36 protein-coding genes and 1 riboswitch (1 of these 37 only partly in view) are annotated in these 48,733 nt (G+C 72.1%); of the genes, 17 read left to right on the forward strand and 19 right to left on the reverse strand.

The window, feature by feature from the left end; translation table 11 throughout:
* From IEY70_RS11265 to IEY70_RS11280, 4 genes are all read left to right on the forward strand, one after another.
* Nucleotides 1-374, forward strand: the end of a protein-coding gene (locus tag IEY70_RS11265; protein ID WP_189065113.1) for a phosphoribosyltransferase domain-containing protein. Its footprint begins 787 nt before the window's first position; the window shows 374 of its 1,161 coding nt (coding positions 788-1,161); its start codon lies beyond the left edge, outside the window; the stop codon is at nucleotides 372-374.
* Complete coding sequence (locus tag IEY70_RS11270) at nucleotides 371-1,150, forward strand: HAD family hydrolase (protein WP_229777870.1); 780 nt, start codon at nucleotides 371-373, stop codon at nucleotides 1,148-1,150. The genes IEY70_RS11265 and IEY70_RS11270 overlap by 4 nt, the downstream gene beginning before the upstream one ends.
* 139 nt (nucleotides 1,151-1,289) lie before the next feature.
* Nucleotides 1,290-2,327 (forward strand): cysteine protease StiP domain-containing protein, encoded by a 1,038-nt coding sequence (locus IEY70_RS11275; RefSeq protein WP_189065114.1) that lies wholly within the window; start codon nucleotides 1,290-1,292, stop codon nucleotides 2,325-2,327.
* Entirely contained in the window at nucleotides 2,324-3,292 is a 969-nt protein-coding gene (locus IEY70_RS11280; RefSeq protein ID WP_189065115.1) for an HpcH/HpaI aldolase/citrate lyase family protein, read from the forward strand. Before IEY70_RS11275 ends, IEY70_RS11280 begins: the two co-directional genes overlap by 4 nt.
* Before the next feature lie 134 nt (nucleotides 3,293-3,426).
* On the opposite strand, the gene IEY70_RS11285 is transcribed toward IEY70_RS11280, so the two are convergent.
* Nucleotides 3,427-5,736: an HD domain-containing phosphohydrolase gene (locus IEY70_RS11285; RefSeq protein ID WP_189065116.1), complete on the reverse strand. Its 2,310-nt coding sequence runs from the start codon at nucleotides 5,734-5,736 to the stop codon at nucleotides 3,427-3,429.
* Between the two features lie 259 nt (nucleotides 5,737-5,995).
* Between IEY70_RS11285 and rsgA the strand changes: the two genes are divergently transcribed.
* Entirely contained in the window at nucleotides 5,996-7,057 is a 1,062-nt protein-coding gene (gene rsgA, locus IEY70_RS11290) for a ribosome small subunit-dependent GTPase A (RefSeq protein ID WP_229777871.1), read from the forward strand.
* A 106-nt stretch (nucleotides 7,058-7,163) separates the two neighbouring features.
* On the opposite strand, the gene IEY70_RS11295 is transcribed toward rsgA, so the two are convergent.
* The 3 genes from IEY70_RS11295 to IEY70_RS11305 form a co-directional block, all read right to left on the reverse strand.
* Complete coding sequence (locus tag IEY70_RS11295; RefSeq protein ID WP_189065118.1) at nucleotides 7,164-8,348, reverse strand: sugar ABC transporter substrate-binding protein; 1,185 nt, start codon at nucleotides 8,346-8,348, stop codon at nucleotides 7,164-7,166.
* 67 nt (nucleotides 8,349-8,415) lie between these two features.
* Complete coding sequence (locus IEY70_RS11300; RefSeq protein WP_189065119.1) at nucleotides 8,416-9,486, reverse strand: glycoside hydrolase family 53 protein; 1,071 nt, start codon at nucleotides 9,484-9,486, stop codon at nucleotides 8,416-8,418.
* Nucleotides 9,483-11,627, reverse strand: a complete 2,145-nt coding sequence (locus tag IEY70_RS11305) for a beta-galactosidase (protein ID WP_189065120.1) — start codon at nucleotides 11,625-11,627, stop codon at nucleotides 9,483-9,485. The genes IEY70_RS11300 and IEY70_RS11305 overlap by 4 nt, the downstream gene beginning before the upstream one ends.
* A 357-nt stretch (nucleotides 11,628-11,984) precedes the next feature.
* Here IEY70_RS11305 and IEY70_RS11310 point away from each other — a divergent pair, with 357 nt between their 5' ends.
* A complete protein-coding gene (locus tag IEY70_RS11310; protein WP_189065121.1) occupies nucleotides 11,985-13,064 on the forward strand; it encodes a LacI family DNA-binding transcriptional regulator in 1,080 nt (359 codons plus the stop codon).
* A gap of 157 nt (nucleotides 13,065-13,221) precedes the next feature.
* On the opposite strand, the gene IEY70_RS11315 is transcribed toward IEY70_RS11310, so the two are convergent.
* The 12 genes from IEY70_RS11315 to IEY70_RS11370 form a co-directional block, all read right to left on the reverse strand.
* Complete coding sequence (locus IEY70_RS11315; protein ID WP_189065122.1) at nucleotides 13,222-13,956, reverse strand: ABC transporter permease; 735 nt, start codon at nucleotides 13,954-13,956, stop codon at nucleotides 13,222-13,224.
* Nucleotides 13,957-14,017: 61 nt separating this feature from the next.
* Nucleotides 14,018-14,785 (reverse strand): molybdate ABC transporter substrate-binding protein, encoded by a 768-nt coding sequence (gene modA, locus IEY70_RS11320; protein WP_189065123.1) that lies wholly within the window; start codon nucleotides 14,783-14,785, stop codon nucleotides 14,018-14,020.
* Nucleotides 14,782-16,110, reverse strand: coding sequence for an XRE family transcriptional regulator (locus IEY70_RS11325; protein ID WP_189065124.1), 1,329 nt, complete (start codon nucleotides 16,108-16,110; stop codon nucleotides 14,782-14,784). The genes modA and IEY70_RS11325 overlap by 4 nt, the downstream gene beginning before the upstream one ends.
* A 55-nt stretch (nucleotides 16,111-16,165) precedes the next feature.
* Nucleotides 16,166-18,526 carry a PAS domain S-box protein gene (locus IEY70_RS11330; RefSeq protein ID WP_189065125.1) on the reverse strand — a complete coding sequence of 787 codons (2,361 nt, stop codon included), beginning with the start codon at nucleotides 18,524-18,526 and terminating at the stop codon, nucleotides 16,166-16,168.
* A 162-nt stretch (nucleotides 18,527-18,688) separates the two neighbouring features.
* On the reverse strand, nucleotides 18,689-20,020 hold the full coding sequence (locus IEY70_RS11335; RefSeq protein ID WP_189065126.1) for a DUF2254 domain-containing protein: 1,332 nt from the start codon (nucleotides 20,018-20,020) through the stop codon (nucleotides 18,689-18,691).
* Complete coding sequence (locus IEY70_RS21300) at nucleotides 20,017-21,018, reverse strand: mechanosensitive ion channel family protein (protein ID WP_189065127.1); 1,002 nt, start codon at nucleotides 21,016-21,018, stop codon at nucleotides 20,017-20,019. The genes IEY70_RS11335 and IEY70_RS21300 overlap by 4 nt, the downstream gene beginning before the upstream one ends.
* Before the next feature lie 129 nt (nucleotides 21,019-21,147).
* Nucleotides 21,148-22,446, reverse strand: coding sequence for a cation:proton antiporter (locus IEY70_RS11345; protein ID WP_189065128.1), 1,299 nt, complete (start codon nucleotides 22,444-22,446; stop codon nucleotides 21,148-21,150).
* Nucleotides 22,447-22,861: 415 nt separating this feature from the next.
* The gene (locus tag IEY70_RS11350; protein ID WP_189065129.1) at nucleotides 22,862-24,211 is read right to left on the reverse strand and encodes an ArsB/NhaD family transporter; all 1,350 of its coding nucleotides are present in this window, start codon (nucleotides 24,209-24,211) and stop codon (nucleotides 22,862-22,864) included.
* Nucleotides 24,212-24,563: 352 nt separating this feature from the next.
* A complete protein-coding gene (locus IEY70_RS11355; protein WP_189065130.1) occupies nucleotides 24,564-26,063 on the reverse strand; it encodes a SulP family inorganic anion transporter in 1,500 nt (499 codons plus the stop codon).
* 185 nt (nucleotides 26,064-26,248) lie between these two features.
* Nucleotides 26,249-27,130, reverse strand: a complete 882-nt coding sequence (locus tag IEY70_RS11360; RefSeq protein ID WP_189065131.1) for a metallophosphoesterase — start codon at nucleotides 27,128-27,130, stop codon at nucleotides 26,249-26,251.
* A 327-nt stretch (nucleotides 27,131-27,457) separates the two neighbouring features.
* Nucleotides 27,458-28,945 (reverse strand): sensor domain-containing diguanylate cyclase, encoded by a 1,488-nt coding sequence (locus IEY70_RS11365; RefSeq protein WP_189065132.1) that lies wholly within the window; start codon nucleotides 28,943-28,945, stop codon nucleotides 27,458-27,460.
* A 47-nt stretch (nucleotides 28,946-28,992) separates the two neighbouring features.
* Nucleotides 28,993-29,658, reverse strand: a complete 666-nt coding sequence (locus tag IEY70_RS11370; RefSeq protein WP_189065133.1) for a hypothetical protein — start codon at nucleotides 29,656-29,658, stop codon at nucleotides 28,993-28,995.
* Nucleotides 29,659-29,757: 99 nt separating this feature from the next.
* Between IEY70_RS11370 and IEY70_RS11375 the strand changes: the two genes are divergently transcribed.
* Nucleotides 29,758-30,900, forward strand: coding sequence for an imelysin family protein (locus IEY70_RS11375; RefSeq protein ID WP_189065134.1), 1,143 nt, complete (start codon nucleotides 29,758-29,760; stop codon nucleotides 30,898-30,900).
* Entirely contained in the window at nucleotides 30,897-33,278 is a 2,382-nt protein-coding gene (locus tag IEY70_RS11380; RefSeq protein ID WP_229777872.1) for an FTR1 family iron permease, read from the forward strand. Before IEY70_RS11375 ends, IEY70_RS11380 begins: the two co-directional genes overlap by 4 nt.
* A 171-nt stretch (nucleotides 33,279-33,449) precedes the next feature.
* On the opposite strand, the gene IEY70_RS11385 is transcribed toward IEY70_RS11380, so the two are convergent.
* Together IEY70_RS11385 and IEY70_RS11390 are read right to left on the reverse strand one after the other, a co-directional pair.
* Entirely contained in the window at nucleotides 33,450-34,766 is a 1,317-nt protein-coding gene (locus IEY70_RS11385; RefSeq protein ID WP_189065135.1) for a GGDEF domain-containing protein, read from the reverse strand.
* A 165-nt stretch (nucleotides 34,767-34,931) separates the two neighbouring features.
* Complete coding sequence (locus tag IEY70_RS11390) at nucleotides 34,932-35,156, reverse strand: hypothetical protein (RefSeq protein ID WP_189065136.1); 225 nt, start codon at nucleotides 35,154-35,156, stop codon at nucleotides 34,932-34,934.
* 156 nt (nucleotides 35,157-35,312) lie between these two features.
* Between IEY70_RS11390 and IEY70_RS11395 the strand changes: the two genes are divergently transcribed.
* A complete protein-coding gene (locus IEY70_RS11395; protein ID WP_189065137.1) occupies nucleotides 35,313-36,590 on the forward strand; it encodes a sensor histidine kinase in 1,278 nt (425 codons plus the stop codon).
* 65 nt (nucleotides 36,591-36,655) lie between these two features.
* Here IEY70_RS11395 and IEY70_RS11400 read toward each other — a convergent pair whose 3' ends face one another.
* On the reverse strand, nucleotides 36,656-38,050 hold the full coding sequence (locus IEY70_RS11400; protein WP_189065138.1) for an NCS2 family permease: 1,395 nt from the start codon (nucleotides 38,048-38,050) through the stop codon (nucleotides 36,656-36,658).
* 253 nt (nucleotides 38,051-38,303) lie between these two features.
* On the opposite strand from IEY70_RS11400, the gene IEY70_RS11405 reads away from it, so the two are divergent.
* The 8 genes from IEY70_RS11405 (at nucleotide 38,304) to IEY70_RS11440 (ending at nucleotide 48,667) form a co-directional block, all read left to right on the forward strand.
* Nucleotides 38,304-40,967: a diguanylate cyclase domain-containing protein gene (locus tag IEY70_RS11405; RefSeq protein ID WP_189065139.1), complete on the forward strand. Its 2,664-nt coding sequence runs from the start codon at nucleotides 38,304-38,306 to the stop codon at nucleotides 40,965-40,967.
* Nucleotides 40,968-41,012: 45 nt separating this feature from the next.
* A riboswitch (TPP riboswitch) is annotated at nucleotides 41,013-41,124 on the forward strand.
* A gap of 296 nt (nucleotides 41,125-41,420) precedes the next feature.
* Nucleotides 41,421-43,334, forward strand: coding sequence for a phosphomethylpyrimidine synthase ThiC (thiC, locus tag IEY70_RS11410; protein ID WP_189065140.1), 1,914 nt, complete (start codon nucleotides 41,421-41,423; stop codon nucleotides 43,332-43,334).
* A complete protein-coding gene (gene thiE, locus IEY70_RS11415) occupies nucleotides 43,331-44,011 on the forward strand; it encodes a thiamine phosphate synthase (RefSeq protein ID WP_189065141.1) in 681 nt (226 codons plus the stop codon). The genes thiC and thiE overlap by 4 nt, the downstream gene beginning before the upstream one ends.
* On the forward strand, nucleotides 44,008-44,196 hold the full coding sequence (thiS, locus tag IEY70_RS11420; RefSeq protein ID WP_308425521.1) for a sulfur carrier protein ThiS: 189 nt from the start codon (nucleotides 44,008-44,010) through the stop codon (nucleotides 44,194-44,196). Before thiE ends, thiS begins: the two co-directional genes overlap by 4 nt.
* Nucleotides 44,159-45,025, forward strand: a complete 867-nt coding sequence (locus tag IEY70_RS11425) for a thiazole synthase (RefSeq protein ID WP_189065143.1) — start codon at nucleotides 44,159-44,161, stop codon at nucleotides 45,023-45,025. Before thiS ends, IEY70_RS11425 begins: the two co-directional genes overlap by 38 nt.
* The gene (locus tag IEY70_RS11430) at nucleotides 45,022-46,029 is read left to right on the forward strand and encodes an NAD(P)/FAD-dependent oxidoreductase (RefSeq protein ID WP_229777874.1); all 1,008 of its coding nucleotides are present in this window, start codon (nucleotides 45,022-45,024) and stop codon (nucleotides 46,027-46,029) included. The genes IEY70_RS11425 and IEY70_RS11430 overlap by 4 nt, the downstream gene beginning before the upstream one ends.
* The gene (thiD, locus tag IEY70_RS11435) at nucleotides 46,026-46,856 is read left to right on the forward strand and encodes a bifunctional hydroxymethylpyrimidine kinase/phosphomethylpyrimidine kinase (RefSeq protein WP_189065144.1); all 831 of its coding nucleotides are present in this window, start codon (nucleotides 46,026-46,028) and stop codon (nucleotides 46,854-46,856) included. The genes IEY70_RS11430 and thiD overlap by 4 nt, the downstream gene beginning before the upstream one ends.
* Nucleotides 46,857-47,062: 206 nt before the next feature.
* Complete coding sequence (locus tag IEY70_RS11440; RefSeq protein WP_189065145.1) at nucleotides 47,063-48,667, forward strand: TerD family protein; 1,605 nt, start codon at nucleotides 47,063-47,065, stop codon at nucleotides 48,665-48,667.
* Nucleotides 48,668-48,733: the final 66 nt, after the last annotated feature.

The raw sequence follows: 48,733 nt of genomic DNA on the forward strand, positions 1-48,733 counted from the left end.
ACGCTCTGCACCTGCCGGCCGACCCGGCGGACCTGCTGGCCCTGGCCGACCTGACCGGCCCGGGCGGCCCCGTGCTGGTCCTGGGAACGGGCGAGTACCAGTTCCCGGCGTTCGCCCTGGCCCGCGCGCTGGAGCAGGCGGGCCTGGACGTGCGCTGGAGCGCCACGACCCGCAGTCCGGTCCTGCCGGGCCTCGCCATCCGCCACGCGCTGACCTTCACGGACAACGTCGGGGACGGCATTCCCAACTACCTGTACAACGTGGCCCCGCAGGAGTACGCCCGCATTCTCGTGACCTTCGAGGGCGACTGCCAGCCCGACCCGGCCCTGCTGAGCGCCCTGGGACCGCACGCCCGCGCCGTGAGGCTCACGTGACCGCCGCCCCCTGGCAGAGCGGCGGGACCGTCGCGTTCGCGGACCTGGACGACACGCTGTTCCAGACGCTCCGCAAACTGCCCGGCACGGACCCCGCCACGCTGACGCCCATGACCGTGAACACCCTCGGGCAGCCGCACTCTCACGCGACGCCCGCCCAGACGGCGCTGCTGGAGTTGCTGGAGGGCGGGCACGTCACCCTGATCCCGGTCACGGGGCGCGACGCGCAGGCCATGCGGCGCGTCACGCTGCCGTTCCGGTCGTGGCAGGTCATGGATCACGGCCTGACCATCCTGACCCCGGACGGGCAACCGGACGCCGAGTGGGCCGCGCAGGTCACGGCGCACCTGCATCCCCTTCAGGACGCCCTGCACGCCGGCACTGACGCTATTACCGCGCCCGCCGCGCGGCTGGGCGCCCGCCTGACCCGCCACGCCGCGCACGGCCTGCCGTTCATGACGGTCCTGAAACACCCGGACGCCGACCCGCAGGTCCTGGCCGACCTTCAGGACCGCTGGGACGCCGCGCACGGCCCGGACTCGCCGCTGCGGGTCATCGCCAACGCGAACAACGTCAGCCTGCTGCCCCGCCACCTGGGCAAGGCGGCCGCCGTGCGCTACCTGCTGGACACGCACCTGCGCGGCGCGGCCCTCACGCTGGGACTGGGCGACTCGGTCAGCGACCTGGACTTCATGAACGAGTGCGATTTCGCCGTGACCCCCCGGCGCGGCCAGCTGATGCGCACCCTGCGCGGCCTCACCCTGCCGCAACGCTGAGCACCCGGCCGGAACGACCGGGCCGGTCAGACGCAGACCCGCCGCTGACCGCCGCGCCGTACACTTGCGGCACACGCGCGCCCCCCTGCTTCCCGCCGCCTCCTGCCTCACCTTCTGCCCCCCCTTCAAGGATGCCTGCATGACCGTCTCTGCCCCGCTGTTCCACACCCTGCCCCCCGAGGACGTGCGCGTGCACCTGAACGCCGCCGCGCCCCGGCTGGTCAGCATCGACGAGAAGGAAGCCCTGATCCGCAGCGGCGTGTCCTACGGGGAACTCCTGACCCCCGAACGCGCACCCAGCGCCGCGCAGACCGCCGCGTACCACGGCGCACTGCGCCGCAACGGCCCGCGCGTGGGCCAGCTGCTGGCCGCGCTGACTGCCGGGACGCTGCGCGAGTACCCGCAACCCGTGCTGGTCTCACTGGCCCGCGCCGGAACGCCCGTCGGGTGCGCCATGCGCCGCCTCGCGCGCCGCTGGGGCCGGGACCTGCCGCACCACACCCTCAGCATCATCCGGGGCGAGGGCATCGACCGGGCCGCGCTGGCCGAGGTGCAGGCCGCGCACCCGAACGCGCAACTGATCTTCGTGGACGGCTGGACCGGAAAGGGCAGCATCCACGACACCCTCAGCGCCAGCCTGCCTGCCAGCGTGCCCGCCCGCCTCGCCGTGCTGAGCGACCCGGCCGGCGTGGCCCTGCACGCCGCCACGCACGACGACCTGCTGCTCCCGCACGCCGCGCTGAACGCCACCGTCTGCGGCCTGCTGAGCCGCACCTTCGTCACCGGACCCGGCCAGCGGCACGCCGCGCGCCGCGAGGACGACCTGACCGCACACGACCTGACCGGGCACTACCTGCAGGCCCTGCACGACCTGAGCCTCCCGTTCGGGCCGGACACGCCCCTGGTCAGCGGCCCGCGCCCGGCCGACCCGCAGGGCGCCGCGCTGGCCGCCGCCGCGCGCCTGGGCGTGCACGACCCGCACCGCGTGAAACCCGGCGTGGGCGAGGCCACCCGCGTGTTCCTGCGCCGCCGCCCCGCGCACCTGCTCGTCCGGGACGCTGATCACCCCGACACGCAGCACCTGCGCGAACTGGCCCTCGCGTCCGGCGTGCCCGTCACCACCCACCCCGACCTGCCGTACCTGGCGGTCGCCACCATCGCCGGAGGTGCTCCATGACCCTGCCCGACCTGCCCAGCCTCCCTGATCTGTCCAGCCTCCCTGATCTGCCCGCCCCGTTCGACCCGTGGACGCTGGGCGCCAGCCTGTACACGCCCGCCACCCGCCCCGACCTGGTCGAACTCGGCAGTGGCCGCTGGCCGGACCTGACCAGCCTGATCTACTGCACCGAGGACGCCGTGCGCGAGGACGACCTGCCCCTGGCCCTCGCGAACCTGCGCGCCGCGCTGCCGCAACTGGGTGAGCGCGGCCCGCTGCGCCTGATCCGCGTGCGCAACCCCGCCGTGCTGCGCGAGGTCCTGGGCATGGACCTGCGCGCCGTGACCGGGTTCGTGCTGCCCAAGATTCACGCCGGGAATCTCGCCGCCTACCTGAACGAACTCGGCGCGCCCGAACACGCGCACCTGCGGGTCTTCCCGACCCTGGAAACCCGCGAGGCGCTCAGCGAGACCAACATGACCGCCCTGCGCGACCTGATCCTCACGCGCGGCTGGCAGGACCGCGTGGGCGGCCTGCGCATCGGCGGGAACGACCTGATGCACGCCCTCGGCGTTCGCCGCACGCCCGGCCGCACCGTGTTCGAGGGACCGCTGCAACGCGTGATCAGCATGCTGATCGGCGTGTTCAAACCCGCCGGGTTCGCGCTGTCCAGCCCCGTGTACGAGGTCTTCAGCGACCCCGCCACCCTGGCCCGCGAACTGCAACAGGACCTCGAGTACGGCCTGTGCGGCAAGACCATCATCCACCCGGCGCAGATCGCGGCGGTCCTCGGCGCGTACGCCGTTCACCCGCACGACCTGCAGGAAGCCCACGCCATCCTGGCCCCGGACGCCCCGGCCGTGTTCAGCATGAACGGCCGCATGTGCGAACCCGCCACGCACACCCGCTGGGCCGCCGACATCCTGGCCCGCGCCGGGCGCTACGGCGTGCTGCCCGAACAGCAGAGCGAGGCGCTGCACTTCTGAACCGGACTCCGATTGAATGGGCTGCAAAGACCATTCAATCCGAGCGAAGCGAGTGGGAGCAAAGCGGGTTCCGGACGTGGGGCTGGCAGGGCCGGTAAAGTTCCGGATTGTCGGCGAAACAGACGGACTCCGGTTCAGTTCAGGTGCGGTGGGTGGGCGTACCCCGACTCGGGCAGTTCGGCGGGGGTGGGAGGCGCGGGGCACGCGGCGTGCTGCGCGGTGAAGGCCGCCACGACCTGCGGATCGAACTGCCGTCCCGACTGCGCCTGAATCTCGTTCAGGGCGTCCTGCACGCTCCAGGCGGCCTTGTACGGGCGTTCGCTGGTCAGGGCGTCGAACACGTCGCACACGCTGAAGATACGGGCCAGCAGCGGGATGTCCTCGCCTGCCAGGCCGTGCGGGTAGCCGCGCCCGTCCCAGCGTTCGTGGTGCGAGCGGATCACGTCCAGCACGGCGGGCGTCAGGTCGCTCAGTTGCGCGGCGAGGTCCGCGCCGAGCGCCGCGTGGGTTTTCATGGTGGTCCACTCGTCCGGGGTCAGCGCGCCGGGCTTCAGCAGAATGCTGTCCGGGATCAGCAGTTTGCCCAGGTCGTGCAGCGCCGCGCCCTGCCGCAGGGTGTGCAGGGCGCTGGCGTTCAGGCCCAGCGCCTCGCCCAGCCGCGCGGACAGTTCCACGACCCGGCGGGTGTGGCCCTGCGTTTCCATGTCGCGCGCCTCGAGCGCGATGCCCAGCGTGAGCAGCGCGGCGTCCTGCGAGGACAGCGCCTGTTTCACGCGGCTGCTGGCCGACAGGATCGCGGCGGCCCACAGACCGAACTCCTCGGCGATCAGCAGGGACTCGTGATCGAAGGCGTGCTCGTCGCTGAGGCTGTCGAGGTTCAGTTCGGCGTAGATGTCGCCCTGCACCTTCACGGGAATCAGCAGGTTCGCCTGCAACTGCCCCTGCTTCCCGGCGGTTTCCAGGGTGCGCTGCGTGTCGGAGTTCGGGTCGTGCGTGTCCCGTGACCGGTCACGCAGGGCCTGGCCGCGCAGCAGGCGGGCGCGTCCGGCACGCCACCCGTCGGGGTTGCCGTGCCACTGCTGCATCTGCAGGACCGAGTGCCGCGTGCCGATCAGGCTGTCGTCGTACCCGCTCTGCACCTGCACGACCGACTCGCCCGCGGCGCGCAGCGTGATCGTCCCGGCTTCCGCGCCGGGCACGCAGGCGATCGCGGCGTTCAGCAGGTCCTGAAGGTCCGGTTCCGCGCCGGGGTCGTCGTTCCCGGCGATGAACTGCAGCAGCGCCCGCAGGGTACTGACTGCCGGGGACGTCTGGTTCAGCGGCGCCCTGGACGTCGCGGGCGGCGCCTGCCAGGGGTCCAGGACGCGGTTGCGGCCCAGCGTCTTGGCGGTGAACATCAGGCGGTCGGCGGTGTTCAGCGCGCCCGGACCGTCCTCGACCAGCCCGCCGGACACCGTGACCTTCAGGTCCGGCAGGCCCAGCAGGTCGGCGGTCTGCACCGGCACCGAGCGGCGCAGGCGGTCCGCGAAGTGCTGCGCACTCAGGCGGTCGGGCGCCTCGAACAGCAGCGCGAACTCCTCGCCGCCCAGCCGGTACGCGCGGCCCTGCACGCCGGCGTTCCCGCTGCCGTCGCAGGGCAGGTGCGCGCTCAGCACGCGCGCCAGGGCCTGCAGGACTCCGTCGCCGGACTCGTGCCCGCGCTGATCGTTCAGGTCCTTGAACCGGTCGAGGTCCAGCAGCAGCAGGTACTGGTCGGCCCAGCCGGGCCGCCGGGGCAGGTGGTCACGTTCGAACGCCACGCGGTTGGGCAGCCCGGTCAGCAGGTCCAGCGTGCCGGCCCCGCCGGTCTGCGCGGACCGTTCGAACGCGCCGCTCATGAGGCGCGCCACGGCCAGCCACAGGCTGAACCCGGCGGCGCTGAGCGTGACGACCATCAGGTACGGCCACGCGGCGTCCAGCGGGTCGCGGCCCACGTTCATGAACGTCGGGAAGATGGTCAGGGCGGGCAGCCCGAAGATCAGCAGCGCGCGGCGCAGGTTCTCCCGCAGCGGCAGGCGCGGCGCGGTGTCGTGGTGGCGCAGCAGGGTCACCATCAGCAGGACCAGCGCCAGGTGCATCAGCGTGCCGGGCAGCGCCGGGCCGCCCAGCGAGATGCGGTACAGCGTGACCGGCAGCGCCGCCAGCAGCGCCCACCCTGGCCCCAGGCGGTAGGCGGCGACGGCCAGCGGCACCAGTCGCAGGTCCACGAACAGGTTCGGTCCGGCCGGGAAGGTGAACAGGAACAGCGCCCCGCTGGTCAGGGCGTACAGCGCGGCCCGCAGGGCCTTGGCGGGCCAGCGGGTGCCGAGCGGCACGGTCAGCCCGATCAGCAGCGCGGCGGTCGTCAGGATGCAGAAATTCAGGTAGGCGGCGCCCGGAAGGGTCTGAGCGAATCCGGTGTCCATATCGTGTTCATGGTCGCACGCGCGTTCTGGCAGACCTGTCACAGAGGGGCGGCCCGCGGACCGTGACACGCGGCGCACATGGCGACCTGCGCCTCAGCACGCGGCGCGCGGCGGCGCTACCCTGAACGCATGATGTTGTTCCTGAATGAGAGGTGCGCGCCCGCGCGGCGCCCACGGTGGTTCGCCCGGAGTGTTTCCCGTTGAGGTGGCCGCCGGAGTGGCTGCCAGGGTGGTTGCCGGGCAGACCAGGAGGGACCGCGTGACCAGCGACTCTGACCGGACTCTGACAGACCGGCACGCCGGAAACTGGCGCGGCCCGGAACTGGACGCGCTCGGCTGGACGGACGCGCTGCACGCCGCCGCGCAGGACGTCCTGCACGCCGCCACGCCGGACGTGCAGCCGGACCTGCTGCCTGCCCGCGTGGCTGGGGTGGGGCGCGGCACGTTCCGCCTGTGGACCGCGCAGGGTGAGGAGGGCGCGCTGCTGGCGGGCAGCATGCGCCAGGACCCGGACTCGCAGCCGGTCATGGGTGACTGGGTGGTCGCGCAGCGCCTGCCGGACAGCCCGGACCTGCGGGTCACGGCGGTCCTGCCGCGCCTCACGACCTTCGCGCGCGCCGTGAACGGCGGCCTGAGCCGTCAGGTCATCACCGCGAACGTGGACACGGTCCTGATCGTCACGGCGCCCGGCGAGGACTTCGACCTGCCGCGCCTGGGCCGTTACGTGGCGGCCGTGCACGCCAGCGGCGCGCAGCCCGCGCTGCTGCTGAACAAGACCGACCTGACCCGCGACCCGCAGCCGCTGCTGGCGCAGTTGGGGGCACTGGCGCCCGGCGTGCCCACGTACGCCCTGAACGCCCGCAGCGGCGCGGGCCTGAGCGACGTGCGCGCCGCGCTGCGTCCCGGCCTGACGGCCGCCCTGATCGGCTCGTCCGGGGTGGGCAAGAGCACCCTGACGAACGCCCTGCTGGGCCGCGACGCCGCGCAGACCGGCGAGGTCATGCCTGACGGGCTGGGCCGCCACACCACCACCGCCCGCACCCTGTACCGCGTGCCGGGCGGCGGCCTGCTGGTCGACAATCCGGGCCTGCGCGACATTGCCGTGTGGGACCCGCAGGGCGTGGCGGCGGGCCTGGACGTGATCGAGGAGATCGCCGCCGACTGCCGTTACCGCAAGTGCACCCACACGGGCGAGCCCGGCTGCGCGGTACTCAGGGCCGTGCAGCGCGGCCAGATCAGCGCCGCTCAGCTGGAGGCGTACCACGCCCTGAAAGGCGCGGCCGTCCCCGCGCGCCGCAGCAGCCGACCCCCCCGCCGCTGAACGGCCATTCCACAGGGCCGCCACCATACGGAACCGCCGGTACACAGAGCCGCGCCCCCATCCAACCGGACGGGGGCGCGCTCTACCAGGTCTGCGCGGACGGCGCTTATTTTATGCTTCCATTGACCTCCTTCATGGCGGCGTCGAGAATCGCGCGGTAGTCCGGCGTGGGTTTCTGCACGGCCTGCGCCACGGCGTTCCCCCACGGTCCCCAGATGGAGCCCATCTGCGGCACGTTCGGCATGGGCGTCCCGGCCGAGATGGTCTTCCCGAAGCCCTGCACGACCGGGTTGCTCTTCAGTTGCGTGCGGGCCGCGAGGCTGACCGGGATGCGCCCGCCCGCCTGGTTGAAACTGGTCTGCGAGGTGCGGGTCACGAGGCTGCGCGCCAGGCCGCTGGCGGCGACCTTGTTCTTGCTGTAGGCGTTCATGATGACGCCCTGCACGCCCACGAAGGGGCTCCACTTGCCGGTCGCGCCGGGAGGGGTGGGCAGCGACGTGATGCCGAAGTCGATGCCGGCCTTGCGGATGTCCCCCATGTCCCACGGTCCCGTGATGAACATGGCGAGGCGGCCGTCCACGAACGCGCCCTTGGCGGCGTCGGCGCTGACGCCCTCGGGCACGAGTTTGTAGCGGTAGCGCAGGTCGTTCAGCAGGCCCAGCGCCTTCTGCGCGCCGGCGTTGCCGATGCCGACGTCCTTGACGTTCAGGGTGCCGGCGTTGTTCTTGAAGATGTAACTGCCGTACGCGCTGAACACGCCGTAGTTGGCGTAGGCGTTGCTGAGGTCCATCAGGAAGCCGTAGCGGCCGCTGCCTGTGTTCGCCTGGGCGGCGCGGATGAATTCATCCCAGGTGGCGGGCGCCTTGGGCACGAGTTTCTTGTTGTAGATCAGCGCGACGGACTCGGCGAACATGGGCAGCCCGAACAGTTTTCCGTTGTACGTCATGGCGCTCAGCGCGGTCTTGTCGAGGTCGGTGCGGGTGGTCAGGTAACGGTCGAGCGGTTCGACCACGCCGGCCGCCGCGAGTTGCCCCAGGCGGTCCTGCGGCAGCGTGACGATCAGGTCCGGACCCTGGCCCTTGGGCGCGGCCTGGATCAGCTTGTCGGGAATCTGGTCGAGCGGCACGGACACGATACTGACCTTGTTGCCGCTGGCCTTGGTGTAGGCGGCGGTCTGCGCCTGGAGCCACGCGACCTCGCTGGCGTCCGTGAAGTGGTTCCAGACGGTCAGGGTGGCGGCCGAGGCCTGGGCGGTCAGGACGAGGGCGGTCAGGGTGAGCAGTTTCTTCATGGAGTCCTCCGGGGTGGGGCGTTCAGTGCGGGGCCGTGCGGGACAGGGGGGTTCCGTGCGGGGCCGTTCAGTTCAGGCCGTCGATGGCGGGCGTGGCGCGGGCGTCGTCGTCGAACAGCGAGCGGCGCGAGGCGTCGTCGTCGGACCAGTCGGCTTTCAGCCAGCGGCTGCTCTGCGACCAGAACGCGCCCCAGTAGAACAGGCCGCTGCCGCCCGCCTCCCGCACGACCGGCGTGAGGGCCCGCAGGTAGTCCAGTTGCCCCTGCGGGGTCTGCGGGTACGGGACGTTGTCGTAGCCTTTCTCGTTGGTGTCCCAGTATAGCGCCGTCTCGGCGACGATCACGGGTTTCCCGAACGCCGTCTTCAGCTGCCGGATGGCGTTGCCCAGGTCGTCGAAGGTGCCGTGCCACATCGGGTAGTACGACAGGCCGATGGTGTCGAACTGCCCGCCGGCCTTCTCGAAGGCGCGGTACCACGCGACGGTATCGTCGGCGTCACCGATCTTGGCGATGTGGATCATGACGGGCGTGCCGGGCCGGGCGTCGTGCACGGCGCGCGTGCCGGCGTTCGCCAGGGTCGCGAAGGTGGTCATGTCGTCGTTGCGGATGCGGCCCGGCTCCCACAGCATCCCGCCGTTGATCTCGTTGCCGACCTGCACCATGTCCGGCGGGGTGCCCTGCGCCGTCAGTTCGTTCATGACGCCGCGCGTGTAGTCGTACACCGAGGCGCTCAGGGCGGCCGTGTCCTGTCCCTTCCAGCGCTCGGGCAGCCACTGGCCGCCGGGATCCGCCCACCAGTGCGAGTAGTGCAGGTCGAGCAGCACCTTCAGGTTGTGTTTCTGCGCGTCGAGCATCACGGCCTTCACGTACGGCAGGTCCTGGGTCAGGCCGTAGCGGCCGTCCGGGTCGATCATCAGGCGCACCCGCACCCAGTCGTAGCGGTGGTCGCGCACGATCTGCATGGCGGGCTTCACCTGCCCGTCCAGGTCGCGGAACTGCACGCCGCTGCGCTCGGCGTCCCGCGCCTCGGAGACGTCCATGCCGCGCATGAACGCGTCGGGTTGGGGGGTGCTGGCCTCGGAGCAGGCGGGCAGCGCCAGGGTCAGCAGGGCGGTCAGCGGCAACAGTCTGGAATTCATGTGGGCTCCTTGATGCGGTGAGGGGTGGGGGTGGGTGACGGGACGGGTCCGGTGACGGCGGCGTGATCCGCCGGTGTGGTGTCGGGTGTGGTGTCGGGTGTGGTGTGCTGCGCGGCGCGGGCCTGCACGTCCCCGCTGTTCAGGAACGTGGTGCTGACGGGCGCCAGTGTCAGGTCGCACCACGTCACGGGATGCGCGTTCCAGTTCTGGAGCAGCGTGACCTCGCCGCGCCGGGAGAGGCGCACGCCCTCGGGCAGGTTCAGGGTGGGGATGTTCGCGTCCCGCAGCGCCCCGGCCAGCACCTTGCCGATCAGGGACGGGCTGTGCGCGCCGATCAGGGTGACCAGGCCGCGCCGGGTCACGGCGGCCTCGCCGTCCAGCGGGCCTCCGGCGTAGCGGTGCAGGACCTCGGTGGCGGGGTCCTCGGGCACGTAACTTTCCGCCCACAGCGCCGCGCCGTGCCCGCCGACGCCATGCCCGCTGGCGCCGTGCCCGCCGACCGGCTGGGTCAGTCCGGCCGGCAGGGAATCGAAGTTCTGGAGGCGGGCGCCGGTCAGTTGCGCCAGCAGGCTGCCCGGCGCGGTCTGCGCGGCCCGGCCGGACGCGGTGCGGAAGGCGGTGCGCGGCCCGAACACCACGCGGCTGTGCCCGGCGGCGCGGCGCAGGTGCCGGGCGCGTTCCGGGGTCATGAGGGTCAGGGCCGGGGCGACGATCAGGTCGTAGCGGTCCAGCGGGCTGTCCGGGTGCAGGATGTCCACGTCCACGCCCATGCGGCGCAGCTCGCGGTAGTACGTGAACACCTGCGCCCAGTAACTCATGCCCTGCGCGTGCGGCTGCGCGCCGTACAGCCACAGGCTCTCGTAGTCGTGCAGCAGCGCCACGCGGTTGCGGACCGGCACGCAGGGGTAGCGGGCCGGGTCGGTGCCTGCCACCTCGGCCGCGCCCCGGTCGGGTGTGCCGTCGTGGCGCAGCAGGCCCGAGTGCATGATTTCCTGCGCCATGGTCGCCGCCTGCCAGCGGAAGTACGTCACGGCGTCCGCGCCGTGCGCCCAGGCCTGCGCGGTCCACAGGTTCACGGCGCCCGGCGCGGGCAGCGGGTTGCTGGGCGCCCAGTCCACCTGCCCGCACTGCTGTTCGAGGATCCACAGGCCCCGCCCGGCGCCGGTCAGGCCGCGGTACAGGTCGTGGTTGAAGGCCGTGACGTCCGGGTGCCCGGTGCGGGCGTACGTCAGCGCGAACGACGGGTCCAGCAGGTTCCACTCGTGCACGGCGCCCAGCGTGCCGGTCGGGTAGTTGTCCCACGCGGCGAAATCCAGTCCGGCGGCCACCTCGTAGTGGTCGAAGGCGCTGAAGTACCCCATGAAGTTGTGCGTCACGAACCGCCCCGGCGAGGCGCGGCGCAGCAGCGCCACCTGATCCGCCTGGAACGCCGCGACCTGCCCGGAACTGAAGCGCATGAAGTCAAGGACATGCGACGGACTGCTGGCCGACACGCCCTGACCGGGCAGCGGGATCTGCGTCCAGTCGCTGTACTCCATGCTCCAGAACACGTTTCCCCACGCGTCGTTCAGGGCGTCGGTGGTGCCGTACCGTTCGCGCAGCCACGCCTGGAAGGCCGCCTGCGCGGCGGGCGTGAAGCTCTGCGCGGTGTCGCCCCACCCGAACTCGTTGTCGGTCTGCCAGCCGATCAGGGCCGGGTGCGTGCCGTACCGTTCGGCCATGGCCTGCGTGATCCGCACGGACGCCTCCCGGAACGCCGGGCTGCTCAGGTCCGCGTGGCGGCGTGATCCGGCGGTGCGGCGCCGCCCGTCACGGCCGACCGGGAGGATCTCCGGGTGCGCCTCGACCAGCCACGCGGGGGGCGCGGCGGTCGGGGTGCACAGCACCACCTGCAGTCCCGCCGCGACCGCGACCTCGATGGCCTGGTCCAGCCACGCCCAGTCGAACTCGCCGGGGCGGGGTTCCAGGCGACTCCAGGCGAATTCGGCCAGCCGCACGAAGTGCAGCCCGAGCGCCCGCTGCTGCCGGGCGTGTTCCGGCCAGGTGGCGGGGTCCACGTGTTCGGGGTAGTCGCACACGCCCAGCGTCAGCGGAGCGGGCCGAGGCGTGGACGGGCTGGAGGGATGGGTGTGGTCGCGCATTCGTCACCTGCTGGCAGAGAGGAGGGGGGGTGGGGTCGGGCGTGCCGGACGGCAGGTGGCCGGCCGGATGAGCGCCGTGCGGGGCTGAGGGCCGCGCAGGGGTGGGCAGGTGCCCGGTGGCACCCGTGGTAGGTTCTGATGTACGGCCTACCCTAGAAACTGTGAAGGTTAACATGTGTAGTCCCGGCACGATTCCCGCGCTGAAGATCGGGTGCGCGGGTCGGTCTCCCACCAGAACACCGTCCGGGACGGTACCCAGAAAAGGAGCCTGACCGAGCCGTCACGGCCTGACAGTGCGATGACCTGAGTGCGATCACCCTGGAAGACGGGGATTGTTAGGGTTAACATACCGGGCATATGCGCCCCCGCACTCCCGTCACCCTCGCCGATGTGGCCGCGCTGGCCGGCGTGTCGCAGCAGACCGTCTCGCGCGTCGTGAACAACCTGCCGAACGTCTCGGCCCGCACCCGCACCCGCGTCACGCAGGCCGCCGCGCAACTCGACTACGTTCCCAACCGCCTCGCCACCAGCCTCGCCCGGCAGCGGACCTTCACGGTCGGGTTCGTCACGAACGACCTCGCCCTGCACGCCCCGTCCCAGCTGACCTCCGGCATCGAACGGGCCGCGCGGGCCGCCGGGTACAGCCTGATCGTGTCCATCGTGCCGTACGACACCCTGCCCGCCGTCACCCAGGCCGTCCGCACCCTGCGCGAGCGGCAGGTGGACGGCGTGCTCATCAACGCCTCCATGACCCCCGCCGACGCCAGCGAACTGCGCCGCCGCCTCCCGGACCTGCCCTGCGTGTTCATGGACGTCACGCCCGACACGCCCGTGCCCGCCTCGCTGCTCGACCAGGAGTACGGCGCCCGGCTGGCCGCGCAGCACCTGCTGGACCTCGGGCACACCCGCGTGGCGCTGATCACCTCACCCAACGAGGCCGTCGTGGAGAACACCCGCGAACAGGGCTGGCAGGGCGTCCTGCACGCGCACGGCCTGAGCCCCGTCGCGCGCGTCAGCGGCGACTGGAGTCCGCACGGCGGGTACGTCGCCGCGCAGACGCTGCTGGCCGGGCCGCCCTTCACGGCGCTGCTGGTCGCCAACGACCAGATGGCCGTCGGCGCGCTGCGCGCCCTGTGGGAACGCGGCCTGCACGTCCCGGCCGACGTGTCCGTCATCGGGTACGACGACACCCCGGAAAGCGCGCTGCTGATCCCGCCGCTCACCACCGTCCGGCAGGACTTCCCCACGCTGGGCCAGCGGGCCTTCACGCACCTGCTCGCGCACCTCGGCGACGACCCGCCCGGCGACGTGATCGTCACCCGCCCGGAACTGATCGTCCGCGCCAGCACCGGCCCCCCACAGACGCCCGACCGCGCCGCCGTGCAGGCCGCGCTGCGCCTCCTGACCCGCACGCTGGCCCATACCCACCCGGAATGATCCCGGCCGCCTGCACAACCGTCATACGGACTGCCGTTTGTGTTAACAACCCGGAAGGGCGCCGGGTTGCCAACTCCACGTCCGGAGGGGCGCTTCGACTCCTACTCGCGCCGCTCGGATTGAATGGTCTTTGCAGCCCGTTCAATCGGAGTCCGTATCAGTCGCGCCGGGCCGCGAGCGTCCGCACGACCAGCAGCACCGCGAACGCCACGCACACCATCACGGCCGACAGCACCAGCGCCGGCCCCAGGTCGCTTTCCAGCGCGGCGTACACGGCCAGCGTGACGGTCCGCGTGCGGCCCTGCAACGACCCGGCGAACAGGATCGTCGCGCCGAATTCACCCAGCGCGCGCGCCCAGGTCAGCACCAGTCCCTCCAGCAGGAACGGGAATGCCAGCGGCCACGTGATGAACCGGAACACCTGCGCGCGGCTGGCCCCGTCGGTCTGCGCGGCCTGCTCGGCGTCGCGGTCCACGCTGCCGAAACCCGCGCGGGCGGCCCGCAGGTAGAACGGGGACGCCGTGAACAGCTGCGCCATGACCACCGCCGCCGGCGAGAACGCCACGCTGACGCCCGCCAGTTCCAGCGGCGCGCCCAGCAGGCCGGTGCGGCCGAACACCAGCAGCAGGCCCAGGCCCGCCACGACCGGCGGCAGCACGACCGGCAGGTCCAGCAGCGTTTCCAGCGCGGCCTTCCCCCGGAAGTCGAAGCGGGCCAGCAGGAACGCCACGGGCGTGACCAGCACCACGGTCAGCAGGGCCGTCAGGCCGGTCGTCCACAGGCTCACGCGCAGCGTGTCGGTCACGGCGGGACTCAGCAGGGTCGGCAGGAACGAGGCGTTCAGGCCGCGTGAGAGCAGGGCCAGCGTGGGCAGCAGCAGGAACGCCGTCATCAGGCCGCCCAGCAGCAGCGGCAGCAGGGGAGGGGAACGCCGGGCCTTCCCGCGCGGCGGGTCACTTCGCAGCGCGCAACCCCCACTTTCTCAGGGTGCGTTGCCCGTCCGCCGACAGCAGGTACGCCACGAACGCCCGCGCCTCCGGGGCGCTGCGGGACGCGCGGGTCACGCCGACCGGGTACGAGGCCAGCATGTTGAACCGGCCCGGCAACGCCACTGCCTGCACGCGGCCCTTCAGGCTGGGCGTCAGGTCGCTGCTGTACACCACGGCGGCGTCCGCCTCGCCCAGACTGACCTTCAGCGCCACCTGCCGCACGTTCGCCTCCTCACTGACCACGTTCTTCAGGAACCGCGCCGAGTAGTCCCGGCCGTACGTGCCGGCGCGGTCCACGGCCGCCAGCATCTGCCGGGTGTAATCCCCGACGGGCACGCCGGGCGAGGCGATCACCACGCGCAGGCCCGGCCGGGTCAGGTCCGCCAGGCTCCGGACGCTGCTGCCGCGCGGGACGATCACGGTCAGGGTGTTGCGGGCGAACACCTGCCGCGCCGTGATCAGCTTCCCGACCAGCGGCGTGAACTGCGCGTCGCTGGCGCTGGCGTACACGTCGGCCTGCGCGCCGTTTTCCAGCTGCGCGCGCAGCGTCTGCGACCCGGCGAACTGGAAGGTCGTGCGGTTCCCCGTTTTCCGGTCGAAGTCCCGGCCGATCTCGGTGAAGGCGTCGGTCAGGGAGGACGCGGCGAACACCGTCAGGTTCGCGGCGTGCGCCGGGGCGCCCAGGGTCAGCAGGGCCGCCGTGAGAAGCCGGGCCGTGAAGAATCGTTTCATGCGTGTGCCTCGCCATTGAGCTCGTCATTGAGCTCGTCGTTGAGAGAGTGCCGGCCGTTCGGGGGGCCGGGCGGGTCCGTGGGGGCCGGGGCGGGCAGGCTGCGCTGCCAGGGCTCGCCGGACTGCGCCGGGTCGTAGCCGCCCAGGGCGCTCAGGTCGGCGCGGAAGGCGTCGCTGCGCGCGGCGGCCAGCAGCGCCAGGATGGCCGGATGCCCGGCGTGCCCGTCCGGGACGACCAGATCGAAGCGTTCGGGTTGCAGCGGCAGGAAGTCCAGCCCGGCGGCCTGCGCGGCCGAGCGGGGACCGGGCGCGGCGTCCGCCTGCCCGGACGCGACCCGCGCGGCGGCCTCCAGCGGACTGCGTGCCGTGGGCAGGCTGTCCTGCCAGCCGTCCGGGTCGGGCAGGCCCGCGCGGCGCAGCCAGTCGCTGAGCAGCAGGCGGCTCCCGGCGCCGCGTTCACGGGTGAGCAGGCGCACGCCGGGGCGGGTCAGGTCGGCCGGGCCGCGCACGCCGAGCGGGTTGCCGGGGGCCAGCAGCAGGCCCTGTTCCCAGGTCCACAGCGTGAACAGTTGCGCCGCTCCCAGTTCCGCCTGCGTGAACGGCAGGTTCGAGGTGCCGCTGCGGGCGTCCCACAGGTGAATCCCGGCGGCGTGCGCCTCGCCGCGTGCCACGCCGCGCAGCGCCGCGAGGCTCGGCGCGGAGCGCAGGATCACGCGCGTCCCGCCGGGCTGCCGGGCGGCGTGCGTGACCAGCAGGTCCAGCGCCGGGTCGCAGCCGACCAGCACGGCCGTCCGGGCGGCCAGCGTCAGTGCGTCCGGAACGGGCCGCAGCGGCCGCACCGTGACGCGGCCGCCGGGGGCCGCGGCCTGCACGACCCCGTCGGCGGGCACGTGAAAGCCGCCGGGCGTGCCGTGGGTGTCGCCGCGCAGGTCCACGGCCAGCAGATCGGGGGCCAGCGGGTCAGGGTGCAGCCGGTCAGAATGCAGCCGGTCGGATGGCGGCAGGGTGGGTGGTGGCAGGGTGGGTGGTGGCAGGGACGCCAGGGCCACGCGCGTCCCTGCGGGCAGCGGGGCGGGGCTGCGGGCGCTCAGCAGCGGGTCGGGGCCGGGGGCGCGCAGCGTGAACAGGTCGTCCACCCGGCAGGTCAGGGCGCGGGCCAGCGTGAAGGCCAGCAGCGTGCCGGGCAGCGACGCGCCGCTCTCGATGCGGTGCAGCGCCTGCCGCGTGATGCCCACCTGCCGGGCCACGTCGCTGGCGCGCAGGCCCAGCGCCTCGCGGCGTTCACGCACGCGGGGTTCCAGGGTGGGGAGCGCCTCGGCGGTCATGCCACAGGTTAACCAGGAGTTGACGCCCCGTCAACCAGGGGGTGACGGGTGCCGCTTACTGCGGCTCCGTGCCGGACTCCTCGCCCGCGTCTGCACGGTCACCCGTATCTGCACCGTCACCCATATCTGCACCGTCACCCGTATCCGCGCGGTCATCCGTATCCGCGCGGTCATCCGTGCGGCCGCCCACGTCCGTACCGGGCGCCGCCCCGCCGCGCATGGCCGTGAAGACCTCCACCATGTGCGGGTCCAGCACCCGGCCCGCCATGCGCGCCAGTTCCGCCAGCGCGTCCTCTTCCGGCCACGCGCGCTTGTACGGCCGCGTGCTCGTCAGCGCGTCGAAGGTGTCCACCACCGCGAACACCCGCGCCAGCAGCGGAATGTCCGTGCCCGCCAGCCCGCGCGGGTACCCGCCGCCGTTCCAGTGCTCGTGGTGGTGCAGCACTACCTCCAGGCTGGCCGGACCGATGGCCGGCGTGTGCCGCAGCATCTCGTACCCCACCACCGGATGCTGCCGGATGATCTCCCACTCGGCCGCGTTCGGTTTGCCCGGCTTGAGCAGAATCTGATCCGGAATGGCGATCTTGCCCAGGTCGTGCAGGTACGCCCCGTGCCGCAACTCGTCCTTCTGCGTGGCTGACAGTCCCAGCCGGTCCGCCAGTTGCAGGCTCAGGGTCACGACCCGGTCCGTGTGGCCCTTGGTCTCGTAATCCCGGAATTCCAGCGCCACGCCCAGCGTCCGCAGCGTCTCCTCGCGGGTCGTGAGGATCGTCTGCAGGTACTGGTCCTGCTCGACCGCCACCATCATCAGCTGCGCCGAATGCTGGATCAGGTCGATCAGCCGCACCGACGGCTCGCCCGGCGCCGCGCGGTACAGGGCGATCAGGCCGATCACGTCACCCACCCGCGACATCACGGGCAGCAGCCACAGCGACCGCACGCCCAGCTGCACGGCCGCCAGCCGGAACGGCGTCCAGCTGCCGTCACCGCCCAGCCCGGACACCGTCAGGTCCCGCGTGTCCAGCGCCCGCACCCACGCCGGATGCAGTTCCTGCGGCGCGACCGGGCGGCTGAACACCGCCTCCAGCTCGGGCGGCAGCGCCTGCCCCGGCACGGCCCGCAGGTGCCCGTCACTGACGGTCAGCAGCTGCGCGGTCGTGCGGCTCGTCTGCTGCGTCAGCAGTTCGGCAATCAGGTTCAGCGTGGTGGGCAGCGGCTCCCCGATCGCAATGGAGCGCAGCACCCGCGCGCGGTAGCGTTCGCTGATCTGCTCGCGGTGCTGCTCGGTCACGTCGGTCGCCAGCGCCACCGTCCCGCTGACCGCGCCCACATCGTCATGCATGGGACTGACGTGAATCTCGAACACCTGCTCCTGGAACCGGTGCAGGTACCGGCCGCGCTGGCCCTCCAGCGCCGCCCGGTGCGCGTCCAGACTCTCACGCGCCTGCGGGGCGCCGTTCAGGACCTCCGGGATGCTGCGGCCCACCAGCGCCGCCGGGTCAAGGTTCAGCGCCGCCATCGCCCCGCCGCGCAGCATCGTCACCCGCAGGTCCCGGTCGGTCGTCCAGGACAGGGTCGGCATCTGGTCATGCACCAGCGACAGCTGCTCGGACTGCTCACGCAACTGCGACTGCGCCCGGCGGTGATCGGTCAGGTCATGAATGAACGCCGTGTAGTACAGCTGCTCCTCGATCCACACGGGCGACATGGTCATCTCGACCTCCACCAGACTGCCGTCCTTGCGCTGCGCGCCCAGCTCGATGCGCCGCCCCGCCACGCGCGTCTCACCCGTCTGCTGGTGGCGCGTCATGCCGCGCAGGTGCGCGGCCCGCGAGCCGGGCGGAACGATCAACTCCGAGAGCGGCCGCCCCACCGCCTCCTTGACGCTGTACCCGAAGATCGTCACGGCCGCGCGGTTCCACACGACCACCCGCCCGTGCCGGTCGATGGTGATGATCGCGTCGAACGCGATGTCCAGCAGCGCCTGCCGCCGCGCCTCCAGCGACCGCGCCTGCTGCTCGGCCGCCCGGCGCGGCGAGATGTCCTGAAGCAGCACCAGCGCCGCCGCCGCCGCGTCCCCCTGCACCGGCAGGACCGTGATCTCACACCACAGCGGCGCGCCGTGCCGGGCCATGCGCGCCTCCAGGCGCGTCGTGTGCCCCGCCTGCACCTGCTGCATGAAATCGTACGGCAGGCCCAGCCGGTCGTCCCCGTGCAGCAGCGATTCCAGCGTCCGCCCCTGCGCGCCGCCCGGTTGCAGGCCCAGCAGGCCCAGCCCGTTCCCGGACGCCCAGACCACGCGGCCCTCGCCGTCCAGGGTCAGCAGGCCGCTGCCCGGCTGCCGGTCGAAATGACCGAACAGGCTGTTCAGAAGCGCGGGTGAACCCCCGGATTGTGGATCAGCGCCACCAGTCATCAATGAGCCTCGCAGGAAACGTCACGCCGGAACGGGAAAGACGACAGGAAGAACAGTGCAGCTGCGGGAATCAATGCACTCCCGACCCCCAGCATACGATTCCTGACCGTCCGGTCTGTTGCATTCCCGTCACCCCCGACGTGGGTACCCGCCCCCCGCCGCTCAGGGCAGGCCCGCCGCCCCGGCGCGCGGCCCGCCGCTCTCCTGCACGGTGCGCTCCACCCGCCCGAAGCGTTCGTTCAGGTCTGCCAGATCCTGACTGTTGCTGGTCGCACCCTGCGCGTCCTCCAGCACCAGCCGCGCGTGCCGCAGCAACTCCTGACGGCGCAGCGGGTCGTCGATGCACTCCGCGACGATCTGAAACACCTCCAGCATCCGCAGCGTCACCGCCGGACTGCCCTTCCCGTACTGGCGCGGCATGGTGAACATGGCGTCCAGCAGCCCGCCGAAACTCGTGGCCGGCATCACCAGCCGCACCTGATGCCCGCGCAGGTACACCCCGTTCGGCCAGCGGCGGTCGTTCAGGCGGCACAGCGCGTCCCCGAACCGGTCGATCACGTCCATCGCCGTGACCGGGTCGTTCACGCCGGGACTCAGCGCGCGCGCCGCGACCTCCGACAGCTGCCGCACGCTGTACTCCAGATCCTGACCCGCCACGCGCCGCTTCCCGAGCGTCAGGGCGCCCATGATGTTCAGCCCGTCCGGCAGGTCCGGCACGCCCTGCGCGACCGGCGAGTGCGGAAACACGTAATCCCCGGCCCGCACGTGCAGCCGCACCGACACGCCATGCGCCTCGGCCCGCGCGACCAGCCCCTCGATGTCCACCAGTTGCAGGTACCCGCCGTCCGGCGCGCGGAACACCTCCGCCTGCGCCCAGTACTCCTCGGGCGGCGGACTCACGTCCCGCACGCTCCCGCCGGGACTGCGGTCGAGTTGCTCGGTCGCGCGGTCCAGCGCCCGGCGCAGGTCGTCCCGCAGCAGGTTCACCACCCGCGTCATGTTGATCGAGGACGTCACGTGCGCCAGGTAGTACACCAGCGCCGCCACGCACGCCAGCGCCAGCAGCATCGCCACGCTGACGTTGTAGTGCGGCACGAACGGCGTTTCCTCGCTGCCCGTCACGCTGCGCAGCGTGTAGATCGAGAACGTGAACGTCGCGATGAACACGCCCAGCACCACCTGATTCCCCCGGTCCCGCGTGAAGTTGTCCAGCAGGCGCGGCCCCATGTTCCCCGCCGCGTACGACAGCGCCGCGATCGTGATCGAGAAGACCGTGCCCGCCACGCCGATGGAACTGCTGCCCACCGCCGACAGCACGCTGCGCGCCCCGCTCTCACCGCCGCTGTACGCGAAACTCAGGGCCTTCGCCACGCCGTAGCGTTCCTCCAGGCTGATGCCGACCTCCGCCAGGATCAACGCCAGGGCCGTCATGACCGCCGGAATGAACCAGAACTGCCGCGTCCACTGCTCGGCCCGCAACAGCCAGCCCTTCAAGCGTCCCTCCGCTCCGGCGCCGACCCGTCCGCCGGGCCGCCCCGCCCCTCCTCCGGGGCCACCTGTTCCTTCAGCAGCCGCGCCGGGCGGGGTGACGCTCCCTTCCCGGCGGGCCAGCCTTCACGCTGACGGCGGCGGTCCCCGTCGGTCTCCTCGGTCTGGTCATGAAACAGCACCTGCTGCGTCGGCAGGGGCAGGTCCACGCCCGCCGCGACCAGCGTCTCCTTCAGCGCCTGAAGCACCCGGTCCTCACTTTCCACCGCCTCACGCCGGATCGGCGGATCGATCCAGAACCGCACCTCCAGATTCACGCTGAAATCCGCCAGGGACCGCACCAGCACCGTCGGCGCCGGATCGGCCAGGATCTCCGGATTGGCGTCCAGCGCCTCCAGGATCAGGGCGCGCGCCCCGTCGATATCATCCCCGTACCCAATGCCCACCTGCACCGCCAGCCGCCGCCGGTCGAACGCGGTATTCACGACCACCCGGTTGGTGTACAGTTCCCCGTTCGGAATGACCACCCGGCGGTTGTCGTACGTGCGCAGCAGCGTGGCCCGCACCTGAATGTCCTCCACGGTGCCCTCGTGCTCGCCACTGACAATCTGATCCCCAATCCGGAACGGCCGCGTGACCAGGATCAGCAGGCCCGCCAGCAGGTTCTGGAAGATGTCCTTGAACGCGAACCCGATCGCCACGCCACTGACCCCCAGCGCACTGAACAGCGACGCCGCCGTCAGGGTCGGGAAGATGATCGTCAGCGCGACCAGCACGCCCAGCGTCGTGATCAGCCACGACGCCAGCCGCCCGAACACCAGCGCCACGCCCGGCGTCTGCCCCGCCCGCTGCGCCACGGACCGCACGCCGTTCAGCGCCAGCCGCGAGAGCAGCATGAAGACCAGCAGCACCACCAGCGCGATCATCACGTTCGGCAGGGCAGCTACCAGCCCATCGAAGGTGGTCTGCAGGCGGGTCAGAAGCGGAACAGGACTGGCACTCATTTCCCCACGAGTGTAGGCAGCGCCCGCCCCACCCCGGCCAGAGCCGCGTGCCAGAAACCTTCATGTCCCCCCGTGAAAGACCCGCCCCCCATGAACAGGAGAGCGGGTGAAGGTGACGTACCTGCCGGGTCAGTTCAGGCTGGCCGGGTCCGGGTGCTGCTGCGCGGCCGCCGCCTGCCGGGCCAGCCCACCCACCGTCAGGCCCTGCACCACGATGCTGAACACCACGACCACATAGGTCATCACCAGGAACAGGTCACGCCACTCGCCCTCGGGGACCGTGAAGGCCAGGGCCACGCTGATCGCGCCGCGCAGGCCGCCCCAGATCATCAGGCGGCGCGTGAACGGCGGGAACTCGTACGCGCGGGCCAGCACCGTGGACGGCAGCAGCACACTGACCGCCCGCACGACCAGCACCAGCGCGATGGCCAGCACCCCCAGCAGCGCCGTCTGCGGCGTGAACCGCACCACCACGACCTCCAGCGCCAGCAGCGCGAACAGCGCGATGTTCAGCAGTTCGTCGGTCAGGTGCCAGAAACTGTCGAACTTCTCACGGGACGACAGGGCCGCCGGGCGCCGGTCGGTCAGCAGACCCACCAGCAGTCCCGCCGCGACCGCCGCCAGCGGCGCGGACACGTGCAGCGCCCCCGCCACGGCCGTGCAGATCAGCACCAGCGCCAGCGTGACCAGCACCTCGACCACGAAATCGTTCACGGCGCGCAGCATCAAGTACGCGCCCAGGCCCGCCACGCTGCCCAGCAGCAGGCCGCCCAGCGCCTCCTGCACGAAGAACAGCGACACGCCCAGCACACTCAGGTCCGGGCCGTGCCCGGCAGCGTGCTCCGCGCCATGCCCGGACGCGGTCGCCACGGCCGCCAGCACCGCGAACGCCACCACGCCCACCCCGTCGTTGAACAGACTCTCGCCCGCCACCAGCGTCTCGATGCGGCGCGGCACCTTCGCCTGCGACAGCATCCCCAGCACCGCCACCGGATCGGTCGGTGAGATCAGCGCCCCGAACAGCAGGCAGAACACCAGCGGCACATCCAGCCCGAACAGGTGCGTCAGGCCGTACGTCGCGCCGCCCATCAGCGCGATCGAGATGGCCGTGGACAGCAACGCGAACGTCAGCACCGGCGCCCGCAACGCCCACAGCGCGTGCGAGTTCACGCCCAGCGCCCCCGCGAACAGCAGGAACGACAGCACCCCCTCGAACACGAAATCACTGAACTTCACGCTGCGCGCCACCTCGACCACATCCACCGCGAACGGCACGCCCAGGCCCACCAGCAGCAGAATCAGCAGACTGAACAGCAGCCCCCCCACCGTCACCCCGATCGACGCGGGCAACCGCAGGTACCGGGCGTTCAGGAACGCCAGCAGCGCCGTGACGCCCACCAGCATCGCCGCCAGATTCAGCAGCGGCACGCGCCACCCCCTGGCGTCCCCGGACAGGCCGGACTGGGGCGGGCAGACGGAAGGGCCGACCGTGCGTTCTGTGTCTTCATATGCCCTCCACCGTAGCCGAAGGCCGCGTGACGTGCGGCGGCATGCCCCGGCCGCCCGCTCCGGCTCTCATACGGACTCCGATTGAATGGCTTATAAAGCCGTTCAATTCGAGCGAGGCGAGTAGGAGCAAAGCGGGCTGCCAGACGTGGCGTTGGCAACCCGGCGCCCTTCCGGGTTGTCAACGAAATAAACGGAATCCGCTTTGCTCGCTCTGCGGCGCAGCTCTACGAGTCCGTACAACCTGAAGGCGCGGGCCGGGAAGCTGTGTCTGCTTCCGCCCGCGCCGCCTGGGTGCCCGCCGACTGTCCAGGATGACCCCGGATGGCCGGGGCCGTCAGTTCATCAGGGTGTGGGTGATGTAGAACAGGCCCAGCGCGATGGTCGTGGTGATCAGCGAGACTGGCGTGCCGTACCGCATGAACCCGCCGAACGAGATCGGGTGGCCTTCCCGCGCGGCGATGTCGGACACGACGATGTTCGCGGACGCGCCGATCAGGGTGAGGTTCCCGCCCAGGCAGGCGCCCAGTGACAGCGCCCACCACAGCGGGTCCATGCTGGGGCCGAAGGTGGTCTGCAACTCGCGCAGCACGCTGGCCATGGAGATCGTGAACGGAATGTTGTCCACGAACCCGCTGATCAGGGCGCTGGCGAAGCCCACCAGCAGGATGCCGCTGCCGACGTTCCCGCCGATGATGTCGGTCAGGGAGGTGGCGACCATCGTGAACACGCCCACGTGCTCCAGGGCGCCCACCACCACGAACAGGCCCATGAAGAACAGCAGCGTGGTCCACTCGACCTGCTCGAACAGTTCGACCGGGGTCAGGTCCGCGATCAGCATCAGGAAGGTGCTGGTGGTCAGGGCGATCAGGCCTGCCTCCAGGCCCAGCGGGTGCCCGATCATGAACAGCAGGAGCGTCACGGCGAACACGCCCAGCGCCTGTTTCATCAGCAGCGGGTTGGTTTTCAGGGGCGTGTCGTCGGTCAGGGCCAGCCGCAGCCGCTCGGCGCTGATGTCGCTGTTCAGGTCGCCGCGCCGGCGCATCAGCAGGTGCATCAGGCCGATGCCTGCCACGGTCGCCACCAGCGCGTACGGCGCGACGTTCGTCAGGAACTCCCCGAAGCCCTTGCCGGCCACGGACCCGATGATGATGTTCGGCGGGTCGCCGACCAGCGTGGCCGTGCCGCCCGTGTTGCTCGACAGGATCACGGCGATCAGGTACGGCATGGGTTTCAGGCCCAGGCGCAGCACGACCGTCATGACCACCGGCGCCATGAACAGCACCGTCGTGACGTTGTCGAGGAAGGCGCTGAACAGCGCGGTCAGCAGACTGAAAATCCACAGCACGCGGGCCGGTTCGCCGCGCGTGAGGACCAGCGCCCGGCGGGCCACCAGGTCGAAGAACCCGCTGCGGCTCAGGACGTTCACGATGTTCATCATGCCGAACAGCAGGAAGATCGTGTTGAAATCGATGCTGGCCCACGCCATGTCCGGCGTGAGCAGGCCCGTGATCATGACCGCGCAGGCGCCCAGCAGCGCCGCCACGGTGCGGTGAACGTACTTCTCGAGCAGGATCATGGCGTACGTCGCCACGAACAGCGCGATCGCCAGCGTGGTCAGCTGACCGCTGCTGAGGTTGATGCCGAGGCTGCTCAGCAGGTTGATGGACTCAGTGGGTTCGTGCATGCGGCTCTCCGGGAATCAGGGCGGGACGGACGGTGGGGAAGGGGGGTGGACTCATGGACGCTCCTAGTGTGCGCGGCGCCCCGGAACCGGTGCGGACTGCGTGAAAGACGCATGAAGTGCGCCCCGCCCGGCCGCGACCGGCGGGTGAACGGCAATGGGAGAAGCTTGCTTGCAGGCTCCTCCCGTTCAGCGTGTGGTCGCCGCGACCGGCTCCTGGGAGCCTCGTTTCAGGGGCAGTGTAGCGCGGCCCTCCGGAAACCCGTCCGGGCGGATCATGCGCGCGGCCGTCCGTTTCGTCAGGGGAGCGGGTTGCCCACTCCACGTCCGGCCGCCCGTTGCTCTCCTTCTCGCTTCAGTCGTGCCCGCCGCCCGCGCCGGCGCCGGGCCTGTGGTAGGTGGCCAGCCGGTCGAGCAGGAACGCGGACGCCTCGTTCAGGCCCACCAGGCGCGGCTCGGTTCCCTGGCGGCGGAAGCGCAGCATGACCTTGTCCATGGCGGCCACGGCCGACCCGTCCCAGAAGTGCGCGCCGGACAGGTCGATCGTGACCCGCCGGTCCGGGTGGTGGTAATCGAACTGACCCAGGAAGTCGTGCGTGCTCACGAAGAACTGCTGCCCGGTCACGCGATACGTGCGGCCGTCCGGGGTGTCCTCGGCGGTCACGCTGGACAGTTTCGACACCTGCCGCGCGAAGAACACGGCGCTGAGCAGCACGCCCACCAGCACGCCGGCCGACAGGTTGTGCGTGAACACCGTGACGCCCACCGTGGCGAGCATCACGATCCCCTCGCCGCGCGGGTAGAGGGTCAGGGTGCGCAGGCTGCTCCAGTCGAAGGTGCTGACGCTGACCACGATCATCACGGCCACCAGCGCCGCCATGGGAATCTGCACCAGCAGCGGCTGAAGCAGCAGAATCAGGATCAGCAGGCCCAGGCCCGCCACGAACGTGGACAGGCGTCCGCGCCCGCCGTTCGTGACGTTGATCATGCTCTGCCCGATCATCGCGCAGCCTGCCATGCCGCCGAAGAACCCGGTGACGATGTTCGCCGCGCCCTGCGCGCGGGACTCGGTGTTCTTGTCGCTGGTGGTGTCGGTGCGCTCGTCGATCAGTTGCGCGGTCAGCAGGCTCTCGAGCAGGCCCACCATGCACAGCGTCAGCGAGACCGGCAGGATGATCTGCAGCGTCTCCAGCGTCAGTGGCACGTCCGGCAGGCCGAAGGGGGGCAGCGCGGTCGGCAGGGCGCCCATGTCACCCACGGTGCGCACGTCCGCGCCGGTCAGGACCGACACGACCGTCAGCAGCACGATGGCGACCAGCGCACTCGGAATAGCCCGGAACACGCGCGGCAGCAGGTAGATGATCGCCAGTCCGGCGGCCACCATGGCGTACATCTGCCAGTTCGCACCGGCAAACTGCGGCAGTTGCGCCGAGAAGATCAGGATCGCCAGGGCGTTCACGAAGCCCACCATCACGCTGCGCGGCACGAACTTCAGGTAGCGGGCCAGTCGCGCCCAGCCGAACAGCATCTGCAGCGCGCCGGTCAGGACGGTCGCGGCGAACAGGTACTCTAGGCCGTGATCGCGGACCAGGCCGACCATCAGCAGCGCCATGGCGCCCGTGGCCGCGCTGATCATGCCGGGGCGGCCTCCGATGAACGCCGTGACGAGCGCGATGATGAAACTGGCGTACAGGCCCACGCGCGGGTCCACGCCCGCAATGATGGAGAACGCGATCGCTTCCGGGATCAGGGCCAGGGCCACGACCAGCCCGGCCAGGATGTCCTGCCTGGGCTGCGCGAACCACTCTCTTGAATACTGGTGCAGGTCGAAACCTGCGCGGGACGTTCCGGTCATGGGCACCTCGTGCGGCGCGGTGACAACCGAATTCCGGCCCCCGGCGCCTGCCCGTGGGGGCGGCGCGTGGGGTGGTCATCTGGTTATCGTCGGGGGCGTCACTCGTAGGCGGGACGCCGCACCCGCGGCCCCCGCAGTATGCCGCGCGCGGCCGCCCGCAGCAACCCCGGCACGCGCCCGGCCGCTCAGGGGCGCCGGGGTGGGTGCAGGTCCAGCAGGACCAGTTCGGCCGGGCAGTCCCAGCGCAGCGGCACGCCGGTCACGCCCAGCCCGGTCGACACGAACCCCAGCGCGTGCCCGCTGGGCGTGACGCCCGGCGTGCCCTCGGCGGGCGACCCGATGATGCGGTCCCCGCTGACCCAGCCGCGCAGCACGTTCAGCAGGGTCGAGCGGGGCTTGAGCGGCCCGAACATCGGCACGCGCACCTGCCCGCCGTGCGTGTGCCCGCTGAGGGTCAGGCCGATCCAGGCGGGCACCTGCGTCAGGTAGTCCGGGTTGTGGGAGAGCAGCACGACCGCGCCGCCCGCGCGTCGGGCCAGCGCCGCCTCCAGGTCCTGATTCCCGAACCACCAGTCGTCCACGCCCGCCACGAACAGGTCGTCGCGGACCTGCCGTCCGGCGTTGTTGATCAGGTGCACGCCGCTGTCACGCAGGTTCCCGGCGAAGGTGGTGCGCGTGGCGTTGGTGTTCAGGCTGGTCCAGTCGTGGTTGCCCCACACGGCGTACACGCCCAGCGGGGCGTTCAGGCGTGAGAGTTCCGTCAGCAGCGCCTGGTGGCGGCGCCGGCCCACGCCGCTGTCCAGGAAGTCGCCCGTGATCACGATCAGGTCGGGCCGGGCGCGCAGGGCCGCGCTCACCCAGCGGCGCACGCTGCCGCGCCGGATGAATAGCCCGTAGTGCAGGTCGCTCAGGTGCGCGATCCGCACCGGGCGGGTCAGGCCGTCCAGCGGGGCGCGGTGCGTGATCACCCGGAAGCGGTAGGTGTTCGCCACGCCGGTCACGAGCAGGCTGGCCGCGCCCCATCCCAGGACGGAACCGAGGACGTTCAGCGCACGCTTGAAAGACATGCCGCGCAGCATAGCCCGCAGCGGCCATACCCCGCAGTGGCCGGGGGGGCGCTCATACGGATTGTCGGCTCCACGTCCGGCGGGGGGGGGTTCTCTCCTGCCTGCATCCGCCCGGACACAGCGGCTTTACAAGCCATTCAGGTCGGAGTCCGTATCAGCAATGGTGCGGACACTGTTCGGGCGCCAGAGGGGACAAGCATGGAACACGTCTTCTGTAACGCCATTCCTGCTCACCCCCTCCCAGCCTCCCCCCTCAAGGGGGAGGGGTAACCACTGCGTGTTCCTCGCTGGTCTGCCCTGAAGTTATGAACCTGTCCGCACCATTGATCAGTGGGTGCGTTCGCGTTTGTGGCGGTACAGGCGCGAGTCGGCCAGTTGCAGGCAGCTGCCCATGTCGGCGGCCTCCTCGGGCCAGCGGGCCACGCCGTGTGACGCCGAGGCGTTCCGGAACCCGCCGGCGCGCACCTGGGTCAGGGCCGCGCCGATCCAGTCCGCGAACACGTCGGGTGACTGGTCGGGCGGCAGCAGCAGCGCGAACTCGTCCCCGCCGATGCGGTATGCCTGCCCGCCCTGCGGGGCGGCCGTGAGTGCCTGCGCGAACAGGCGCAGCAGGTCGTCGCCCGAGGCGTGGCCGCCCTCGTCGTTCACGCGTTTCAGGTCGTCGAGGTCCACGGCGGCCAGCAGTCCGGCCGTCAGGGCGCCGCGTTCCATGAAGGCGCGGCGGTTGCCCAGGCCGGTCAGCGGGTCGGTCAGGGCGGCCAGTTCGGCGGTGCGGGTCAGTTCCCGCATGGACATGGCCTGCCGGATGGCGTTCGCGGACGCCCCGAACAGTTCGCGCTGCCGGGCGGTCCAGCTGGCCCCGGCGCGCAGCATGGCGTACGACACGACGTACGTCTGGTCGCCGTAGGTGCCCAGCGGCAGCCACGCGATGGCCTGCGCGCCCGCCTGCACCACGCCCGGCGCGGCGTTCGGGGTGTCGGCGTACTGGTTGACGTAGTGCGGCTGCCCGTTGCTGGCGACCGTCCACGCGACGCCCTCGCCGGGGCGCAGGCGTTCCGGCAGGTGCTGCGCGAAGCTCTGGCCGTTCTCGCTGTACGTCCAGCTGGCGACCGTGCGGCCGCCGCTGCTGTCCAGGGCGATCAGCGCGGCCCAGTCCACGCCCGCCACCTGCGCGATCAGTTCGGTGGCGAAGGCGGCGATGTCCTGCGGCGGCAGGTCCAGCTGCGCGAGGTTGTTCACGCCCAGCAGCGCCTCGTTCACGGCCTGTGATTCGCGCAGGAAACTCATCATCTGCGCGCGGGCCTGTCCCTCGGTCTCCAGTTGCCGTTTGGTGAACCGCAGTTCCAGTTCACTGACGACCACGCCCGCCAGGTCGGTCAGGGACGCGTGGTCCTCGGCGCTGAAGTCCGCGTGCGGGCGGGTGTCGATGATGCACAGGCTGCCCAGCTTGAACCCGTCGGGCGTGACCAGCGGCGCCCCGGCATAGAAGCGGATGTGCGGCGCGCCGGTCACCAGCCCGTTGTCCGCGAAGCGCGGGTCGCGCGTGGCGTCGGGCACGACCATCACGTCCTCGCCCATGATGGTGTGCGCGCAGAACGACAGTGAGCGGTCGGTCTGGCGGATGTCCAGGCCGATGCAGGCCTTGAACCACTGGCGGTCCTTGTCGACCAGCGAGATCAGCGCGATGGGCACGCCGAACAGCCGCGTGGCGATCTGCGTGATCCGGTCAAAGGTATGTTCCGGCAGGGTGTCGAGCACCGCGTAGCGTGCCAGGGTCGCCAGCCGCTGTTCATCTCCTGCCTGTCCTGCCGTCATGTCTCTCATCATGCCAGAAACTGGGGTCCGGCGGCCGGGACCGCCGCTCAGGGAAGCAGCGGCACGTCGTCCCAGTCGAGGCTGGTGTCGCGCAGCGGGATGAACACCAGCCGCGACAGGCCTTCTCGCAGTTCGGCGAGGCAGCGCTGCACCTCGGTCTCTGCCTGGATGGCTTCGGCGGGGTCCGGGCCGCGCTGACGCAGGAACGGGAAGCGGGGTTTCGCGGTGGGCTGCGCGGCGCGGGTCTGGGCGTCCAGCGCGCCTGCCAGCGCCAGGGTCAGGTCGCTGACGGCGGCGTCGGCGCCGTTGGGCAGCAGTTCGCGCACGTTGCCGCCCGCCACCAGGGCGTGCAGGGGGGTGGGGTCGGTGCCCAGCGGCGCGGCCCGGCGGCCCTGCACGTGCTGTACGTGCCCCAGCGCCGATCCGAAGCCGATGCTGGAGCCGGGGCGCTGCACCCGCTCGCCGAGCAGTGCCACGAGTTCCGGGGGGTCGCCGGGCAGCAGCAGCGCGCGCAGCCAGTGGCCGCCCTGCCGGTGGGCGTGCACGGTGCTGATGGCCTGCGCGGTGCGGTAGGTCAGTTCGTCGCTGGCCAGGATCTGTTGCAGCGCGGCGGGCAGTGGACGGCGGGTCGCGCCGGGCGGGTCGCTGCGCTGCGAGGGCTGGGTCCTGGGCTCCTGTGCCGTGATGGAAGAGGAGGTGGGGTGGGACGGCATGGGCGCATGGTAGTGCAGTCCGGGTGCGGTGGGGGCCGTCCGGATGTCCCGCCGGTTCATACTTGACTAAATAACTCGGAATAGTTCAGTATTCGACGCATGCGCCCCGCTGCCCCGGCCCCCACTGCCCCGCTCACCGCTGCCCCGGCCACGACTGCCCCGGCCGCTGCCGTCACCTCCCCCCGGCGCCGCCCGGCCCCCGGCGTCCTGCTGGGCCTCGCCCTGCTGACCACCACGGCCACCGCCCAGACCGCCGCCCAGTCCGCCGCGCGCCCTGCCGACCTGAGCGGCGTCAAGACCTACCTCACCACCCGCCTCGCCACGCAGGCCAGCGCCGCCGCCGCCCTCAGCCGCGCCGCCGACACCTACCACGCCCAGGCGCAGAAACGGAACTTCAACTACGCCGCGCTGACCCGCGACCCGCAGGTGCTCGCCACCCTCCGCGCTGCCCGCAGCGCCTGGCAGAAGGCCAGCCCCGCCTACGAGACCATCGAGGGCATCGTCGCCGGCGTGGACAGCCTCGCCCCCTTCGACGTGATCCTCGACGCCGGTACCAGCGGCGCGCAGGGCGGCCCGGACGTGGCGCCCATCGACCTGACCCTGCCCGGCGGGCGCGTCCTGAAACGCCCCGGCAACCTGTTCGGCGTGACCGAGGGCAGCCTGTGGGGCACCGTGCCCGCCTTCAGCAGCGGCGTGAAAGCCGACCTGAACGGCAACGGCCGCCTGGAGAGCGGCGAGGTCCTGCCCGACGCGCCCACCCTGAAAGCCGCCGCCGCCGCGCTGCACACCCAGACCCTGGCCCTCCAGAAGGCCGCCGCCCGCTGGACCCCCACCCGCGCGGACGTGTTCGGCGCGCTCGTCGGGAACGTCCCCACCGTCGGCCCCGTGTTCTTCGAGGACTGGAAGACCAGCCCCTTCGTGCTGGGCAGCGCCAGCACCCGCCGCGACTTCGTGGTCATCTCCCGCCTGAGCGACCTGGGCGGCAACGTCCGCTCCTGGCAGGCCATGTACGCCGGACTGAGCCCCGACGTGCGCGCCCGCAGCGCCGCGCTGGACACCCAGATCACGGCCGGACTGAACGAACTCGCGCAGTTCGTGAGCACCCTGACCGCCCGCGAACGCACCCGCCACTACACGCCGGAACAGGCCGAGGCCCTGCAACGCGAGGCGCAGAACCGCGCCACCGTCATCGCGGGCCGCGTGACCCAGGCCGCCGCGCTCCTGAACGTGAGCCTCCCGTGACCCGCCCCGCCCCACTGACCCTGGGCGCACTGACCCTGGCGGCGCTGCTTCCCGCCGCCCTGCTCCCCACGGCAACGGCCAGCGCGGTCCGGCCCGCCCAGCTCGCAGGGACCGCCCAGGCCGCCCAGTCCCTGCCGCCCACCGACCTGGCCGTCAGCGCCGAGGCCACCCGCGCGCACCTCGCGGACGCCGCGCTGGAACTGGACTTCGACCCGGCCGCCGCCACGCGCCTGACCCGGCAGGCCCGCCAGGACGCCGCGCCCCTGCTGAGCGCCCTGAACGCCGCCGACCCCGCCAGCGCCCGCGCGGTGAGCGCCGCCCTGACCCGCGCCGAGACGGCCGCCCGCCAGCAGGACCCGGCCGCCCTGGCCCGCGCCCGCGCGGACGCCTGGACGGCGCTGCTGCGAGGCTCGCTGCGCGCCCTGGAACGCGCCGTGTTGGCCGCCGACGCACCCGCCGCCCGGCAGTGGCTGGCCGTGCGGGAGTACCGCGTGGCGAGCAGCCTGACCCGCCTGAACGCCGACGCCACCGCCGCCGCCGAGGCCCTGGCCGCCGGGACGCTCGCCCCGCAGGCCGCGCTGAGCGCCATACGCTCGGACCTGCTCGACGCTTACCAGGCCCGCCTGAACGACGCGCTGCGCGACCTGCAACTCAGCCAGCAGCGCGGCTTCCGCACCCTGGCCGCCGAGCAGCAGGCACTGGCCGCCGGGTACTTCCGCATCCTGGCACCCGCCTACGCCGGGCAGCGCGGACAGGCCGCCACGCAGTCCCTCCAGGCCGACCTGAACGCCCTGCCCGGCAGTCTCGCGCGGGTCACGCAGCAACTCGGGGACTTCCGGGCCGCGCCCCTCTCGGCCCGTGACATCCGCGCGCGGGCCTCGCAGGTCACGCGGTTCCTGTCGCTGGTACCCGTCGAGTACGCCCGCGGCGTGAACGAGACCGGCCCCGCCCCCACCGTGCAGCGCGAGGTCGAGATCAACGAGGCCCGCACCTTCCTCAGCGGCGCGCAGAGCGCCCTGGCCGACCTGACCCCCCTGCTGCCCGCCACGCAGGCCCGCACCCTGACCGGCGACCTGAACACCCTGGCCGCCGACCTGAGCCAGACGGCACTGAACGCCCACGTGCCCGGCGCGGCCGACGTGCAGCGGCGCGTGGACACCCAGCTGACCGCCCTGCGCGCCGCGTTCCCCGCCGACTGGCAACGCGCCGAACCCGGCGCGGACCTCGACGTGATCCGCCGCCAGCTCGACGCGGTCGTCGCCGCCGCCGCCGCCCACGACTGGACGGCCGCCGAGACCGCCCGCCTGGACGCCTACGCCCTGCTCGAAAGCGGCACCGAGGCCCGCATCGCCGTGTTCAACCCGGACCTCAAGACCCGCCTCGAAGACCTGCTCTGGAACGGCCACGCGCCACGCGGACTGGCCGAACTGATCCGCGCCCGCGCCGACGACCGCGCCTTCCAGACCACCCGCGCCGCCCTGCAGACCACCCTGGCCGACGTGGCCCGCATCCTGGGCACCGAGGTCGCGCCCGCCGCCGTCGCCACCAACGCCGGCATCATCGTGTTCCGCGAGGGCCTGGAAGCCGTGCTGATCCTGGCCGCGCTGATGGGCAGCCTGCGCCGCCAGGACGTCCGGCACCTGCGCCGCCCCATGTGGCTGGGCGCCGCCGGAGCGTTCGCCGCGACCGCCGCCACCTGGTACGCGCTACAGGGCGCGCTGGGCCTGCTGGGCCGCTACGGCGAGAAACTCGAGGCGGTCGTGAGCCTGATCGCCATCGGCGTGCTGCTGCTGATCATGAACTGGTTCTTCCATCAGGTGTACTGGACCGACCGCATGGCCGCCTTCCAGAAACACAAGCACGAACTCACGCGCGGTCCCGGCAGCGCCGCCCTGCGCGTGCAGTGGTGGGGACTGGCCGTGCTGGGCTTCACCAGCGTGTACCGCGAGGGCTTCGAGACCGTGCTGTTCCTGCAGTCCCTGGCCCTCCAGGCGGGCGCCGCCACCGTCCTGAGCGGCACCGCCGTCGGCCTGGGCAGCGTGCTGGCCATCGGCGCGGCCGTGTTCAGACTCCAGGCGAAACTGCCCATGAAGAAACTGCTGGTCTGGACCGGCATGCTGATCTGCGCCGTGCTGGGCGTCATGGTCGGCAACACCGTCCACACCCTGCAACTGGTCGGCTGGCTGCCCGTGCACCCGCTGCCCGTCACGCTGCCCGCCAGCCTGGGCCTGTGGCTTGGCCTGCACGGCACCTGGGAAGGCGTCGCCCTTCAGGCCGCGTCGGTGACGGCCGTGATCGGGTCGTTCTTCGCCGCCGAGGCCATCAAGGAACGCGACCTCAACCGCCGCCGAGCCGGGCACGCCCCCGCGAACACCTGATACGGACTCCGATTGAATGGGCTACAAAGCCCGCCGGGTCCGAGCGGATGCGACTCGTAGAGCTGCCCCGCAGAGGAGGAGAAAAACGGGTTCCGGACGTGGAGTTGACAGATCGTTGGTGTTCCGATCTGTTAACGAAATAAACGGAGTCCGTATGATCTGGCCTCCGGATCAGGACTCGCAGCGTTCAGGCCGTGCAGTGGGCGGCGCGCCGTCCGGGTCGTGGCCTGACGGTTGCTGCGGCCGCGGCACCGGCAGGTGCGCCTCAGGTCGGTGCGTATCAGGCCTGGGTGCCTCGGCCCTGGGCGGCCGGTGCGGCGCGTGATGACTGCCCGGGGCCGCGTCCGGCAGGCTCGGGTCTCCGGTCGCCCGCACCACCCGGTCACGCCCGGCGGCCTTCGCGGCGTACATGGCGTCGTCGGCGCGCAGGAACGCGTGCTGCATCGCCTGGGCGGCGTCCCAGCCGCTCACGCCGATGCTGACCGTCACGCGCAGGTCGTTCCAGGGCGTCGCGGCCACCGCCGCGCGGACCGTCTCGGCCAGCCGCGCGGCGCCGTCCTCGTTGTCCGGCGTGAACACGATGAACTCCTCACCGCCCCAGCGGGCCGCCACGCCGCCCCCCGGCACGTGCTCCAGCAGCACCCGGCCGATCAGTTCCAGCACCTGATCCCCCACCGCGTGCCCGAAACGGTCGTTGATGGGTTTGAAGGCGTCCACGTCCAGCACCAGCAGCGACCCCCCGGCCCGCACGGCCCGCGCGGCCCGCACCTGCGCGTCGAAGCCCCGGCGGTTGAGCAGGCCCGTGAGCGGGTCACGCACCGACAGTTCCTGCGCGGCCTGCATGCGTCCCGCCAGTTCCGAGAGGGTCTGCCGCATGATCACGCCCACGATCAGCAGCGCGAACATCCCGGTGTTCACCCACTGCGGCACCAGCAGATCGGCGCTGCTCAGACCACTCAGCAGCCGGACTTCCGTGCGGTACGCCAGCAGCAGCAGCAACGCCACCGGCACGGACGCCTGCGGCGGCAGCACCAGCAGCAACCCCGCCACGATGAACAGCATCACGTTCCCCAGCAGGTCGTGCCCCAGCACCTGCTCGGGCCGCTGCGCGTACAGCACCAGGAACCCCACGCCACTGACGGTCAGCAGGCCCGCGAACACCCACTCGGCCACCGGCAGCCGCGCCGGACGCCGCACCACCAGCACGAACATCACCACCGCGCCCACCATCACCGACAGGTGCAGCGCCGCCGTCACCCACGCGCCCCGCTGCGCAAGCAGGTGCAGCAGCATCACCAGTCCCGGCGTGGCCGCCAGCACCGCGAACAGGTACCCGCGGACCTTCACCCGCGTGATTTCCGGCGCGTCCGGTATCCCGCCGGGCAGCGGCGCACCCAGCCACGCCGCCAGCCGCGCCCACCACGCCCGCACGCCGCCACGCCGCCAACTGCGGGTGGACCGGCCAGGGGGTGGGGCGCTTGGCGGCATGCCAGTTCTCCTCCGCCACCGGGAACGAGTGGCGTGCACCACATCCTGCCCAGGTCCATCTGACGAAACTCTTTCCCGGGCCCGTGTCCTGCGACTCCCTGCCCCGGAGTCAGTGCGGCCAGTCGCAGGGCACGGGCACGTTCCCCGGTACCGGACGACAGCGCGCTACGTCTCGGACACCGGGTCGGATACCGGGTCGGACACTGGATCAGCCACGGGGTCAGCGACCGGGTCGGAGACCGGATCTGTTGCCGGTCCGGTGTGCTGCGCCGCTGCCTCGTCGGCGGGGGCCACCTGCGCCCCGGGTGCCTGTGGTGCCTGCTGCCCGAGGTTTTCCAGCAGCAGTTGAATCTGTTGCAGGTTCGCTGTGGCGTGTCGGTCGGCTCCCATACCGGCAGGGTGACACACCCGGGCGCGGCGCGTTGCGGCACATGCACGCCTGCCAGGCACCGGGCGTGGGTTGCGGCGCGGGGTTAAGGTTCAATGCCCGTTCTCTTAAGCTGCGCCGGTTCCGTCGTCAGGCACCGTCCCGTACGCTGAGGGCAGATGGCGCACGGTGACGATCAGGCAACCGGTCCCGCGCTGGGGGCGACCCCGCAGGGACAACCCAGGCAGGGTCAGCCGCAGGCCCGCGCCGGGGTTGCCGGTGCCCCCACCCTGCCCGCGCACGCGCTGTCCGCCGGGGCCGTGCGGGCCGCGCTGGACGTGATGCCCCACCAGATGGCCGTGCTGGACATGCAGGGCACGATCCTGCTGTGCAACCGCGCCTGGAACGACTTCATGCGCGACAACGGCGGTGACCCCGCCACGTGCGGGCCGGGCGTGAATTACCTGCGCGTGTGCGAGAACGCCAGTGGCCCCTGCGCCGACGAGGGCCAGGAGGTCGCCAGCGGCCTGCGGCGCGTCCTGGCGCGCGAGGATGACACGTTCAGCATCGAGTACCCCTGCCACAGCCCGCAGGAGGAACGCTGGTTCCAGCTGACCGCCACGCCCTTCGACGACGGGCACACCCGTTTCCTGCTGATCACGCATGAGAACGTCACCGAGCGCCGCCACGCCGAGATCCGCGAGGCGGACCTGGACGCCGAGGTGCGGCAGGAGGTCGCGCTGCGCACCCTGACGCTGCGCAGCGAGATGGACGAACTCGACTCGTTCATCGGGTCCGTCTCGCACGACCTGCGCGCCCCCGTGCGGCACATCCAGGGGTTCCTGACCCTGCTGCGCCGCCGCCTGAATCCCCGCCTGAACGAGGAGGACCGCCGCCTGCTGAGCGTCCTCGACGGCGCCACCCAGCGCCTTCAGAGCATGATCGACGAACTGCTGAAACTGGCGCGTGTCGCCCAGACCTCGTTGCAGGTGCGGGACCTGAACCTCGCGCAGGTGGTCCTGCGGGCCTGGGCGAACATCGCCCCGGAAACCGAGGGCCGCGAGATCGAGTGGATCGCGGGGGACCTGCCGGTCGTGCGCGGCGACCCGCAACTGCTGATGCTGGCCTTCGAGAACCTGCTCAGCAACGCCGTGAAGTACACCTCGGGCCGCGAGCGTGCGCGCGTGGAAGTCGGCGCGCGCGACGGCGGCGACCACTGGGTGGTGTTCGTGCAGGATGACGGCGTGGGCTTCGACCCGCGCTACACCGAGCGGCTGTTCGGGGCGTTCCAGCGGCTGCACACCGAGCAGGAATTCTCGGGCGTGGGCATGGGTCTCGCGAACGTCAAACGCATCGTCACCCGGCACGGCGGGCAGGTCTGGGCCGAAAGTCACCCTGGTGACGGCGCGACCTTCTACATCAGCTTCCCGAAACCCACCACCCACGCGGCCACCTGATCCGGAGTCCGCATGAAACGCCCCCCCGCCTGAACAGCTGCGGGGGGGGCGGGCGTGGTCGGGGGTCAGCCCTCCGACAGGAACACGTACCGGGCGAGCAGCAGCGCCGCCACGCCGTACAGGATCGGGTGGACGCGGCGGGCCCGTCCGGTCAGGGCGTTCACGGCGCAGTACGTGATCACGCCGAAGCTCACGCCGTTGGCGATCGAGAAGGTCAGGGGCATGGCGATGATCGTCAGGAACGCCGGGAGGCTCTCGCCCAGGTCGTCCCAGTCGATGTGGCGGATGCCTTCCATCATCAGGGCGCCCACCAGGATCAGGGCGGGCGCGGTGGCCGCGCCGGGAATCGCGGCGGCCAGCGGCCACAGGAACATGCTCAGCAGGAACAGACCCCCGACCGTCACGGCGCTCAGGCCGGTGCGGCCGCCCTCACCGATACCGCTGGCGCTCTCCACGTACGCGGTGGTGGTGCTCGTTCCCATGAACGCGCCGAACATGGCGGCCAGGCCGTCCATCGCGAAGGTGCGCCGGGCGCGGGGCATGTCGCCGTTGCTGTCGAGGTACCCGGCCTTCTGCGCCAGTCCGGTCAGGGTGCCGGTCGCGTCGAAGAAATCCACGAAGAAGAACGTGAACACCACGCTCAGCAGGCCCAGCCCGAACGCCCCGGCCAGGTCGAGTTGCCCGACCAGACTGCCCGGCCAGACCGGCGTGTCGATCACGCCCAGCAGGCGACCCCCGAAGCCGGGGAAGGCCTGCATGGCGCCGTCCGGGCCGCCCGCGAACACCGGAAGTTTCAGCAGGATCGCGGCGGCCGACGTGACCAGAATCCCGATCAGCACGGCGCCGTTCACGCGGCGGCGCATCAGGGCCGCGCTGATGATCAGGCCCGCCACGGCCAGCCACGCGCCGGGCGCGCTCAGGTCACCCAGGCCCAGCAGCGTGGCGGGGTTGCTGACCACGATCCCGGCGCTGCGCAGGCCCAGGAACGCCAGGAACGCGCCGATCCCGGCGGTGATGGCGAACTTCAGGCTCAGCGGAATGGCCCGCACGATCGCCTGCCGCGCGCCCACCGCACTCAGGATCACGAACAGCGCGCCCGAGATGAACACCGCGCCCAGCGCCGTCTGCCACGGCACGCCCATGCCCTGCACGACCGTGAACGCGAAGAAGGCGTTCAGGCCCATGCCCGGCGCCTGCGCGAACGGGTAGCGGGCGATCAGGCCCATGGCGAGCGACCCGAACGCGGCGGCGATGGCGGTGGTCATCAGCAGTTGCAGCGGCGCGTTCGGAACGGTGATGGCGCTGCCCAGCACCTGCGGGTTCACGAACAGGATGTAACTCATGGTCAGGAAGGTCGTCAGGCCCGCGCGGAGTTCCTGCGGCACGGAACTCCCGGCGGCGCTGATCCCGAAGTAACGGTCCAGCGGGCGGGGCGGGCGGGTGTCGGTCGGGTGGGTCATGGGGGGCCTCCAGGGAACTGCCAGGGGAAACTGACAGGGGAACTGCGGCGTCGCGGGGCGAAACCGGAAGTCGCCATTACACCACGCCGGCCGACCGTCCAGACGTGGGCGAATGCCCCCTTCATGAAGGTGCGCCGCGCGCAGGGAGGCCCGCCGGGGGGGAGGGGCAGATGCCTGTCACGCGCCCCGCCGCTCCGCTTACACTGGGTGCAATGTCGACGGCTGGAAGCTCACGCCAGGCGCGCCGCTGCCCATGATGTGGCACGACGTGCTGACGCTCCTGAGCGGCCTGGGCGTGGCGCTCGTCGCGGCCGTCCTGCTCAGCGCCGATCTGCGCGCGTGGCCGCCCCGCCCACCCCGCGCGCGCCAGTTGACGTACGCGCTGCTGGCCGGACTGACCGGCGTGACCCTGATGCTGTACCCGCTGCCGCTGTCGTCCGGGATCTTCGTGGACCTGCGGTACCTGCCGGCCGTGCTGCTCACGCTGCTGTTCGGGCCGGGCTGGGGCACGCTGGCACTGCTGCCCGTGCTGATCATGCGCGCCGTGTTGGGCGGCGCGGGGGTCGGGCCGGCCATCATGTCGGCGCTGGCGGCGCTGCTGATCGCGGGCGTCATTCACCGCCGCGTGGGCCTGCGCCTGTTCACGCAGCCGCGACTGTGGACGCTGCTGCCGCTGATCTTCGTGTTCAACGGCGTGGGCCTGCTGCTGCAACCGGGCGGCGCGCCGCTGTTCCAGCGGGTGTACGGCCCGCTGATGCTGGTGAACGTCCTGGCCCTGAGCGCCGTGCTGCTGGTCGTGCACCTGCGCGCCCGGCACCTCGAGTCCCTGCTGGACCTGCGCCGCGCCGCGTTCACGGACGCCCTGACCGGCCTGAACAACCGCCGTCAGTTCGACCTGGATCTCGCGGAACTGGACGCCGGGCAGCACCTCGTGGCGCTGGACGTGGACTTCTTCAAGCAGGTGAACGACCGCCTGGGGCACGCGGCGGGCGACCGGGTGCTGCGCGAGGTCGCGCAGGTCCTGCTGCGCAGCGTCCGCCCGCAGGACAGCGTGTACCGCGTGGGCGGCGAGGAGTTCGCGCTGATCCTGCGCGGCCTGACGCCCGAGCAGGGCCTGATGGTCACGCAACGCTGCCTGAGCGCCGCGCAGCAGATCGACGGGGGCGGGCAACCCGTGACCCTCTCGGCCGGGTGGACCCTCACGCAACCCGACGAGCCCGGCGAGACGACCCTGGCCCGCGCGGACGCGGCGCTGTACCGCGCCAAGGCCGCCGGCCGCAACCGCGTGGAGATCGACCCCGGCACCGACCAGACGCAGGCCGTGACGCTCGCCGCCCGCCGCACCCTGGCCCTGCTGGCCCGCGACCACGACCCGGACGCCGCCGACTGGCTGGCCCTGCTGCAGGCCGCCGTGCAGGACGTTCCGGGCGCGCAGAGCGGCACGCTGTACGTCCTGAACCGCGGGGATTTCCTGCTGTGCGCCCAGACCGGGTTCAGTGACGACCTGCTGGGACAGCGGCGCTCACCGGCCAGCCTGCTGCGCTGGTACGCCGGGCCGCCCGGCGACTGGCAGGCGGGCGCGCCGCGCGTCCTGCGCGGCGAGGCGGTCCGCGTGAACACCCACGCCGCCAGCGAGGTCGAGGCGCAGGTGACCGGACAGGAGTCCTTCCGGCACCTGTCCGTGGACGGCATTCACGAGACGCTGGGCGTCCCGGTCGCCGTGGACGGCCTGGTCATGGCCTTCTTGAACCTCGACCGGGTCGCGCCCGGCCCGCCGTTCGGACCGGACGCGCAGCGCACCGCCCGCACCTTCACCGAGCAGGTCGCCGCGCTGCTGCGCGCCCGCGCCCGGCGCGTCCTGGCGGCCCGGCAGCAGCGGGAACTGGAGGCGCTCGCCCGCCTGAGCGGCACGCTGCGCGGCGCCCTCAGCACCGAGCAGGTCATCGCGGCCGTGACCGGCACCAGCCGCGCCCTGCTCGGCGCGCGCGAGATCGTGTTCCTGCAGTACGACCCGCGCGGCGACCGGCTGGTGTCCCGGCACCTGCTGGGCGTCAGCGAGACCGAGGGCCGCGTGACCCTCCCGCGCGGGCAGGGGCTCGCGTGGGCCGCGCTGGAGGGCCGCGAGACGCTGCGCGTCGTGGACGTGCGCGGCACCAGCCGCATTCACCGCCCCGCGTTCCTGACGGGCGGCGCCATGATGGCCGCGCCGCTGCACCTGCGCGGGCAACCGCTGGGCGTGGTGTGCTTCACCCGCGACGAACCCTTCGGCGCCGAGGACGCCGACCTGATCGACATCCTGACCCCGCACGTCCTCTCCGCGCTGGAACGCGCCCGAGAACGCGCCGAACTTCAGGACGCGCAGACCGGGGCGCTGCTGACCCTGGGCCTGAGCCTCGAAACGCGCGGCCTGGAACGCCCCGGCCACACCCGGCGCGTCATGGCGCTCGCCACGCGACTGGCCCGCACCCTGAACCTGGACGAACCGGCCCGCCGCGCCCTGCTGCACGGCGCGGCCCTGCACGACATCGGCCTCACGGTCGGCCCGCACGCCACGCACCCGCAGGCGGGCGAGACCCTGGCCCGGCAGGTCGGGGGGCTGCACCCGGACACGCTGGCCGTCATCCGCCACCACCACGAACGCTGGGACGGTCAGGGCTTCCCGGACGGACTGAGCGCAGAGCAGATTCCGCTGCTGGCCCGCGCCTTCGCCCTGATCGACACCCTGGACACCCTGAGCGACCCGCCCGGCGCCCAGGCGCCCCCCAGCCCGGACGAACTGTACCGGCGCGTGCAGCGGCAGGCGGGCGCGCAACTGGACCCCGCCATGACGGCCCTGCTGCCGGACCTGCTGGACCTGCCGCTCAGCCTGCCGGGCGCGGCGCCGTCCGGTGACGCGGGCTCCGGCCTGTCCGGCTGAGCGGCGCGCCGGGCTTGCATTCCGCGCGGGCCGGTGTACACTCCGGGCAGTCACCAGGGGTGCCGCGCATCTGGCGCGCGGCTGAGAGAACAGCGTGTTCAACCCTAGGAACCTGATCTGGTTTGCACCAGCGGAGGGAGAGTGACGGTTGAAGCTCACTGCTGCGGCCCCCGCGCCGCCCCAGGATCATCGGCCCCCTCCACGCACGGGAGGGGGCCGTCTTTGTTGCGCTGAAACCGCCGAACGCCTGAACGAACCCAACCTGACCCACACGCACTGAACGCGGCACGCCGCCGCTCCCGAACGCCGGGCCTCTCCGTGGCCCCGCGCGGCCTGCCCTGCTGCCCAGTGCTGCCCGGTGGCGCCGCAGGCCCCCCTCACCCTCGCCCTGTTTCTCTGCCCTGTTTCTTCGCTCTGTTTCTGCTGCGCCGCCGCGCCAGCCGGGGAGTTCCCATGACCGTTTCAGATCCGTCCGTTTCCACCCGCCGCGCCGCTGCCCAGCTCACGTCCGATCAGGCGACCGACCTGCTGTCCGGCCCGCTGCTGCCCGATTCCGACCTGACCGAGCCGTTCCCGGCCAGCCAGAAGGTGTACCTGGGCGGCACCCTGCACCCGCAGGTGCGCGTCCCGGCGCGCCGCGTGACGCTCTCACCCACGCTGGAACGCCTGGGCGACCTGACCCGCTCTGTCCCGAACGCCGCGCTGCTGCTGCCCGACACCAGCGGCCCCTTCACGGACGCGGCGCAGACCGTCGACCTGCGCCGGGGCCTCGTGACCGCCCGGCCCTGGCTGGCGGACCACGCCGCGCTGGACGCCCTGCCGGGCCGCTGCCGCCCGGAACTGGACCGGGACGGCCCGCTGCCGTTCCCGCAGGTGCCCGCCCCGCGCCGCGCCCGCAGCGGGCAGGCGGTCACGCAACTTCAGGCGGCGCGGCGCGGCCAGATCACGCCCGAGATGGAATTCGTGGCGATCCGCGAGGCGCTGCGCCAGGAGGCCGCGTTCGACCTGACGCACCAGCATCCGGGGCAGGGGTTCGGGGCGGCCACGCCGCGCGAGATCACGCCGGAATTCGTGCGCGCCGAGGTCGCGCGCGGCCGCGCGGTCATTCCCGCGAACATCAACCACCCGGAACTGGAACCCACCGTCATCGGCCGGAACTTCCGGGTGAAGGTGAACGCGAACATCGGCACCAGCATCGTCACGAGTTCCATCCAGGAGGAGGTCGGGAAGGCCGTCTGGGCGACCCGCTGGGGCGCGGACACCATCATGGACCTCTCGACCGGGCGCTTCATTCACCAGACCCGCGAGTGGATCGTGCGCAACAGCGCCGTGCCGGTCGGGACCGTGCCGATCTACCAGGCGCTGGAGAAGGTGGGCGGCGTGGCCGAGGACCTCACCTGGGACGTGTACCGCGACACGCTGATCGAGCAGGCCGAACAGGGCGTGGACTACTTCACGGTGCACGCCGGGGTGCGGCTGGCCCACCTGCCGCTGACCGTGCGGCGCCGCACCGGCATCGTGTCGCGCGGCGGCAGCATCCTCGCCAAGTGGTGCCTCGCGCATCACCGCGAGAACTTCCTGCACACGCACTTCGCCGAGATCTGCGAGATCATGGCCGCGTACGACGTGACCTTCAGCCTCGGCGACGGACTGCGCCCCGGCAGCGTCGAGGACGCCAACGACGCCGCGCAGTTCGCGGAACTGGGCACGCTGGGCGAACTGACCCGCGTCGCCTGGGACCACGGGGTGCAGACCATGATCGAGGGCCCCGGCCACGTGCCCATGCAGCTGATCCGCGAGAACATGACCCGGCAGCTCGACGTGTGCCAGGAAGCGCCGTTCTACACGCTGGGGCCACTGACCACCGACATCGCGCCCGGCTACGACCACATCACCTCCGCGATCGGCGCGGCGCAGATCGCGTGGTACGGCACGGCCATGCTGTGTTACGTCACGCCGAAGGAGCACCTGGGCCTCCCGGACCGGCAGGACGTGCGCGACGGCGTGATCGCCTACCGCATCGCCGCGCACGCCGCCGACCTCGCCAAGGGCCACCCGGGCGCGCAGGCCCGCGACAACGCCATCAGCCGGGCGCGGTTCGAGTTCCGCTGGCAGGATCAGTTCAACCTGGCGCTCGACCCGTTCCGCGCCCGCGAACTGCACGACGAGTCCCTCCCGGCCGAGGCGGCCAAGACCGCGCACTTCTGCTCCATGTGCGGCCCGCAGTTCTGCTCCATGAAACTCAGCCACGAGTTGCGCACGCCTGAGATCCTGGCCGGATTGGAAGCCAAGGCGCAGGAATTCCGCGCGCACGGCAGCGAGGTGTACCTGCCCCGCCCGGAGCAGTCCGGCGAGGAGCGGGCGTGAGGTCCGGCGGCGTGAAGCCGGGCCGCCTGTACCTCGTGGCGACCCCCCGCGCCGGGCAGCCGGAGGGCGAGTTCCTGGCCCGCGTGGCCGCCGCGCTGGACGGCGGCGTGGACACGCTGCAACTGCGCTGCAAGGACTGGGAGGCGCGGGCGTACATCGCCCTGGGTGAGCGGATGCGTGAGCTGAGTGCCGCGCGGGGCGTGCCGCTGTGGATCAACGACCGCGTGGACGTGGCCGCCGCGATCGGCGCGGACGGCGTGCACCTGGGGCAGGGGGACCTGCCGCCCGCCTGGGCGCGCACCCTCGCGCCGGGGCTGATGCTGGGCCTCAGCACGCACGCGCCCGCGCAGGCACACGCCGCACTCGCCCAGGCGCCCGCGTACATCGCGGCCGGGCCGGTCTGGGCCACGCCCACCAAACCGGGCCGCGCCGCCGCCGGACTGGAGTACGTGCGCGCCGTGGCCGACCTGAACCCACCGCTGCCCTGGTACGCCATCGGCGGCATCGACGCCCCGAACATTCACGCGGTCCTGGCCGCCGGGGCGACCCGCGTGGCCGTGGTGCGCGCCGTGCTGGACGCCCCGGACCCCGCCCGCGCCGCCGCAGAGCTGCTGGCCGCGCTGCCGCCCCTGCCCGTCACGTCCACCCCGGCCGGGGAGGCCCGCGCGTGCTCGTGAACGGCGCCGCCCACCCGCACCGCCCGCACCTGACGCTGCACGCCCTGCTGCGCGACCTGAACATCGACCCGGCGCGCGTGGCGGTGGCCGTGAACGACGACTTCTACCCCGGCGCGCAGGCCCCGGACCGACCCCTGGAGGAAGACGATGTCATCGAGATCGTTCGCATCATCGGCGGCGGCTGAACCCGCCCACACTGCGCCTGCCGACCCGTTCAGGCTGGGCGGGCGCACCTTCACGTCCCGGTTGCTGCTGGGCACCGGCAAGTTCCGTGACTTCACGGTCATGCGCGCCGCGCTGGAGGCCAGCGGCACGCAGATCGTCACGGTCGCCGTGCGCCGCGTCGAACTGAACGCCCCCGGTCACGCGGGCCTGCTGGACGCCGTGGACTGGGACCGTTACCAGCTGCTGCCGAACACCGCCGGGTGCCGCACCGCCGACGAGGCCGTGCGGGTCGCGCGGCTGGCCCGCGCCGCCACCGGCACCAACTGGGTGAAACTGGAAGTCATCCCCGACGCCCGCCACCTGCTGCCCGACCCGGTCGGCACGCTGCGCGCCGCCGAGACGCTGGCCGCCGACGGGTTCACGGTCCTGCCGTACGTGCAGGCGGACGCCGTGCTGGCCCGCGCGCTGGAGGCCGCCGGGTGCGCGGCCGTCATGCCGCTCGCCAGTCCCATCGGCACCGGGCGGGGCCTGCGCGCCCCCGAACTGCTGCGAACCGTGCTGGACGGCGCGCAGGTGCCCATCATCGTGGATGCCGGGCTGGGCGTGCCCAGCGACGCCGCGCAGGCCCTGGAACTCGGCGCGGACGCCGCGCTGCTGAACACCGCCGTCGCCGAGGCCCGCGACCCGGAACGCATGGCGTACGCCTTCGCGCTGGGCGTGCAGGCGGGCCGGGCCGCCTTCCTGGCCGGGCGCATGCTGCCCCGCGATCACGCCAGCCCCAGCAGCCCACCCGAAGGTGCGGTGCGCCTGCCCGACCCGGAGGTACCCGACCCGGAGGGACCCCTGTGACCGTGGCCGGAACGCCGGACGTGATCGTGGTGGGCGGCGGCCTGATCGGCGCGGTCACGGCCTTCACCCTCGGCCGCGCGGGCCTGCGCGTGACCGTGCTGGACGCCGACCGGCCCGGCGCGGCGTGGCGGGCCGCCGCTGGCCTCCTCACCCCGGACGGCGAGCGCCTGCGCGGCACGCCCCTGCACGCCCCCGCCCTGAGCAGCCTGCGCGCGTGGCCCGAGCTGGCCCGCGCGCTGGAGGCCGCGAGCGGCGTGAACGTCGCGTACCGGCCCGGCGTGACCCGCCTGCGCGCCGGTGGGGGAGAGGACCGCACGCCCGGCGAGGCGTCCCTGTACCCGCCGGGTGTCGTGCAGGCCGCGCGGCACGCTCTGCCCGTCGTCCGCGCCCGCGTGACCCGCCTGACCCCGCTGCCGGGAGCGGGCGTGCGCGTCCACGCCGACGCGGGTGACGGAACGGGTGACCGTGTGGGCACCTGGGACGCCCGGCACGTCATCCTGGCCGCCGGTGCCTGGAGCGGCGCGTTCGGCCTGCCCGTGCAGGCGCAGTGGGGTCAGGCGCACCTGCACGCCGTCCCGGACCAGCGCTCCCCCGACCAGCACTGCCCGGCCCGCTATGGCCCACCCACCCCCGGTTTCTCCCGCTACCTGCTGGGCCGCCCGGACGGCGTGTACGTCGGCGCGACCGCCCGCCCCGCCCGCCACCCTGCCGACAGCCACCCCGCCGATCCCGCCTGCCTCCGGCCGGACCGGCACGCGGACCGCTGGCTGCGCGGCGTGGCCCGCCAGCTCGCACCGGACCTCCCGGCTGGCCCTGGCCCCCGCACGCTGCTGGGCCTGCGCCCCGTCACCCCGGACGGACAGCCCATCGTCGGCCCGCACCCGGACCCGCGACTGGCCCGCGCGGGCGTGATCGTCGCCACCGGGCACGGACGGCACGGCGCGCTGCTGGCCCCCGCCACCGCGCAGGCCGCCCTGCACCTGCTGCTCGGGGTCCCCGCATGACTCACCCGGACAGGACTGGCCCGCCCGTGGCCCTCACCATCGCCGGGTCTGACTCCGGCGGCGGCGCCGGCATCCAGGCGGACCTGAAAACCTTCGAGGCGCACGGCGTGTACGGCGCGAGCGTCCTGACCCTGATCACCGCGCAGAACACCGTCGGCGTGCAGGCCGTCCACGCCCTCCCGCCCGACCTGATCGCCGCGCAGATCCGCTCGGTTCTCAGCGACTTCCCGGTCGCGGCCATCAAGACCGGCGCCCTCGGCACCGCCGAGGCTGTCCACGCCGTCACCCGCGCCCTGCACGACTGGCACGGCCCGCTGATCCTGGACCCCGTCATGATCGCCAAGAGCGGCGACTCCCTCCTCGACCCGGCCGCCCTGCACGCCCTGATTCACCACCTGCTGCCACGCGCCGCCCTGATCACCCCGAACCTCCCGGAATGGGACGCCCTGACCCGCGCCGGCCTCCACCCCACCGCGCCCGTGCTGCTCAAGGGCGGTCACGCCGCCCACGCCGGGCAGCCCACGCCCACCGTCACCGACGAACTGCGCCTCCCCGGCCAGCCCACCCTGACCCTCAGTGCCCCCCGCCAGCCCACCCGGCACACGCACGGCACCGGCTGCACCCTCTCGGCCGCCATCACCGCCCACCTCGCCCTCGGGCACGCCCTCCCGGTCGCCGTGACCCGCGCGCACGCCTACCTGCAACGCGCCCTGCACGCCGCACCCGGCCTCGGCGCAGGCCACGGCCCCCTCGGCCACCGGCAGGCCGGTCAGGCAGAGGGTGAGGATCAGGCAGGTGTGGACAGGAACGCCGGGCTGCCTGCCTGAAACGCGGCCCTTCCCGCCGACCGGGCGTGCCCTGCCCCGGACGCGCGGCCCGCCCGGCGCAACTGCGGACGACAACGCGCGGCCCCCGTGCTATGCCTGGGGTTCAGACTTCTCCTGCCCGCGCACCGGATCAGGTCTGGCCGGTGCCCGTCCTGCCTTCATCCCACCTGCCGCTTCGTTCCGACACTCCCCGGAGGTGAACCCGGATGCATTCCCTGCAACGTGGCCAGCGCGTCCCGCTGACCCAGATGGTCGGTGCCGCGACCCACCTGACCCTGCGCGTCCACCTGCCCGGCCTGAACGCCCCGGACATCAGCGTGTTCGGCCTGGACGCCGAGCGCAGGCTCAGCGACGACCGTTACTTCGTGTTCTACAACCAGCCGGCCAGTCCGGAACGGGCCATCGTGCTCAACAGCCCGGCCGGATCGTTCCGTGTCGATCTGGACCGGGTGCCCGTTCAGGTGCACCGCCTGCTGCTGGCCGCCACCAGCGACGACCAGCCCTTCAGCGCCCTGGGAGGGGGCCGCGTGACGCTGGAAGCTGATCCGCACACGGGCCTGACGTTCGAGCTGAGCGGCACCCTGTTCGATCAGGAGCAGGCCGTGATGCTGCTGGAAGTCTACCGGCACCAGGGCGAGTGGCGGGTATCGGCCGTCGCTCAGGGCTTCGCGGGTGGGTTGCAGGCACTGCTGGAAAGTCTGGGCGGCGAGGTCGCCGGTGAGCCTGACGGTGCCAGTGGCGCGCCTGCCGCCTCACTGGCCCCGACCAGCGAACCCTCACCTGCCACGGACGTGTGGGTGCCGCTGACGGGCGCGGCCCAACCGGGCGCCGCGCCGCAGACCGGGGCGCACACCTGCCGCCGCTGCGGGAAAACCCCGAACCTGTTCAGCCGGGGTCGCCTGGACACGCGCGGCTGGTGCCGCACCTGCGTGCAACAGGAGCAGGAGGCGCTGGGGCACTTCCGGACCCGGTTCCTGGCTGCCTGCGCGGACGGCATCATGGAAGCCCACGAGTGGCAGGACCTGCAGGCCACCGTGACCCGCTCGGGCCTGGACGCCCGCCGCGCCCTGGAATTCGTGCGTTCCGACGCGCTGCACCTGTTGGAACGCACCGCCGCCCTGGCACGCGCCGACGGCGTGATCACCGATCAGGAACTGGAAGCCTTCGAACGCCTGGCCCGCCTGCTGGACGTTCCGGCGTCCATGCTGAGCCGACTGCGCGCCGACCTTCAGGAACTCCGCCTTGCCGCCAGCATCCGCGCGGGGCACCTGCCGGTCATTCAGACGACCCTGATCCTGGACGCCGCCGAGGTCGCGCACCTCGAGATTCCCGCCACCTTCCGCCACGTCACGGCGACCCGCACGCGTGACATTCCGGGCCGCCTGATCCTGACCAGCCGCCAGTTGCATTTCGTGAGCGGCGAGGGGGGCTGGAACGTGCAGTACGGCAAGGTCCTGAGAATCGAGGAACTTCCGGACGGCGTGAACCTCGAACTCGGAGTCCGCAAGGGTAGCGGCGTGTACCACGGCGTTCCCAGTCCCGTCCTGCTGGGCGCGAGTCTGGACGCCCTGGTCCGCCTGCACAAGCGCCTGATGCTGACCCCGCAGACCGAGAAGGCTTCGCGCAGCATCCCGCAGGCCGTGAAACTCCAGGTCTGGCAGCGCGATCAGGGACGCTGCGTGCAGTGCAATGACAGCAACTACCTCGAGTACGATCACGTCATTCCCTTCAGCCTGGGCGGGGCCAGCACCCTCAACAACCTGCAACTGCTCTGCCGCCGCTGCAACCTTCAGAAAAGCAACCGCCTCTGATACAGTAGTCCGGAAGATTTCAGGCCGCCTTGACACCGATGGTCAGCAGCTCGTCGATCAATTTCC

Origin of the sequence: Deinococcus seoulensis, from assembly GCF_014648115.1 — a bacterium.
Classification (GTDB): domain Bacteria; phylum Deinococcota; class Deinococci; order Deinococcales; family Deinococcaceae; genus Deinococcus; species Deinococcus seoulensis.

Coding starts and splice junctions, on each gene's coding strand:
- IEY70_RS11325 (WP_189065124.1), bottom strand. CDS start 16,110: ATGACCGCCGAGGCGCTCCCCACCCTGGAACCCCGCGTGCGTGAACGC.
- IEY70_RS11395 (WP_189065137.1), top strand. CDS start 35,313: ATGGCGCACGGTGACGATCAGGCAACCGGTCCCGCGCTGGGGGCGACC.
- IEY70_RS11425 (WP_189065143.1), top strand. CDS start 44,159: ATGTCATCGAGATCGTTCGCATCATCGGCGGCGGCTGAACCCGCCCAC.
- IEY70_RS11385 (WP_189065135.1), bottom strand. CDS start 34,766: ATGCCGCCAAGCGCCCCACCCCCTGGCCGGTCCACCCGCAGTTGGCGG.
- IEY70_RS11275 (WP_189065114.1), top strand. CDS start 1,290: ATGACCGTCTCTGCCCCGCTGTTCCACACCCTGCCCCCCGAGGACGTG.
- IEY70_RS11315 (WP_189065122.1), bottom strand. CDS start 13,956: ATGACGGCGTTCCTGCTGCTGCCCACGCTGGCCCTGCTCTCACGCGGC.
- IEY70_RS11390 (WP_189065136.1), bottom strand. CDS start 35,156: ATGGGAGCCGACCGACACGCCACAGCGAACCTGCAACAGATTCAACTG.
- IEY70_RS11285 (WP_189065116.1), bottom strand. CDS start 5,736: ATGGACACCGGATTCGCTCAGACCCTTCCGGGCGCCGCCTACCTGAAT.
- IEY70_RS11350 (WP_189065129.1), bottom strand. CDS start 24,211: ATGCACGAACCCACTGAGTCCATCAACCTGCTGAGCAGCCTCGGCATC.
- modA (WP_189065123.1), bottom strand. CDS start 14,785: ATGAAACGATTCTTCACGGCCCGGCTTCTCACGGCGGCCCTGCTGACC.
- thiD (WP_189065144.1), top strand. CDS start 46,026: ATGACTCACCCGGACAGGACTGGCCCGCCCGTGGCCCTCACCATCGCC.
- IEY70_RS11370 (WP_189065133.1), bottom strand. CDS start 29,658: ATGCCGTCCCACCCCACCTCCTCTTCCATCACGGCACAGGAGCCCAGG.
- thiC (WP_189065140.1), top strand. CDS start 41,421: ATGACCGTTTCAGATCCGTCCGTTTCCACCCGCCGCGCCGCTGCCCAG.
- IEY70_RS11375 (WP_189065134.1), top strand. CDS start 29,758: ATGCGCCCCGCTGCCCCGGCCCCCACTGCCCCGCTCACCGCTGCCCCG.
- IEY70_RS11365 (WP_189065132.1), bottom strand. CDS start 28,945: ATGACGGCAGGACAGGCAGGAGATGAACAGCGGCTGGCGACCCTGGCA.
- IEY70_RS11295 (WP_189065118.1), bottom strand. CDS start 8,348: ATGAAGAAACTGCTCACCCTGACCGCCCTCGTCCTGACCGCCCAGGCC.
- IEY70_RS11300 (WP_189065119.1), bottom strand. CDS start 9,486: ATGAATTCCAGACTGTTGCCGCTGACCGCCCTGCTGACCCTGGCGCTG.
- IEY70_RS11310 (WP_189065121.1), top strand. CDS start 11,985: ATGCGCCCCCGCACTCCCGTCACCCTCGCCGATGTGGCCGCGCTGGCC.
- IEY70_RS11355 (WP_189065130.1), bottom strand. CDS start 26,063: ATGACCGGAACGTCCCGCGCAGGTTTCGACCTGCACCAGTATTCAAGA.
- IEY70_RS11360 (WP_189065131.1), bottom strand. CDS start 27,130: ATGTCTTTCAAGCGTGCGCTGAACGTCCTCGGTTCCGTCCTGGGATGG.
- IEY70_RS11440 (WP_189065145.1), top strand. CDS start 47,063: ATGCATTCCCTGCAACGTGGCCAGCGCGTCCCGCTGACCCAGATGGTC.
- IEY70_RS21300 (WP_189065127.1), bottom strand. CDS start 21,018: ATGAGTGCCAGTCCTGTTCCGCTTCTGACCCGCCTGCAGACCACCTTC.
- IEY70_RS11280 (WP_189065115.1), top strand. CDS start 2,324: ATGACCCTGCCCGACCTGCCCAGCCTCCCTGATCTGTCCAGCCTCCCT.
- IEY70_RS11400 (WP_189065138.1), bottom strand. CDS start 38,050: ATGACCCACCCGACCGACACCCGCCCGCCCCGCCCGCTGGACCGTTAC.
- IEY70_RS11405 (WP_189065139.1), top strand. CDS start 38,304: ATGATGTGGCACGACGTGCTGACGCTCCTGAGCGGCCTGGGCGTGGCG.
- IEY70_RS11330 (WP_189065125.1), bottom strand. CDS start 18,526: ATGACTGGTGGCGCTGATCCACAATCCGGGGGTTCACCCGCGCTTCTG.
- IEY70_RS11305 (WP_189065120.1), bottom strand. CDS start 11,627: ATGCGCGACCACACCCATCCCTCCAGCCCGTCCACGCCTCGGCCCGCT.